A 57,671-nucleotide genomic window follows, 5' to 3' on the forward strand; every position below is an offset into this window, starting at 1 on the left:
CCATATACTGCCACGGAGGTATACCCAAGTCTGGCTGAAGGGATCGGTCTTGAAAACCGACAGGCGGGTCAAACCGCGCGGGGGTTCGAATCCCTCTACCTCCTTCATAAATAAAAAAACAAGTAGAAATACTTGTTTTTTTATTTATGAAATTTTATTTTACCTTCATAAGGCAAAATATTTGCAAGTATATGAAAGCAATGATAATCTTCTTATTAAAGGGTGATTAACCTAAATTATCCATTTTTAATTTATTAAGGAGGAAGATTCTCATGGCTAAATACGAATTACCAGAATTACCATATGCATATGATGCATTAGAACCAACAATTGATAAGGAAACAATGAATATTCATCATACGAAGCACCATAACACTTATGTAACAAATCTAAATGCTGCTGTTGAAGGGATTTCCGAATTAGAAGGAAAATCAGTTGAAGAATTAATCAGTAATTTAGATGCTGTTCCTGAAGCAAAACGTACAGCTGTACGCAACAATGGTGGTGGACATGCTAACCATAGTTTATTCTGGAAAATTTTATCACCGAATGGTGGTGGAGAACCAACTGGCGAACTTGCTGAAAAAATTAATTCTAAATTCGGTAGTTTTGATAAGTTCAAAGAAGAATTTGAAAATGCTGCAAAAACACGTTTCGGTTCTGGTTGGGCTTGGCTAGTGTCTAATAATGGTGAGTTAGAAGTTATGAGTACTCCTAACCAAGATTCTCCACTAATGGAAGGTAAAACTCCTTTATTAGGTGTTGACGTTTGGGAACATGCTTACTATTTAAAATATCAAAACAAACGCCCTGAATACTTAGCGGCTTTTTGGAATGTTGTTAATTGGGATGAAGTAGCTAAGAACTTCAAAGGTTAATAGGGAATGATTATAAACACGTGGGATTTTCCCGCGTGTTTTTTTGCATATCTGACAATTATTCGCCAACACTAAATTACTAAAGGAGTAGTTAGATATGCCAAAAATCATACAAGCATTTGGAACTAAAATGGACGTTAATCGAGATTTATTATTATTATTACTAATAGGCGGCCTTTATTCCTTAGGTATTTTCCTTTCTAATACATTCGTCAATATCTATTTATGGAGACAATCTGGAGATTATATTACGATTGCTGTTTATAATCTAGGGATTAACCTTTTCCAAGCTCTAACTTTTATATTGGCGGGACGGTTAGCTAAAAAAGTTGATCGGATTATTGTACTTAGATTAGGCGTTATATTTTTATCCGTTTTCTTCTTAAATGTATTAATTATTGGGGAGAAAGCCTCTTATTTTAATTTCTTATTAGGATGTTTGTTAGGGATAGGTTATGGGTTTTATTGGCTAGCTTTTAATGTATTAACATTTGAAATTACGGAACCAGACACAAGAGATTTTTTTAATGGGTTTTTAGGAGTTCTTCAATCGTTAGGTGGGATGATAGGTCCACTACTTGCGGGATATATTATCGCAAAGTTAGACGGTAATGTGGGATATACAACTATATTTACTATTTCGTTCATATTGTTTATTTTGGCTGTGATAGCTAGTTTCTTTTTGAAACGTAGAAGTGCAAAAGGGGATTTTTTCTTTAGAAGAATTCTACATGAAAGAAAAAATAATAAGAACTGGAGCAGAATATTATACGCACATTTTTTTCAGGGGATACGAGAGGGAGTATTTGTATTTGTTATATCTATTTGGGTGTTTATCGTAACGAAAAGTGAGTTTGCCCTCGGAACCTTTAACTTAGTCTTATCTGGATTATCAGCAGTTTTATATTTTATCGTGACTAAATATATAAAACCGTCAAGGAGAAAAAAGGCGATCCTATTTGGTGCTATTCTTTTATATGTATCCATTTTTATTATTTTATTTAATGTAAGTTATTTCTTACTTATTTTATATGCCATTGTGATAGGTATTGCTTATCCAATTATAAATGTACCTTATATCTCTTTGACGTATGATGTAATTGGAAAAGCTTGGAAGGCTGGAGAACGACGAATAGAATATATTGTTGTTCGAGAATTGTTCTTAAATGTAGGAAGAATAGTTTCCGTACTTATTTTTTTATTGGCAGTTTCTCTTTTTGATGCGGAAAAAATCATACCTATTCTTTTAGTTGTTTTTGGAGCGGGTCATTTACTTATTTATCTATTTGTAAGGAACATATCATTAGGTAGTTCTTCCCGAAAGGAAATATTAATGAAAGAGCAATTAACTGACGAAAAAGATCGATAAATATGGTAAAATGTCTTTGATTGCATTTTAAATTTTGGGGGAGAACATATGTCAAAACTACGGAAGAAAAGGAAAAAGGCACAATTACCCTTCCGAATAAATATATTGTTCTTTGTTATCTTCTTATTATTCTCTGTTTTAATTTTGCAACTTGGTGTAGTTCAAATATTAAATGGAGAAGCTTTTCAAAAAGAAATAGAAAGAACGATTCAAGATACAACAAAAATACCTGTCCCTAGAGGGAAAATATATGATCGTGACCATAATGTTATTGTGGATAATGAGCCGGTTTACTCTATTACGTATACACCTGAAAAAGGAATACAAGCTGAAGAACGACTTGAAGTAGCAGAAAGATTAGCTGATTTTATTTCACTTGTTCCTAAAGATGAGAATCCGAAAGAATATTTGGAACGAAAATTAACAGAAAGAGATCTAAAAGAATACTGGTATTTGTTAAATAAAGAAGAGGCTGATAGCAGACTTACTGATAAAGATATAGAAGAGTTAAGTAACGCGGAGGCTTATAATAAAACATTAGAGTTAATAACGAAAGAAGAAATAAGTGTTTTTTCTCTTCATGATAAAGAGATTATTGCCATAAAAAAAGAGTTAGACAAAGCTTATTCTCTAACTCCACAAATTGTTAAAAATGAAGGAGTAACAGCGGAAGAATATGCTTTAGTTTCTGAACATTTACCTGAACTTCCAGGGATTAATGCCACAACGGATTGGAATCGTGAATATCCTTATGGTGACACATTACAAAGTTTATTAGGTTCTGTTACAACACAGGAAGAAGGTATCCCGGCAGAGAATGAAGATTATTTCATAACTCGTGGTTACAGTAGAAATGACCGTGTTGGGAAAAGTGGCTTAGAACAATACTATGAAGAAGTTTTAAAAGGAAGAAAAGAACAAATTGAATATACAACAACTAAGAATGGTGTCATTGTAGGTGCTGAAACAGTTGTGGAAGGACAACGCGGCAAAGATTTAGTACTAACTATAGATATGGATTTCCAGGAAGAAGTAGATAAAATTGTACAAGAAGAATTATTAACCGCAATTAGAAAGCATCCTGGAGCTAATCAACGTTTAACTGATGCGCTTGCAGTTGTTATGAATCCACGAACTGGAGAACTTCTTGCTGTATCAGGTCAACATTACGATAGAAAAAAAGGAAAAGTTTATAATGAATCATTTCGTACTTTATATGATTCGCACCGTCCTGGGTCAACTGTAAAAGGGGCAACGGTATTAACTGGTTATGAGACAGGAGTTATGAAACCAGGCGAGACTATTTATGATCGACCAATTAAAATAGCTGGAACAAAAGAAAAATCATCATGGAAAAACTTAGGCGCAGTTAATGATTTGGATGCGTTAAAGTTCTCATCAAACGTATATATGTTCTATGTTGCATTAAGGTTGGGTGGAGATTATCGTTATCCGTTCCCGCAAAATAAGTCTGCGTCTATAGATTACAATGCATTTCAGCAATTTCGTCAATATTTTCAACAATTTGGTCTGGGTTCTAGTACTGGAATAGATTATCCTTACGAGGCAACCGGATTTGTTGGAACAAATCCTGATCCTGGGAACTTACTAGATTTTGGGATTGGTCAGTATGATACGTATACAACGATGCAATTGGCTCAATATGTTTCTACCATTGCAAATGATGGGTATCGTGTTAAACCACATTTTTTAAAAGAGATACGAGAGCCAAACGGTACTGAAGAAGCATTAGGCTCTATCTATAGAGTAGAAAATACTACAGTACTAAATCAAATAGAAATGGATCATATTGATCGAGTGCAAGAAGGATTTAGAAGAGTTTTTCAAGTGCCTGGAGGGACAGCATATTCTTATTTTGCTGGTAAAAGCTATAACCCAGCTGGTAAAACAGGAACTGCCCAAAGTGATGATTATGATGCTGAAAAAGGAATACTGTATACAACAGAGAATCGTTCATTAGTAGGGTATGCTCCCTTTGATAATCCTGAAGTTGCCTTTGCGATTATTGTTCCCAATTTAGGATCGAATGTAAGTGGACAACATCCTATTAATAATTTAATAGGTGAACGGATTTTGGACACTTATTTTGAAATGAAAAAAAATGAAGACAAACAAGATGATAAGATTAAAGAAGGCAATCAAGAGGAAGAAAATGATGAATAAGGTAAAACCATAAATCTTTTTAGGTTTATGGTTTTTTTACATTAATTTTACAGGGAGTTAATAATGATAATCTATAATTAGGGTTATAGATTATTCAAAGGTGGTTTTTATTTTGATGACACGAAATCATTTCCAAGCCGAATTAGATGATTTAAATAGCCTTATTGTTCAAGTAGCGGAATTATCGGGGAAAGCATTGTCAGAAGCAATCGATGCATTGTTTACAAATAATTTAGAAATGGCAAATAACGTAGTAAGGAATGATATTCATATTGATCGTGGAGAATTAGAAATAAATGATAAAGTGGTAGTATTAATAGCAAAACAACAACCCGTGGCAACCGATCTTAGAAGGATTATTGTTTTCCTTCGTATCGCAACAGATATTGAAAGAATGGCGGATAATGCAAAAAATATTGCTCAATCTACTATACTTCTAGAAAATAACAATATACCCAAATTAGACAACCTCAAAAAATTACATGACGTTGTACAAAATATGTTAGAAAAAGCGATTATAGCATTTAAAAATGAGGATGTGAATATTGCAAAGGAATTAGGGGAAATAGATGATGATGTTGATCGACTTTATAATAATATTGTTAGTGAGTTATTAGGGATGACGGCAACTAATCCAGATAAAATACAATATATTATGCAATTAGCTTTTTGCGCACGGTATTTGGAGAGATTTGCAGATCATATAACAAATATTGGGGAAAGTGTATTATTTTTAGTGAAAGGCATTAATTATGATTTAAATTAATTAAAAAAGATGGCAATCGCTATTAGCCTTGTCGAGTGAATGACACTTAGCTGCACTTATGAGGTAAAAAGGTATTATACTGTCCAATTTGCCATGAGAAAAGGAAGCGTAGATTGCTACGCTTCCTTTTCTGTTACTAATAATTCATTAATGCTTGTGCTAATTCATAGTAGCTCATGTCACTAGTTACTTCTGTTTTTTTAGCTTTTACTTTTAAGCTATATTCATGTTTTTCAAGGTATTTCGTGAATTCGGAAGCATTATCGATAATTCCATTTTCTTCAAGAATAGTACTGATAGAAGAAGTCGGCATTCCTGATTTGACGTTTAAAACATAAGATTTGTTTTTATCTTCTTTCTCATCTTTTTTGGCTTGTTCTTTATCAGTTTCTTTTGCTTCTTTCTCATTATCCTTGCTTTCATTTTTCTCTTTTGAATCCTTATTGTCGGGATTCTTTTTCGTTTCATTATCAGAATCTTGCTTCGCTTTATTCTCATTTGGATTTACAGACATAGCAATATATTCATTATTTGAAAGCACATGATAGCCTTCATTTTCTAAAATAGGAATTAATTCCTCCGCGGATAGTTCACTTTGTTTATTATTATCAGAAATGAGTACTACACCTAACATAATAATTCCTGCTGTCAATAATCCAAGTGAGAAATATCTCACAAGCTGTTTCATTTAAATCACCTTTAATTCATTAGTTTGATTATACCTTTTCTATACCATCAGATAGTAATTCTTCTTCCAATACCTTAACTTTTTTCTTCATTTGATATGTATCCTGCATAGTAGTAATGGAAAGTTGTTCCACCTGACTCTCTAGTTCTTCTATTCTATCATTCATGAAAAATGATAAAACAAACAGAACAACAGCAACAATCAAAATAGAAACTATTGCATAAATCATCTATATTCCTCCTTTACCATTAATAGTTATAACATAGAATGAGACTTGAAACCAATGGTAATTATAGGTTTAGCTAAATTCATTCTTAATAACAAATAAAAGATTCGAATTAATGTTTTTCTTTTTGGTGGTTTGTGTAATTTTTAAATTTCATTCTTGATTGTAAACAGAAACTCTGATATTATTAATAAAGTCTAAAACGAAATGTTTTTTGGCAGTCGGGAAAGTCTAAAACTTTTCTTCCTGCAAAAATACAACTATGGCATTCGCTCAAAGGCCTTGGCATTGCCTTAGTTTTCTATTAAGTTTTTATAGTTTGGAGGGAAAAACATGCGCGTAAACATTACTTTAGCTTGTACTGAAACGGGTGATCGTAATTATATTTCAACTAAAAACAAACGTACAAATCCTGAGCGTATCGAGCTTATGAAATATTGTCCACGTCTTAAAAAACACACTTTACATCGTGAAACAAAATAATTGATAAAAATCCCTTATCTATATTGGTAAGGGATTTTTTGTTATTTCAGATTATGTATAAATACCTTCTCGTTTCAAAAACTAATAAAAATATGAAAAAGAAGGTGTGAACATGAAAGGAATAGCATCGTTGATTTCTTTATTTTTCGCTATCTTTTATATTTACAAAAATCGCTATCGATTTATAAATTTCATTATGAAAGTGGGATTCTTACGTAAATACGCAGTTCGAATTTCCATGAATATTCCAAACCTACGCTATAAACTTTTACCAAGTATATTTGATATGGAAAGTGAATAAAAAAGAAGTAAGAGGGTAAAAGACTGGGACATCGCTAAAGTGTTTAGCAATAAGACGAACAATTATCTAACCAATCGAAGTTGTTTGTGGAACGGTTTATACGCATTATTCATGTTCGGACTTTGATAAAAACACTTTTGTTCCAGTCTCTTTTTTTATTGTTAGAACTGTTATGATAGAAGATAAGGAAGGTGAATAAATGGATACGAATGATTCGTATATAATGCATACTTTTGCCTATAAGTTAATGAATCGAGAAGGTTTTGAAGTTATAAGTATCAATGAAAGTGAAATTTGGTTAGAGCAATATGAAAATAAACATTCTAATATCGTTCGACTAACTGTAAGTGGATATGATTGGAAGAATCACTTGAAAATAAATATGCTTAAAGTTTTACAAAAAGTTAGTAACATGAAACGTCACTTTAAAGCTAAGAAAATCACGTTATTTAACGTTTATATTTCTTCTCACTGTCCCATAGATAGCTGGGAATATCTAAAAAAACCAATTCAGTTAAAGGATAAAAACTCTATTCAACAAAAGATGTTTTACATACATGAAAAAGATAAAGAACAAGAAATATTAAGATTTCAACACTCTATTGATGCGGATTCTTTTGAAATAAATGATAACCTACTAGACTCAGAAAAAGAAATACAAATTCATAGTAATCGTGAACAAATGATAAATAAATTAAAAAGTAAACAAGAAATGGTTGAAAAAGTCTTTTCTTTTGGCAAACCATTTTTCGCATATATGTTTATCATCATTAATATATTAATGTTCATTTTTCTTGAAATAAAAGGCGGGAGTACAAATACAGATATTTTATTACAGTATGGTGCTAAATATAATCCAGGTGTAATAGAAGATAATCAATGGTGGCGTATAATTAGTTCGATGTTCATTCATATTGGTTTTATCCATTTATTAATGAATATGATTGCTATTTATTATTTAGGGGTTTTAGTAGAAAAAATATATGGAAGTTGGAGATTTTTATTTATTTACTTACTTTCAGGAATAGGTGGGGGAGTTGCTAGTTTTGCATTTTCTGTCCATATTTCTGCAGGAGCATCAGGGGCAATATTTGGATTATTCGGTGCACTGTTATTTTTTGGCTTTATCTACAGGCAAATATTTTTTCGGACATTAGGATTTAATATAATTTTTATTCTTGGGATTAATATTGTGCTTGGATTTTTTATTCAACAAATTGACATGGCAGCCCATTTAGGTGGGTTAATTGCCGGATTCATTGCATCTGCTATTATATTTCTTCCAACAAAGAAAAAGAGGCTTATTCAATTAATTGCTGTCTTTGCTTATATTGTAGGTTTATTATATTTAGTAATATTTGGGATTCAAAATAACCTAAATAAACAAGAATATCATTTAATGATGATAGACGAATCTCTTTCGAATAAAGAGTATGAAAAAGTTGTGAAAATCTCTGAAGATGCATTAAATGCAAAAGGAAATTTAGAGGGAATTATATATTTTCAAAGATCTTATGCTTTTATTGAGCTTAACCAAATAAACAAGGCGATTGCAGACCTTGAAACAAGTATTAGTTTTGATTACATCCCCGAAGCTTTTTATAATTTAGCATTACTTTATAATGAAATAGGTAATGAAGAGAAGGCAAGAGAAAATATCAATGAAGCATACTCCAGAAATCCAGAACATGAGGATATTATTAAATTATATAAAGAAATTACAGGGGAATCTTGTAAACATACACTTCAAGCAAGTATAGAAAATGATATTAAGTTCAAACTAATTCTATCATTACTCAGATGATAGGTGTGAAATTATGGAAAATGAAAAAAAGCCGCTATTTTCGTCCTATGACGAGAATGTAAATTATATAAATGAAAGATTAGCGGTAGATGAAAGCTTTGATTTAATACGTTTAGATATGGAATTTGCCGGACGAGATATGGCCTTCTTCATGGTGGACGGTTTTGCAAAAGATGACATCATGCATTTATTAATGAAGTTTTTAGCCAAATTAGAACCCGAGCATCTCGATCCTGATCCATTGACCAAATTGATGAAAAAATATATTCCTTATATAGAAATAGATGTGGTCGATGATTTAAATCAAGCATCAGATACTGTTCTAGCTGGTCCAACTATTTTAATTGTAGATGGTATCGATAAAATTATAGTTATTGACGCGCGTACCTATCCTGTTCGCTCTCCAGCAGAACCGGATTTGGAGCGGGTAGTTCGAGGTTCTAGAGATGGTTATGTTGAAACCATTGTATTCAACACAGCATTAACTCGTAGAAGAGTTCGAGACCGTTCATTAAGGATGGAGTATCTACAAATCGGTAGGAGGTCTAAAACAGATATTGCTATCTGCTATTTGGCGGATATTGCCGATAACGAACGTGTCCAACATTTGAAGCACATTCTAAAAAAAATTGATACTGACGGATTACCTATGGCTGAAAAAACGGTAGAAGAATATTTAGGTGGTAGACATTGGAATCCATATCCTTCGATACGTTATACGGAAAGACCAGATACAGCAGCAGCCCATTTATATGAGGGACATGTTTTAATCATTATTGATGGTTCTCCAAGTGTAATGATTACTCCGGCTACTTACTGGCACCATTTACAGCATGCAGAGGAATATAGGCAAAAGCCATTAATTGGTAGCTACTTACGAATGGTTCGATATGTTGCAGTATTTTTATCCATATTTATTTTACCTTTTTACTATCTAATTTCAGTGAATCCAGAATATTTACCCGTGGGACTTGAATTTTTTGGGCCAAATGAAAAAGGAAATATTCCGCTAGTGTTACAATTTATATTTGCTGAAGTTGGTATGGATATGCTCCGAATGGCTGCCATCCATAGTCCATCATCACTTGCGACAGCGTTAGGGTTAGTTGCGGCAATTTTAATTGGGCAAATTTCAGTAGAAGTTGGTTGGTTCTCGAACGAAGTGATATTATATATTGCAATTGCTGCAATCGGAACCTATGCTACACCAAGTTATGAAATGAGTCTTGCCAACCATCTAGTTCGAATCGTATTATTACTTTTAACCGCTATATTTGGTGGGCCAGGATATATTATTGGTATGACATTATTTATTCTTTATTTAGCTCGAATGAAGACATTTCACATTCCATATTTTTGGCCATTCATACCATTTTCTTTCCGAGCATTCAAAGAGGTTTTATTCCGATCACCTATTCCATTACAAAGAAAAAGACCAGAATTTTTAGATCCACAAGACCCAGATCGTTAACGCGATTTTGGGTTTTTTATATATCCTATTTAATATTTTATATTGCTTATGAAATTTGATATAATAAAAAATGGTGAATAACAATTGAAAACAGTATTTGATGTCCAACAATTATTAAAAAAGTTCCATACCTTTATTTATACCGGTGATCGTGTAGGTGATTTAGAATTAATGGAAATGGAAGTTGACGATCTCCATAAATTGGAATTTATCTCAAATGAGGAATATATACAAGCAAAGTTTATTTTAAAAAAAGAAAAATCAAAACTTACTTAGACAAAGGAGAAACAAATGGAAAAAATTTTGGTCGGGGTCGACATTGGTGGAACTACCATTAAGTTAGGTTTTATTAATTTAAATGGTACTATTATAGAAAAATGGGAAATACCAACGAATACTACCAACAATGGAAATGCAATTGTAGATGATATATGGAAGTCCATTCAAAATAAGTTAGATAATCAAAAAAACAATATTGGATTATATGGAATTGGGGTTGGAGCTCCAGGTTTTATTAATGTTGAATCAGGATATGTTTCTGAAGCCGTCAATATCGGTTGGAAAGGAATGGATTTAAAACATCAATTAGAAAAGAGGTCTACTATACCTGTATTCGTTCAAAACGATGCGAATATTGCTGCTTTAGGGGAATATTGGATAGGTGCAGGCCAAGGATCGCTAAATATGATTGCAGTTACACTTGGAACTGGAGTTGGCGGTGGAATCATTGTAAATGGTTCAATTTTAAATGGAGAAAATGGCATGGCTGGAGAAATAGGTCATATAAAAGTTGACCCAGAAGGTGTTCAATGTAATTGCGGAGGTACCGGATGTTTGGAAACTATTTCCTCTGCTACAGGAATAAAAAGACAAGGGATGAATTCCATTTTAATTAATCCAAACTCTAAATTAGCAAAGTATTACGAGGACAAAGGAGTAATTACTGCTAAAGATGTTATAGATTTTGCTAAAACGGGAGATGAAACATGTCTAAAAATAGTAGATTATTCCTGTGACATCTTAGGAAAAGTTTTAGCGAACATTGGAACTGTAATAAATCCTTCCAAAGTAATTATTGGCGGTGGCGTTTCAAAAGCAGGGGATTTCTTACTGGAGAAAATAGATACGGCTTTTAGAAAGTATGCAATTCCGAAGCTTCATGAGATCTGTGAATTAAAAATAGCACAACTTGGTAATGATGCTGGCATTCTTGGTGGAGCATTTTTAGTTAAACAAAATTTAGAAGAACAAAAAATTCAACTGAAATAATTATTTACATGAAACAATCTATGTAGTTAAATATAAATATTAAGAAATTGTAAAATAACTGAAACCTTTTTTTATTTTTATCGTCATATAATATAGGAGTATTCGTATAAGTGCGTGTTCAAAAATGGAGGTAAAAGGATTGAGTCGGAAATGCGCAATGTCATTTTTACTGGACTTTTTTGAACAACTCTAATCAAAAATGACGCATTTAATGTGGAATGGTCTAGGAGGTAATAGTTTGATTGGGAAAAGACCGAAAATACCATTATATGTAATTGCTAGTTTATTGTTTGGAATTAAAACATATATTGTTTACAGGTTTATGTTTAATATTGAGCTCGACAATTCAATGCAGGAATTTATATTATTAATCAATCCGTTTGTTTCTGCATTTGTAATGTTTGCTATTGCTGTATGGTTTAATAAGCCATCAAGACAAATGAAATACATTCGATATGCAGCTTTTGTAGCTTCTTTTATTGTTTTTGCAAATCTTGTATTCTATCGACAATTCACGGATTTTATAACAATTCCGCAATTATTTATGGGAAGTAATATGGCCGATTTAGGCTCTAGTATTTTAACATTAATAAAACCATACGATATCTTATTATTTATTGACACAGTATTCATTTGGGTGTGGAGCAAACGAAAAGAAGAGTTCGTTAAAGTCTCCTATGCAAAAAGATGGAAGGTATTTGCACTATCTGTGTCCATGCTATTATTAGCAGGAAATTTTCTTCTCGCAGAAATGGAAAGACCACAACTATTTACCCGAGGTTTTGACCGTGAATATTTAGTTAAAAATATTGGGTTGTTTAACTACCATATTTACGATATTGTGCAGCATTCCAAAGCAGAATCTCAGAGAGTTTTCGCTGATGGTAATGAGTTAAATGATATTGAGTCCTTTATAGATGAAAATGTGAAAGTGAATGAGAATTCAAATATGTTTGGTGCAGCAGAAGGAAAAAATGTCATTTGGATTAATGCAGAATCACTGCAGTCTTTTGTTATAAAAAATGAGCTGAACGGAGAAGAAGTAACGCCGTTTCTAAATAGTTTAATAGAAGAAGAAGATACGTATTATTTTGAAAACTTTTATGAGCAGACCGGGCAAGGGAATACTTCTGATTCGGAATTCTTAATAGAAAATTCCATGTATCCTTTATCTAGAGGTGCTGTATTTTTTACCCATGGTGGGAACGAATACCATGCAACACCAGAAATTATTAAAAAAGAAGGTTATACTTCAGCCGTATTGCACGCGAATAATGGAAGCTTTTGGAACAGATTTCAAATGTACGATAGTTTAGAATTTGATCATTTTTATGACGAAGATGCTTATGAAATCAATCCGGAAAATTCAGTAGGCTGGGGTTTAAAGGATAAACCATTCTTTGAACAGTCCATTAAATATTTAGAATCAATGGATAAACCTTTTTATGCTAAATTGATTACTTTAACAAATCATTTTCCTTTTGAACTAGGTGAAGAGGATCGTTCGATTGAACCTTATAATTCCAATTCAAATACACTTAATAACTATTTTCCGGCCGTTAGGTATATGGATGAAGCTATTGAGGAATTTTTCACTCTACTGAAGTCTACTGATCTTTATGAAGAATCAATAATAGTCATTATGGGTGATCATATAGGAATAAGTGCAAACCATAATAAAGCGATGAGTATGTATTTAAATAAAGAAGAAATAACTCCGTACGATCAAGTTCAATTACAAAGAGTTCCATTTATTATCCATATTCCAGGGGATGGAAATGGAAAAACAATATCAACTGTCTCTGGACAAATTGACGTAAAACCAACGATTCTAAGTCTTCTAGGCATAAATGTGGAAAATGATATTTATTTCGGAAATGACTTATTTTCAAAAAATAGGAAGGGTTACATTGCTTTACGGAACGGTGATTTTATAAGTGATGAATTTATTTCTACTGCTGGTGCTTGTTATAATCGGGAAACAGGTGAGATAGTAGAAGAAGATACGAATAGTGATATAGAATTACTAAGTAGTTGTAACGAAATCAGAGATAATGTCGAAACAGAATTACAACATTCAGATGACCTAATTTATGGCGATCTTCTACGATTCTACGATTTTGAATAAGTTTCGAAAATAGGAGTAAGAAAAAAGCTGCTTATAAATAAGCAGCTTTTTACATAGGTAATGCGGTATAAAAATTTAAGCTTTATCAGGCCAATTTTGGCTTCAGCGCCTTTGGTCTTATCCGGCTATTTCGGAAATAATCGTTGCGATAGAAAAGAAACCAAATACTAAAGCAGTAAGAGCGGAAAAAATTAGCGCAAACGCATTCTTATATTTCAGTTGACGTACCACTGAGATTACCGCTAATAAAGCAACGAGAAGACATATTATTCCAAATACAATGTGTGACATTAATTAAAATACCCCCTTTTGCTAATTCTCCCGAATAGAAAACCTTTGATTTGGGAAATACATTTATATTATTATGTAATTAAATATACATATTCATTCTATAGTAATATATGGAATTTGTCGAGGTATATACATGTTTTACATTTATATAAAAATTATTTTGGAGGTATATCATGGAAGTTTTAACGTTGTCTCTAGGACCATTGGGAACGAATTGTTATATTATTATCAATGCGAAGGAAGCACTAATCATTGATCCTGGTGGGGAGGCAAATAAAATAATAGAAAAGTTAAAAGAAAAAAATACAACACCTAAAGCAATCCTATTAACCCATGCACATTTTGATCATATTGGTGCGGTGGAAGATTTAAGAAACCACTATGATATTGGGGTGTACTTACATGAAAATGAGAGTGAGTGGTTACTAGACTCTAGATTAAATGGTTCATTTAAATTTGTAGGAAATGAGATTAAAACAAAAAAACCGGAACATACCTTATCTGAAGGGTCTTTAACTATATCATCATTTACATTTGATATAAAGCATACACCGGGGCATTCACCAGGAAGTGTAATCTTTGTATTTGAAAAGGAACAATGGATTTTCGGTGGAGATGTGTTATTTTATGGCGGTGTTGGACGAACTGATCTTAGAGGAGGGGATATGTCTCAACTCATCCAATCTATTCAAAATAAATTTTATAGCTTACCTGACGATTTTATTGTCTATCCTGGTCATGGACCAAAAACTTCTATTTTATTCGAAAAGAACAATAATCCCTTTGTTTCATATCGTCTATAAAGTGAAAGTTATTTAGTGGGGGGCGACGCACAGGACGAGCTAGTTCCGACGTTGTGACAGGACGTCGATTTTAGTCGGCCTTCCATTCCCACTGAATGTTATGTTAGTTGAACCTATCAGGGCGCTACTGGCTGTTGTCCCCGACTTAGATTTTTTGGTTTAACTCGATTTCTTGAAGTGGGGTCTTACAGTCAGTTAAGACGTGATAAATGGACAATAAAAATCCTACACAAATAAAGTGTAGGATTTTTATGGCGCATTCTAGTGTCCGAACCCTGGTACTAGTATAAATTCGGAATACCACGTAAAGCCTACCATAAACACTGTACAATACGCTCCGAATAGGTACATATACATTCTTTCAGACAATCTTAAATAACTCAATGTAAGGAAAAACACCGTTTGAACTAGGAATAATAGCGCCGTTCCAACCATATCACCAACATAGAACATGACTGTGAATATACCTGTCCAAAAGGCAAGGACACGGAACATACGATCCATGCGAGTTCCCCCCTTTTTTAGATAACGTTATCATACCATATTATAAACAAGAATTTCCATCTTGTAAATGAATCTGCTAATGATTAGCAATTAAATTTGCTGTATAGGAACAACTATCACAACTATGCGCAAACATATTTTTATCCTCTACCAACTCGACCTCGGTAAATAATACTTCTAACATTCCTTTAATAAAGGCGTAATGCATATCACAAATCAAATGTTGATTTTTCGCTGCTAATTCTTTAAAGGGACAATTATTTACCTGAAATTTTATCGTATGCTTTTCTTCGTTGTAAAAGAAATTGGAATAAAGGCCCATCATAGTGGAAGCTTCTCCAAGAATGTTCAATTTTTGACCTGTAGAGAGATTATTTGCATGGAAACCATCCATAATTTTCTTTCCGTATTTTTCACCGATAGTATATAAGGTTTTTCTTCCGATATCTCCCATTTCTGCTAAAGAATCGATAAGAATAGAGGACAGGAGCTTATAATCACGGTAAGGGAAATTTAATTCAATAACTTTATCTGATAAGAAATAAACACGACTTGGTCTTCCACCTTTTCCGGTTTTCTTTGAATAGGATGTAAGTAATTGGATATCTTCTAGTTTTGAAAGGTGTAATCTGGCTACATTGGGATGAATATCAAATTCACTAGCAATTTCCGCGACATTAACTTCCTTATGCTTTTCCAGTAAATATTGATAAATATTAAATCGGGTTGGATCACTTAGTATACTTGTTACTTTTAGTGTTTGATTCATGTTAAACACCTCACAATTGTTATATACTATTATTATAGTAAAAATATTACTATGGATGGGTAAACTAAATAAAATGTAATAAATTATACATAAATAGGAAATAATCCATTATGTTTGAGTAGTTACTATATTGACAGTATAAGAAAAGGTGTATTTGAAGTTTAATTCTTTCGTTGTAATAATGTATACAAAATCATATAGGTTATCGGACTCCGTCGTTATGTGGATAATTACCTTTCCATCGGGAAAATCATATTGAACCGTTGGGGGGATAGGAGAATCATTCGATAATATTTCCTGATTGAATTTCATTTGACTCATCTGAAATAATGTTTCTACACGAATATGTTCTAAATAATGGTCAGTGAGATATATATCGTTTCGATAAAGTAGAATACTAGATGTAATCAGTATGAAAACTATGCTTATCACAAATAGTACATAAGGTAGCATAAACCCATTTTGGTATTTGGTAAAAGACAATAACCTTTTCATAAGTATCTCCTAGCGTATTTCTTATCTTTATTCGAATTCCATAAGGATTTGATTCTATAGAAAATTGGTCAATATCTTGTAACAATATTTCATGTCCTTTCCTGTCAACCTGCCTACGGATAAGAGCGCCATATTGTTCAATGATAATTTCTGAATCAAGTTGAGTTAGTTTAAGTTTATTTCCTTCTATTTTAATATCGTTAGCATTGATTATTTCGTCTCTAATGAACTGAAAAAACTGTTGAGTTGAAAGTTCGTTATAATTCGATGATAAATGGCTCGTTGTTTGAAGCAAGTAAGCAACTATTGGTAATGTCATGCTTATTATTGTGAGTGCAAAGATCATCGTAATAAATGAGAATCCTTTTTCATTTTTTAGCCAGTCCTTCCAAACAAAACGTTTCATTCGTTTTTCTTGCATTCTCCCAGTGTGCACATCCTTTAATGAACTTATTTTTTTCTTTGAAGGTATAGCGAATTGTTTTGCCATTATTATTTTTTTTGGAAAAAGAATCTGGTACTGACTTGTTGGTCCAAATAAAGGGCTGTAATTCATCATGTAATTCATATGCGATGGATCGCCGTTCGCTAAGAACGGTTTCTTCTTTTTTTATTTGGGTAATGATTGGTACAAATACCATCACTATAATCATAAAAATACCTGTTGCGATTAAAATTTCAATTAATGTAAATCCATTAAACTTCGACAATATTCATTCTCCCTTTTCCTAGTGGAAAAACTAAATGATAAGTAGATTGATTTGTTTTTATCACTATAGTTTTTCTATTTACAATCGTTCCTGATACTTTAAATTTAATATTGTTATTTTCTCTTGTATTAACTGTTATTCCATCAGGATAATATCGATTTAATATATCCGCTTCTCCTTTCTTTAAGGTATAGCTATTATTAGAAAATGTAATACGAACATTATCTTCCGTAGTAGTGGAAAGGTTTTGTAAATATAAAACATCCGATTGAAGAACTGTTAAAAATTGTTGATCTTGAATATTTTTTAGGCTAGCTCCTTTTAAAGTAGGACTAATGAGAATAATAATGGAAACTATTGCTAATACGAAAAGTAGTTCGATTAACGTAAATCCGTTCTTTATCATATTTTTTTATCAACTACCAATTTTAACATTATTATTTTCATCTAAAATCAGGCTTTTTCCGTTTGGACATTTGGTTTGATCATTCGTAATATATCCATTACTTTTTAAATCATTGATACTAGTAGCATGATTATTATTTTCAAGGTAGTACGCATCTGCTTGTGCTTGCACTAGTGATTTTAAAGCATCACACCCTTTTTCGTTTACCTCTGCACTTCTTCCACCGAGATTTGGAACGATAAGAATGATTAGTACCGAAATAATCAACAAAACGATTAGCATTTCTACTAGCGTGAAACCGCGATTATTATTGAACATTTAAAAACACTCCTTAAACAGTTTTTATTAATTGGAACATTGGCCACATTAATGAAATATAAATAAATATGATTAACCCTCCAATAATGATTAAAAAGATAGGTTGTACCCATGTTAAGATTTTTAATGTTTTTGCTTCTATATCTTCCATTAATAATTCGGCATATACAGAAAGATCCATTTCCAATGCATCCATATCCGTATCTTGTTGAAAAATAGAGATTAGATTTTTGTCTAATAAATGCAATTGTGACAAAACATAACTTAAATGAATACCTTGACTTAATTCATTCGATATTAAGGTGGAATAATAAGATATAATAGGAAGCTTCGGTTGATCCGCCATATGTTGAAGTATTTCTTTAAAAGACATGCCGGTTTTTAGAAGGGAAGAGAAATGAGAAGCAAAAAAATAGGAGGTTTGCATCTTCATGTAGTACCTATATAATGGAATTCTTAAATAAATATTTACCTGTTTTTGTATGCTTAGTTTTTGCTGAATAAAATACCATATAATATAACAAAAAATAAACACGAAAACAGAAATAGTAATGAAGGATGTGACAAAATCGATTAACATCACAGAATAATAGATAGATGAGTTGGAATGGTGTTCACTATCAAAAATTTCAACGAATGTCGGTAATACAGATTCCTTAATAAAATAAAGCAATGTAGAAAAGATAAAGATTAAAATTAACGGATACCTAATAATTTGTTTAAACTTTTTTGTGTTTTTAATACGCTGCTGAAACATTTCTATCGCTTTTTCTAAGTTACCTTCCAAATCATTGTTTGCTTTTACAAAAAATAAATAAGATGTAATTGTCGGATGGAAGTGAACTTTTTCGAAAGCTTGGTCAATCGTTTCTCCGTTTTTAAGTGAATAAATGATTTCAGTAGCGTAACTAGAGAGATGTCTATCCCATTTTATTTTTTCCAATGCTGTTAAGATGGGATAACCATTTTTTAGTAAGCGTGACAATCGTTTAAGAAATCTAAGCTGTAGTTCATTATTAGGTCTCAACCTGTGATTCAAATAAAGTTTCTTTAGAGATAAATCCATATGCATATGCCTTCTTTCTTAAATGTTGAAATGAATGATAGTTTTTAACCTTATTTATATCACCTCCTTTTAGTACATAGTCAAGAAGTTTCCCGTCTAATATTTCTAAAATTGCAGCACGTCTTGTGACTTTTTTATTTATTTGTATTGGAACTAATTGGATAGAAGCCACAGCAATAAGAGTGTGTTGCAAGTCTATTTCTTTAATATCCAAATCCCTTAAACGATGAATAGTGCCGAATGAATTTTTAGCATGTAGTGTGCTCATAACAAGATGACCAGTTAAAGCAGCTTCAAAAGCAAATTTTGCGGTATATTTATCACGGATTTCACCAATCATAAGAATATCTGGATCATGCCTAAGTGCTGCTTTTAGGCCAGTTTGATAGGTAATTCCGGCTTTTTCGTTGATTTGAACTTGAATGATATCTTGTATTTCTTTCTCGATGGGATCTTCTAATGAGATGGTTTGATAAGAGTCTTCCTGAAGAAGTGAGCGGACTAAAGAATATAAGGTTGTCGATTTTCCGCTTCCAGTCGGACCTGTGATAAGAATAATGCCCGAGCGATGCTTTATCCATTTTTTAATTTGTTTATATTGATTAGGGAATAAAAAAAGCTCGTTTAGGGTATGGTTTTCTTTTTGTGGGAGTACTCGAACAGCTAAGCTTTCCAACTGATGGATGGGAAGTGTTGAAAATCGAAGGGAATAAATCATGGAATTTTCGTGATGTTGGATAGTTCCATTTTGGGGTTTTCTTGTTTCGCCAATATCCATTCCGGAACTAAATTTATAATAAGTCAGAAGTAGTTGGTATTGATTCGTGGAAATTTTTTTATAGAAGATTCTTTTTCCATTAACGCGGAAAAAAATATCGGTTTCCGTATTAAACGGGTAAAAATGAATATCGGAAGCATTTTGCTCAATTGCTGCTGCTAATATGTTTCTCGAAAGTGTTAAAGCAGAACTCAATTTATTCTCATCTCCTTTTATTTTCTTGTTAATTACTATGTTTCGACATTATTTGTTAAACTCCTTCTTTTTTCTAATAAATATTTATAAAATTTTTTGAATAAGTTTTAACTGATGAGTTCAATCTACTTATAGAAGGAAATGAGGTGAAATCATTGAAAGGAAATGATTATCTGAAATTTGTAACAGAACAAGTTGTTTCTTATTTAGATTTACCAGCTGAAGAGAGGCAAAAGCGAAAATCTGAACGTAAAAATATGGGTTCCGGTTTTTCCAATCATTGGTTTGGTGTACTACCATTTGCGATTAAATCATTAAGAAAGAAGGCAGAATAGCATGTACTTAGCTATCTGCCTTATTCAGTTAAATAAAAGATTCCACCGTTAATGACTTCTTGAGAAATTATTGGATGATATCTAACTTTAATTTCTTCCATTTCCTTCTCCATTTGTTCTAACTCTTCTGTTCTTCCTTCATAAAAGTGTTGTAACGTTTTGATTTCTTCATCTAATTCATGTATGGATTCTACGGCCCATTCATGTGTTTGGTTTTCGATGTATGTCGAAATGACAGCTTCTATCCTTTTAAAGCCACTTTGTAATTTGATTATTGGTGATATGGTGTAACAGTAATCGGAAATAGCCATTTGTAAAGGTAAATTCTTTAGATAATCCATCATTTCCAATCGCATATTTCCATTTACAAGCTGTAAACCAATAGAAATTATTTCATCCTTTTTTTGCTTTCCTTTGTAACTCTGTTTTAAATTTACTACTAACCAAGGGTATAAGGGAGTGTTTTGGTTCGTTTCAACTTTTTGAAAAAGCTTTGTAAATCGTTCATTTTCTTTAAGATGATGAATAATTTGTTGTAACCTTGGACTACCAAAGTGAATCCATTCCCCTTTTTCATCCTTTTTTTTCGGATTGGTAATTAACGTGAGGTTCATCGGTTCACCTTGTTGTCCGATTTTTTTAATATAATGCCAATAGAAAGGGCGATTCATTAATGCTCGATCCATTTCTTCTGTTAATCGGATTTTTAAAATCCCATCATTGTTTTCGAGTATTTGGCAGCGATGGGAAACAAAGTAATCTTGTAAAAACTGATTTAAATTAGTTATAGCCATAATTTTGCTCCTCTTGTGATTGTTCCATTGAGCTTTTAATGATACTTGTTAGGTTATCTAATTTAATTTTTACTTCACCAACAGTTGATGATTCGCTATATATAGATTCTATTTCTGATTCCATATTTGAAATATTTAGTTCCTCTAAAATGGCATCAAGGTTTCCAATTACCTGCTCAAATAAATTAATTTTTTCATAAAGTAATGTCATAATATGTTCTTCAATGGTTCCTTTAGTAGCAAAATTATAAATTTGAACATCTTTTTCTTGGCCGTAACGATGAATACGTCCAATTCGTTGTTCCAAGCGCATAGGATTCCAAGGCAAATCATAATTAATTAGGTGATTACAAAATTGCAAGTTAATACCTTCTCCACCAGCTTCTGTAGCAATTAACACTTGGGCGTGATTTTGGAATAATTGTTTCATCCAATCCTTTTTCCCGCGTTTAAACCCACCTCGGAAGGGAACCGATGTAATTCCATGTTGTTTCAAAATCCATTGAAGATATAATTGGCTAGCCCGGTATTCTGTGAAAACAATAACCTTCTCATCACCGAATTGCTTAATTAGTTCTACTAATTTTTCTGCTTTTGAATGGTGTGGAAGCTTTTCAATTTTTGAATTAACTTGTTCGATGTAAGGGTTTGGATTTTCTTCATGTAATTTTTTTAAGGAAAGATAACAAGCTTCTCTCGATGAGCAAATTTCTCGTAGAAAAGTAATCTTAGAGAAACTTGAAAACCCAGCAGAAGCAGACTCTAGATCGTCATACACTTCTTTTTCTTCTGGTTTAAAATCAATCCAAACGGTTTGAATATTTCTTTTTGTGTTATTTAGTGTTGTATTTTGTCTTGTGTTGCGAATCATTACTTTTTGAATGAGTTGTTTCAAATAAGCATCTTGTTTGATTTTACTCCGGTCTTTCCCATAATTCTCCAAGAATGAATCATAATTACCTAAATGACCGGGCTTTAAAATTGAGATTAAGTTAAAAATTTCTATTAATTGATTTTGAACAGGGGTTGCTGTCAACAGTAGACAATATTTCTTTTTTAATGACCGTACAAATTCATAGTTTTTTGTTTTATGATTTTTAAGTTTATGCGCCTCATCAATTAGAATAAAATCGTATTCAATATCTAAAATACTTTCTCTATGAGGGGACCGTTTCGCTGTATCAAGGGAAGATATAATAATATTCTGGTCCCAACTATAATTTTTTCGATGTGCTACAGCTGGAATATAAAATTTTTCATTTAATTCTCTGACCCATTGACTGACTAAAGAAGCAGGTACTAGAATAAGTGCATTCTTTACTAATCCACGAATCATGTATTCTTTTAAAATAAGTCCAGCTTCAATTGTCTTTCCGAGACCTACTTCATCTGCTAAAATAGCTCTTCCGTTCATTGTTTCAATTACTTGCTCTGCCGCATCAACCTGATGGTCCAAAAACTTTATATGAGGTAGATATTCAAAAGCTCGTAATCCTTTAAATTTAGGAGTGATAGTAGTAAGCTCAGCGTGGTACGCCATAGAAAAAAGATCCCAGCTAGAATATGGTCCATCATTCTCAACTATTGATTCTAATTCGGTTATAAATGCTGTATCTTTGTTAACTTGAATAGAATCCATAAGATACTCCTTTTATTAAGTGAATTTATTATGGAATTATTACTATACTTTTCAAAGTATAGTAAGCATCGTTTTTACATATATTTTAGTATAACCAATATTTTTTAAAATATGAGGATCATACAGTAGTGAAACGAATGGATGAAACTGCAGCGGCAAGGAAATCCGATTTAGAAATATGATCATGGTTAATATGAACAAGCGAAGAGGACCAAAGGTATTAGTGTTATACCTTGGTCCTCTTCTTTTTTATACATTTGAAAGTTTAAATTCACTATTTACTTTTTATTTTTCCGGTCCATTTTTTAAATCCACCTTTTAGCTGGGAAATATCCTCATAGCCTTTTTTGTGGAGGATTTGTGCAGCTCGAGCAGATCTTGAACCACTTTGACAATAAAGATAAACAGGTTTATCTTTTCTTAATTCAATTAACCGTTGTTTCAATTGTGTGACTGGAATATTTCTTGCTCCAAGAATATGACCACGATCAAATTCTTGAGGTTCACGTACATCTATTAGTTGAGCCTTACGATACCCCTTAACAAATTCATCCTCTGTTAAGTTTTTTAGGTAAGCTCGTTGTCTGTAATAGCGAAAAATTCCAAATGCAAGAATAACTAATAAAGCAATAATTAAGATTTTCATTTTTTTCCCCCGTTTTTTCTCGAATGTATAATATTTATTATATGTTTAATTTGCTATTTTTTAAAGTTTTTTATATGATGACTACTTGTAATCCTATTAAAAATGACGAATGAGGAGTTTAAATAGAATATAAAAAGGTATAAAAGCAAATGGGAAAAAAGTTTATTCCTGTGACTTTTTCTTCCAATTCTATTATTTTTCTCCATTATTTAACAAAATTCATAGATTTTCTAAGTTGACAAAAATGATATTTACACATCGGTATACAATATGTTGTTATAACTTTTAAATTAGGCACAATATATTGTTTTAATTTCATTTCGATGGTATTGTTATAGTATCATAAAAAATTACCTTTTTGGTAGTATATTTTTTTCAAGGGAGAAGATTCAATGACTATTTTTGTCGAGGGAAAGAATCGAATAAACATCGAATCGCTTAACAAAGACATAGAACAGTTTAGTGCTGTACATCCAATAACAAATGATATGAAACTAACTCACAAAGGTGTTTCCCGCTTAGTAATGTTAGACCGTTATTCTTATAAAGATACAACGAAGAAAACATTAAAGGTAGGGGACTTTGTTGTGTTAACGGTCAAAGCGGACCCTAAGTTCCCGGCTAGAGGCCTAGGTTTTATCGAGTCCATTGATTGGAAAAGCAAAACAGCTGAAGTAAAGGTTGAACCAGATTATGTTTCTGTTTTAGATAATGAAAATGAAATCGAAACAGGAATTGTCGTACGTTCATTAGATACGATTGATAAGCCTTTAGAAGTTTATTATGAACAAATTGCCATGAGAAATGCGACTGGTTTATCCTCTGTCGAAACATCAAAAGATAAGCAGACAGAATGGTTCCAAAACTATTATGAGGAACTTTCTAGTTTGAATTTCATCCCGGCTGGTAGAGTATTATATGGTGCTGGTTCTGAAACAGAGGTAACATACTTTAACTGTTATGTTATGCCATATGTAAAGGATTCTCGTGAAGGTATATCGGACCACCGAAAAAAAGTAATGGAGATCATGAGTAGAGGTGGGGGAGTAGGAACAAACGGTTCTACTTTAAGACCGAGAAATGCGCTAGCAAGAGGAGTAAATGGGAAATCTTCTGGTTCCGTTTCTTGGTTAGATGATATTGCGAAACTAACCCATTTGGTAGAACAAGGTGGATCCCGTAGAGGGGCACAAATGATAATGTTAGTCGATTCTCATCCTGATATCATTGAATTTATTATTTCAAAAATGCAAAACCCAAGAATTCTTAGGTTTTTAATTGAAAATACAGAAGATGAACAAATTAGAAAATTAGCAGAAGAAAAATTGAAATTTACTCCAATGACTGAGACAGAAGAAGACCTTTATCAAGGGATTCTTAACTATAAAAACATTCCTGGTCAAGGTGGTTTTACGGATGCGGTATTCCGTGAGGCGGAAGATAAATTAAGAACAGGTGGTACATATGCTGTTCATAACCCTGAATTTTTAACGGGAGCAAATATTTCTGTTTGTATAACAAAAGAATTTATGGATGCTGTTGAAAATGATGATTATTATGAGCTTCGTTTCCCAGATGTTGAGAATTACACGGAAGAAGAAATGAAGGCTTATAATGAAAAATGGCATGAAGTTGGCGATGTTCGTCAATGGGAAGAAATGGGTTATGGAATTCGTATATACCGTCACATTAAAGCAAAAGAATTGTGGAATTTGATTAATGTCTGTGCAACGTATTCAGCAGAACCAGGTATTTTCTTTATTGACAATGCTAACGAAATGACAAATGCGAAAAGTTATGGACAACAAGTAGTTGCAACAAATCCGTGTGGTGAGCAACCACTTGCACCATTTTCTGTTTGTAATTTAGCTGCAGTAAACCTTGCGGAGATGGCTAATAAAGATTCGAAGACAGTAAACTTTGAAAAACTAGAGCAAACAGTTAAAACTGGGGTGCGCATGCAAGATAATGTAATTGACGCAACCCCATATTTCTTAAAAGAAAATGAAGAACAAGCATTAGGTGAACGACGAATTGGTTTAGGTGTGATGGGACTTCATGATTTATTAATTTATTGTGAATCTGCCTATGGATCAGAGGAAGGAAATAAATTGGTTGATAAAGTCTTTGAAACCATTGCTTTAACAGCTTATAGAACTTCTATTGAATTAGCTAAAGAAAAGGGAAGTTTTCCATTTTTAGTAGGTAAAACCGAAGAAGAAACAAAACAATTACGTCAAGCGTTTATCAATACAGGTTATATGAAGAGAATGCCTAAGGATATTCTTGATGACATCTTAAAATATGGAATTCGTAATTCACATTTACTAACTGTTGCACCAACTGGCAGCACTGGAACCATGGTCGGGGTCTCAACAGGACTTGAACCGTACTACTCCTTCTCTTACTTCAGAAGTGGACGTTTAGGTAAATTCATTGAAGTAAAAGCAGATATTGTACAAGAATATTTAGATCAGCATCCTGAAGTAGACTCAAATGAACTACCAGAATGGTTTGTAACTGCGATGGATTTAGCACCTGAAGATCATGCTGATACACAATGCGTTATTCAACGTTGGGTAGATAGCTCGATTTCTAAAACAGTGAATGCTCCAAAAGGATATTCTGTTGAACAAGTAGAAAGTGTATATGAAAGATTGTATAAAGGCGGTGCGAAAGGCGGTACGGTATATGTAGATGGAAGCCGTGATAGCCAAGTACTAACCTTAAAAGCGGAAGAAAATACATTCGAACAAACAGAATTATTTGAAGAAGACAAGAAACCTAAAGTTGTACTTGTTGACACAGTTCCAGAATTGGAAAAAACGAGCGTTACAATTGGCTCAGAGATAGGAAATACTTGTCCAGTATGTCGTGAAGGAACTGTTGAAGATATAGGCGGATGTAATACTTGTACTAGCTGTGGTGCACAATTAAAATGTGGGCTATAGGATTAGTAAAAGGGATTAGCTCATAAGCTAATCCCTTTTCTATGATAAGATATATGTGAGGTAGAATTTAAAACTTCTACACAGATGGTAAAAAGCTTGTTTAACATATTTCTTTCATGTATTCTTGATTATAGTAAACAATTTTGCCTGAACTAAAAAAGAAGCGAGGTAATAGAATGCCAACTCCTAGTATGGAAGATTACATAGAGATTATTTATAATCTACTTGAAAAAAAAGGGTTTGCTCGTGTTTCTGATATTGCAGAGAAGTTATCTGTTCACCCTTCATCTGTAACAAAAATGGTACAGAAATTGGACAAAGATGACTATTTAGATTATGAGAAGTATCGCGGGTTTATACTTACTTCAAAAGGAAAAAAGATTGGTGAGCGCTTAGTATACCGACACGAACTCCTAGAAGTATTTCTCGAAATAATTGGAGTAGAGAAAGAAAATATTTATAACGATGTGGAAGGTATTGAACATCATTTAAGTTGGAATTCCATTGATCGTATAGGTGATCTTGTCCGTTATTTTAAGTCAGATGAAGATAGAGTGAAGGAACTTAGAAAAGTGCAAGATGAAACAGAAAATAATCAAGATTAATTATAAATATAGTTCTAAAAGTTTTTACTCTAGATTAAGAATATAAGTAGCATAAGGTTTACATGCATCCTTAAGAATTTCCGTGTATAGAATAACAATCATAAGGAGCGAACGGATGAAAATTGATGCTGTTTTTTCTGGTGGTGGAGTAAAGGCTTTTGCATTTGCGGGCGTATTAAAAAGCCTAGAGGAAAGTAAGTTTCATTTAGAACGAGTTGCTGGGACATCTGCGGGAGCAATTGTTGCATCTCTTATCGCCTCAGATTACAAAACAGATGAAATCATTCATTTAACCCAAGAGCTTGATCTAAAAAAGTTTTTAGATCCCCCCGCTCTAACGAAATTCATTCCAATAAGTAAATGGTTGTTTTTATATTTCCAATTAGGAATCAACAAAGGAAACAAGTTAGAAGATTGGTTATATCGAACACTTGCCGAAAAAAAAATATATACATTTAATGATATTAAAGAAGGGTATCTTAAAGTTGTTGTCAGTGATTTGTCCTTAGGTAAGTTAGTTATTATTCCTGATGATTTAGAACGTGTTTATGGACTACATCCTAAACATTTTCCGATTTCAACAGCTGTAAGGATGAGTGCTGGATTTCCTTATTTTTTTATGCCAAAGAAAATGCCAGGAAAAACAGAAAAGAAAAGTATCATTGTGGATGGAGGATTATTAAGTAATTTTCCTATGTGGTTATTTAGTGACGGGGAAGAGAAAAGGGACACAAGACCAGTACTAGGAGTAAAGTTTACAGGTTCCATTGAAAAGGAAAATACCCCACGAAAGATTACGAATGCATTTGATATGTTTACAGCACTATTTGCTACAATGAAACAAGCGCATGATGCTAGGTATATATCAAAGTCGGATAAAAATAATATTATTTTTATACCGGTAGTAGGTGTAGATACGGTAAATTTCCATCTCGATAAAAAAGGCAAACAAGAATTATTCGATATCGGTAAAACTTATACGGATGAATTTTTAAAGTATTGGCCTAAATAGGAACAAAATCGTCAACAACCATTCGCTAATTGCCGGCGTGGCCTTCCCTAAGGATAAGATTTGATAAGCTAACCTCCTATAATTTTTTACCACAAAAAGAAAAGACCGGGCTCCTAGAAGGAAGCATGGTCTTTTCTTTTTGCTTTATTTCCATCAATAACTTTCAGGTGCCCAGCTGAACGTTTACTCCGGTTTTTCTTTATCGGATTTGGTTGCTTTTTAGAAGCTAGTTTTGCAGCTTGAGTCGCTCTTGCATTGTCATTATTGTATTTTGCTTTTGATTGGCGAACAGCTTTTTTATATTTCTTCATTTCATTAGAAGGAGCCTTTTTTCTAAGAAAAACGAAATAAATCACTGCAAATATAACTAACCCAAAGAAAATAGTTGTTAAAATACTCATTAAAAACTTACCAGGTTGTGTAAAGAGTTGAGAAAATAAGCCAATAACGCCTAAACCAATAATTACATAAAACAGTATTGACCATTTATTCCGAACCATCAGAATCTCCTCCTTCTTTATTTGAGTTTATTATATATTCTGGAAGTAAATGTAATGCCATAGATGAAAATTGTTCCTATAATTCCAGGATATGTAAACTTTGACCAAATCATATTCTATACCTAATTTTTCCCTGTTTTTCTTAAAAATATTCATTATAAAATAACAAGTTATAAAAAATCTTGTTTATTCTATTGTATGCACGACTACAACTATGTTTAATTTCATTTTACTAAATACTGAAGAAGATAACTAGTTATTTACAACAATCTGTATGATTGGTTTTTACGTATTTGGTAATAATACTTGTGAGGTGATTCATATGAGCGATAATAAGCAATTAGAACAAAATAAACCGGAGAATACGATGTCAATCTTGGGAAGATCTTTGTTAACTGGTTTTGTTGGAGGTATTCTATGGAGTACGATTGCTGTATTTTTATATTATTTTAATTTTGTGGAAGTCTCACCAAAATCATTTGTGTTAAGATCCTGGTTGAAAACGGATTGGACTGACAGTTGGTTAGGTGATCTTGTTTCCGTTATTATAATAGGACTTTTATCCATTGTCACGGCTATGATTTACTATGGCATTTTAAAAAAGGTGCAAACTATGTGGATTAGTGTAGTTTATGGAATAATCCTATGGGGAATTGTTTTTTATTTATTACAGCCCATATATGCTAATATTCCTAATTTAGTTGAATTGCAATCTAATTCTATTGTAACATCTTTATGTTTATTTATCTTGTATGGTACATTTATCGGATATTCTATTTCTTATGATTATCACGATACTCAAGTAGAACAATTATAGAGGTTGTTCAAAAAGGCCGGTGATAATGACATTTCAAGACAGGGATATTCTCCAAAGTTTCTTTATACGTTCTTCTACCTGAGCGCAAGAACGTCAAAGTTCCGCCGCCTCAAGCTGCCGAAGAACAGGTCATGCTAGTATCGGAGTTGTAAAAGGACTTTGCGTACTTATCTGACTCGGACCTTTTTATTCTCCTCTTGAAACGTACTTAGAAAAAACCTCTTATCGTTTTCAAGTTGTTTTTATTATTAAATGGTTATTCAAATGAATATTTTTATGATAAACTAAAGAATAGTTAAATTTTAACAAAATTCTCATGAAAGATGATTTTCATTAGGAAAGGGTGGGGGCATGGAAAAGTTATCTAAATTGAGAGAAGCATTAAATCAAAATAAATTAGATGGAATACTTGTAACCAGTCCTTATAATAGACGATATATAACGGGCTTCACGGGTACGGCAGGTGTTGCAATCATTTCTGAAAATGATTCTCGATTTATTACAGATTTTAGATACACAGAACAAGCGAATGAACAAGCAAAAGAGTTTCAAATTATTGAACATAAAACGCCAATTGAACAAGAAATAAAAACTCAATTAAAAGAAATGAATATAAGTAGGCTTGGCTTTGAAAGAGATCATGTAACTTTTGGAGAATATGCATTATATAGTAAGACCTTAGAAGTGGAGCTTGTACCAGTAAGTGGAATCATCGAGGAAATTCGTTTAATAAAAACAACGGATGAATTAGAAATTTTAAGGAAAGCAGCTAAAATTGTCGATGATGCTTTTGCACACATACAAAGTTACATTAAGCCCGGTGTGAAAGAAATTGATATATCGAATGAACTAGAATTCTTCATGAGAAAACAAGGTGCTACAGCTTCGAGTTTCGATACCATTGTAGCTTCAGGTTATCGTTCTGCTCTTCCCCATGGAGTAGCTTCAAATAAAGAAATTCAATCCGGAGAATTGGTAACATTAGATTATGGTGCCATTTATGAGGGTTACTGTTCAGACATTACGAGAACAGTAGCTGTTGGTGAAATCTCGGACCAACTAGATGATATATACCATACTGTTTTAGAAGCTAACTTAAAAGGGGTAAAGGGAACGAAACCTGGCATGACTGGAAAAGAAGCAGACGATTTAACTAGAAATTATATCGAAGGAAAAGGCTATGGTCAATATTTTGGTCATTCTACAGGCCATGGTATTGGCCTTGAAGTACATGAAGGTCCAACATTATCCAAGCGTTCTGACAAAGTTCTTGAGCCTGGAATGGTAGTAACGGTAGAGCCGGGTATTTATATCGCTAATATCGGAGGGTGTCGAATTGAAGACGATATAGTCATTACAGAAACCGGGAATGAACGTTTGACCTTTGCACCTAAGCAATTAATTCAACTTTAGTATTTGAGACGGAGGAAAACATAATGATTTCAGTAAACGAATTCAAAACAGGATTAACAATTAAAGTGGATGGAGACATTTTACAGGTTATCGAATTTCAACATGTTAAGCCGGGGAAAGGTGCAGCTTTTGTCCGTTCAAAATTACGTAATTTAAGAAATGGAAACATTCAGGAAAAAACATTTCGTGGCGGTGAAAAGGTAGATACAGCACATATTGATAACAATAAAATGCAGTATCTTTATGCAAGTGGTAATACACATGCTTTTATGAATACAAATACGTATGAACAAATAGAAATTCCTTCAGAACAAATTGAATATCAATTGAAGTTTATAAAGGAAAATATGGAAGTGAACGTAATAAGCTATGAAGGCGAAATCTTAGGTGTTGATTTACCTAATAACGTGGAACTGGAAGTGGTTGAAACAGAGCCAGGTATTAAAGGTGATACAGCTAGTGGTGGTTCCAAACCTGCAACTGTAGAAACAGGCCTAGTCGTTCAAGTACCATTCTTTGTAAATAAAGGAGATATCTTAGTTATTAATACTTCTGATGGAAAATATGTTTCTAGAGCAAACCATTAATATATTTTTTAAAAAGTCTTAGCAAATGCTAAGGCTTTTTTTTATAGAGTCATAATTCAACGATGTGAACATACATTTTACTATATAACTACAAAAAAAGAGAGGGTCCATAATGGAAGAAATTTTACGATTATTTCCAAGTGAGATGAGACAAGCTATTCAGACGAAAATTGGAAATCGTTGGGACTTTCTTCAAGAAATTCGAATACGATTGTTTCAGCCAATTGAATTTATTTTTGATAGGCAAATAGAGTGGGTTTCTCATGTAAAACCAAATAAGAACGACGGTGTATATATTGTTAACCAGCTTAGTGAATTTTCATTATATCGTATGACAGATGAACTACGAGAAGGGTATATCACGATAGAGGGAGGCCATCGGGTAGGAATAGCAGGAAGAGTTAACACGATCGGTGGTTCTGTAAAGGCGCTACAATACATCACTTTTTTTAATATTCGAATAGCGAAACAAAAAATCGGAGTTGCTAACGCCATTATTCCATATATTTTTAAAGAAAAATATTTAAACACATTAATTGTTGGTGCACCACAAACTGGTAAGACAACACTCATTCGGGATACTACCAGGATAATTTCATCGGGGTGGGGAAAAGTTCCAGCACAAAAAGTTGGTGTAGTTGATGAAAGGTCAGAAATTGCTGCGGCTATTAATGGTATTCCACAACTTAATCTCGGGATTAGAACGGACGTAATGGATGCATGTCCAAAAGCGGAAGGTATGATGATGATGATTCGTTCCATGTCACCTGATGTATTAGTAGTAGATGAAATTGGTAGTGCAGACGATATTAATGCGTTGATGGAAGCAATTAATACAGGGGTAACAGTTATTTGTACGATACATGGCCATAGTCTAATGGAATTAAAAAAACGACCTTCCCTTGAAATTTTATTTCAACATAAGGTTTTTGAAAGAATTCTTTTTTTAGAAAAATCGAGACAACCATCTGTTTTGAAGAAGGTTTATGACCAGAATGAAAAGGAAATTTTACAGAAAACGAGGTTTGTTATCACATGAATTGGATTGGCGCCCTTTTATTAATCATTACAACAACATGGCTGGGATTTGATTGGAGTAACCGACTATCCAATCGGCCGAAACAAATAAGACAAATAAAAAATGCATTACAAATTTTAGAAGCAGAAATTGTTTATAGCCAATTACCACTCAGAGAGGCCTTTATAAATATATCCAAACAAATACCGGAACCTACAAGATCATTTTTTGAAGAGATTGGTCTGAGTTTACAAGATAAAAATATTGATTTCTATATAATTTGGAAAGAAAAAGTGGATGTACTAATCAGAAATTCCAGTCTAGCTGGTAATGAAAGAGAAATTTTATACCAATTTGGCAGAACAATAGGGCAGCATGATTTTTATCAACAACAAAAGCATATTCAATTAACACTATCCCATTTAGAACGAGAGCTTGAGGATGCAAGAGAGGAGCAATACAAATACAGTAAAATGGCCAAAAGTTTAGGATTTTTAGCAGGTTTATTTATTGTATTATTGCTGATTTAAGTGCGCGTTCAAAAAGGAGGATAAAAAAGCCCGAGAAGTTCGAGGCGGCGAAGCTTTGAGTACCGGAGCGTATGCAGTTAATACGTGAGGAACGGAAAAGCAAGCCAACGAAGAAATTCGAAGTGTCATTTTTACCGGACTTTTTGAACAACCTTTTTAACGGAAAGGAGTCAATCCATGTTTACAGATGCACAAATCTTATTTCAAATAGCAGGAATTGGAATCATAGTTGCACTGATACATACCATCTTAAAACAAATGGGAAAAGAGGAAATAGCACAGTTTGCAACGTTAATAGGATTTATCATTGTTCTTGTCATTGTGATTAATGGACTATCTGATTTATTTAACCAAATAAAATCGGTATTTCTTTTCTAGGAGCATGTAATCATGGATATTTTACAAGTTGTGCTTCTCGGGGTTGTTGCGAGTATACTATATCTCATTCTAAAAGACACAAATAGTTCTTTCGCATTTTTTATTATTTTGATAACTGGTATCATCATCTTTTTTGCTATCATTCAACAAATATTAATTATATTTGAATTGATCCAAAACCTAGGTAGAAATGCGAATATCGATGGTTTGTATATGGAAACAATCTTAAAAATTATCGGTATTGCATACATCGCGGAACTTGGAGCTAATTTAACGAAGGAAGCGGGACTAAGTGCCGTAGCTAAAAACATTGAACTAGCAGGGAAAGTTTTTATTATTCTACTTGCAGTTCCAATCATTACAGCAGTCGTAGAAGCTATTTTGAACTTCTTACCATCTGTATAAATTATTATAGAAACTTTGGCCACCCCACCATATAGATTTGCAAAAATGTAACTAAGGCATTGCTTAAGCCTTGCGAATGCTAAGTTTCTTAGAAGGGGGATTATATGATGAATGAAATTTAAAATATATGTTGCAATTCTATTCACTACTATTTTTCTCTTCATTGGACAAGCATCTGTTTATGCCGAAACGGAAAAAATGGATGTTTCGGATGCTTTATTAAATGAAATTTCTTTAGATGGTGTTCAAAATTATTGGGATCAATTAATTCAAGAATATGGTACATATGTGCCGGAACTAGAAAAAACAACCGTTTATGAATTTATAAAAAATCAAGATTCATTTTCAATTAAATCAGTTTTATTAGGTTTAATTAAATATCTGTTTCATGAAATTATATTAAACGGAAAATTACTTGGTACATTGTTATTACTTACTTTATTTTCTATATTATTGCAAACGATGCATACAGCCTTTGAAAGTTCAGCTGTAAGTAAAATAGCATATTTTGTAGTATATATTGTTCTAATCTTTTTAGTGTTAAATAGTTTTTATGTGGCTGTATCTTATGTAGAAAATGCTATCGGTATGATGAGTAGTTTTATGATTGGATTACTGCCCCTAATCTTAGGATTAATGGCAACATTCGGCAATATAGTTTCAGTATCTTTCTTCCATCCAATTATTATTTTTCTAATTAATGTTAGCGGTATATTAGTATCTACTTTTATTTTACCTTTATTATTTTTATCAGCAATCCTTACCATTGTAAGTAATATAAGTGAAAATTATAAAGTTAGTCATTTAGCCAATTTATTTAAGACAGTCAGTATGGGAGTATTGGGTATATTCCTAACCATCTTTTTAGGGGTTATATCTGTACAAGGGACAGCGAGTGCGATACAAGATGGTGTTGCGATGAAGACCGCAAAATTTGTAACTGGTAATTTCATCCCTGTCGTAGGTAGAACATTTACTGATGCAACAGACACAATCTTAAGTGCCTCTTTACTATTGAAAAATGCGGTGGGGATTGTCGGACTAATTATCGTACTATTTATTGTATTATTTCCTGCTTTAAAGGTTGCTGCCATTGCTATTATTTATAAAATAGCTGCAGCAGTATTACAACCAATAGGAGATGGGCCTGTTATCACCACTTTAAATACAATAAGTAATTATATTCTATTTGTCCTTGCTTGTCTGTTAGCGATATCTATTATGTTTTTTTTAGCAATCGTTATTATCGTTGTTGCTAGTAATCTTACAATGTTAATTCGATAGGGATGGTAGAGATGGATGTAGTCATAAACTGGGTTACACAAATTATATTATTTATTGTTCTTGCTACTATCATTGATTTATTAATCCCAACCTCTTCAATGAACAAATATATCAAATTAGTGGTCGGATTAATTCTTATTTTAATTTTATTAAAACCAATATTTTATGTATTGAATATTGATATGGAAACCGCATTAAATAAGTCTTTTCAACAGGTCAATGATGTTGGAAGTGACAGTGAATCTGTAAAAAATTTAATAGAATTTCAAAAAAAAGAGATACAAACCACACAAGATGCATATATTTTAGAACAAATGGCTGTCCAACTAATAGAAATTGCTGAGGATCCTATAAAAGAAGAACATCAATTGGAAATAACGAATATCGAATTTAAATTTAATTCAAATGAGAGTTATTCTTACGAGGATCTTGAAGAAGTCATTGTTTATGTAAAAGATTTGGTAGAAGAGGAGGGAGAAGATAGCGTAGTTGAAGATGTTGTAATTAACACAGATCATGTAGTAGAGAAAAAAGACGTGGACAGGCATGATGAGAAAATTAAACAATTACTAACAAAGGTTTGGGAACTTACCGACAAAGAGATAACAATCTACTGGGAGGGAGGCGCATCTTGAAAAAATTCTTCGAGAAATTTTTCCAGTCTAAGAATGGTAATGGAAGTAAAAAAGTATCAAATAAAATAGGATATATCATTATTCTAGGTTTGATAGGTATACTTCTTATATTTTTAAATAATATTTTGACAGATTCAAGTGGAGAAACAGAAATTAATAAACCGATGGAACAAACCCAAAAAGAAAATGTACAAGTATCCAATCCTGAAGACAGTGAAAGAACTTCTGATGTTGAAGAATTAGAAAAAGACTTTGAAGGGGATTTAGAAGAAATGCTGAATAAAATAAAAGGTGTTTCTGATGCAGAAGTTATGGTTAATCTAGCATCTACGAATGTCCAGGTTTTCGAAAAGAATATAATAAAGGGTCAACAAACTTCGGATGAAACTGATAAAAATGGAGGGATAAGAAAAGTTGAAGATCAGACAGAAGAAACTCAAATTGTATTCGTGCGCCAGGGAGATAGAGAAGTTCCTTTACTAGTTAAGACAGAAAAACCGGAAGTAAGTGGTGTGTTTGTAGTTGCAAAAGGAGCTGACCATGCCACGGTAAAAAAATGGATTGTTGAAGCAGTTTCAAGGGTACTTGATGTGCCAACACATAAGGTTTCGGTAATGCCGAAAACTAATTAAGGGAGGAAGTATAATGTTAAAAAAACAAACAGTTTGGTTATTAACAATGTTGAGTTTAATGATTGTATTAAGTGTGTATTATTTGATTTCACCGAATAATGATGATTTGGCTTATATTGATAATGGCAAAGAGCCCGCTGAACAGGCGACGGATGCAACAAGCGCTCAAGCTGAAGGTACAGAAGTGGATGAAATGACAAACATGGATGGCAATGAACTATTTACTACCATTCGCATGGAAGTACAAGATGAAAGAAGTATGTCTAAATCAAGACTAGAAGAGGTTGTCGCATCAGGTTCTGCAAGTGTTGAGGATAAAGACGAAGCATTAAGGGAAATCGATCAGTTAGAAAACACATCAAAAATAGAGAAGATTTTAGAAGAAACAATATTAGCTTCTGCTGAGTATCAAGATGTTTTAGTACGTTCCGAAAACGATAAAGTACATGTTCATGTTCAAGCGAATGAACAACTTTCAAGCACAGAAGCAAATAATATTATGAGAATGGTTTATGATGAATTTGGTGAAATTCCTGTAGATGTCATTACTCAACCATCTGATAAGGAAGCCCCTGAGGAGTCAGCTGAGAACAATACAGAGGAGCCAACTAAAGAATCGACTGAGCAATCAGACAAAGAATAAAATCAGGAAATCAGATGCTATTTTAGCCGGAGCATCTGATTTTCTTGTTTTTGTAGAAATTATTCAAGGAGATTGTTATAATAATTTTATATTGTTTTTTGAATATTTTATATTTTGGAGAAGGGTTTAATCCTTGATGTATTTTACAATCTAATAGTAAAATGATAAAGAAGTTATTATACCTATTAGTGTGTGTTCAAAAAAGGAGGATAAAAAGACCGAGTGGTACATGCTAAAAAGTGCTTTTCTTTTTCAAGGACGTGACGGAACTTTTTTGGTGGTTCCTTGTACCGAAGTGTCATTTTAGCGGACGTTTTGAACATCAAATAGTAAATTTTTTCAAAAGGGGTGCCATACATGTTAAAAGTACAAGAGATTAGAGAATTAATTAAGCTTATTGATAAGTCCGACATTAGTGAATTTACCTATGAAAATGATGGGACAAGTGTAACAATGAAAAAATCTGGAAATGGATTTGTTGAACAACAGCAAGTTGTTACAGAGACTCCTAAACAAACAGTTGTAAACAATGAATCAAAAGTAACTACTGATAAGGAAGAACCAATAAAAGTTGAATCTGTTCAAGTTAAAGCTGAACCACAAGTAGATTCTACAGATGCTAATTATGAAATCGTATCACCGATGGTAGGTACATTTTATGCTTCTCCATCGCCAGATAGTGATAATTATGTTTCTAAAGGGAGTAATATTCAAAAAGATACAATTGTATGTATCGTCGAAGCAATGAAGCTATTTAATGAGATTGAAGCAGAGGTCGACGGAGAAATAGTAGAGGTATTAGTAGAAAATGGTGAACTGGTAGAATATGGACAACCATTATTTAAAGTGAAGACAAAGTAAGGGGTTGGAATAATTGATAAAAAAACTGCTAATTGCAAATAGAGGAGAAATTGCAGTTCGGATAATACGTGCATGTAAAGAATTAGGTATCAAAACCGTCGCTGTATACTCAGAAGCGGATAAAGAGGCATTACATGTACAGTTAGCAGATGAAGCATATTGCATCGGTCCGAAATTAAGTAAAGACAGCTACCTTAACTTTACAAATATTATGAGTGTTGCAACACTAACAGAAGTGGATGCCATTCATCCTGGATATGGATTTTTAGCCGAAAATGCAGACTTTGCGGAAATTTGTAACGATTGCAACATTGAATTCGTAGGTCCTACACCAGAAGCAATCCAAAAAATGGGTATCAAAGATGTTGCTAGAGATACAATGAAAAATGCAAATGTACCGATTGTACCAGGTTCTGATGGTATAATAGAAAGTGAAGAAGAAGCATTAGAAATTGCTAATAAAATTGGATTTCCAGTTATTATTAAAGCAACAGCTGGTGGCGGTGGAAAAGGAATTCGTGTTGCGAGATCTGAAGAGGATTTAATAAAGGGTATTCGTGTCACTCAAAAAGAAGCGGAAACAGCTTTCGGTAATCCGGGAGTCTATTTAGAAAAATTTATTGAAGATTTCCGACATGTAGAAATTCAAGTATTAGCTGATAAACATGGTAACGTAGTTCATTTAGGGGAGAGAGATTGTTCCATACAACGTAGACTTCAAAAATTGGTGGAAGAAACCCCATCACCAGCTATTACCCCGGAAACTAGACAAAAAATGGGGGAAGCATCAGTGAAAGCTGCAAAAGCAGTAAATTACGTTGGTGCAGGAACCATTGAATATATTTTTGATAGGAAATCAAATGAATTCTACTTTATGGAAATGAATACTAGAATACAGGTAGAACACCCTGTGACTGAAATGGTCACTGGAGTTGATTTGATTAAAGAACAAATTAAAGTAGCAAATAATGAAAAACTTAGTATTTCTCAAGATGATATTAAGTTAGATGGACATGCTATTGAATGTAGAATCAATGCTGAAAACCCATTTAGAAACTTTATGCCATCAGCGGGGAATATTAATATGTATCTAGCTCCAGGTGGATTAGGTGTTCGTGTGGATTCAGCGGCTTACTCTGGATACCAAATCCCACCTTACTATGATTCTATGATTGCCAAGCTTATTACGTATGCTCCAACACGTGAAGAAGCAATTAAACGTATGAAACGCGCGTTGGATGAATTTGTTATTGAAGGTATTCATACTACCGTTCCATTCCATAGTTTAATTATGGAAAATGAGGTCTTTATTAAAGGAGATTTCAACACTAATTTCTTGGAAGAAAACCCGATTATTCAAAAAGAAAATTAGGAGCGTATTTACGTACGAATTAGGAGTGATATCATGAGTGAACAACCATTATTGAGTGTTAAAGAGGATTCAGCATTGGGTAGTATTGAGATTGCTCCAGAAGTAATAGAAGTCATTGCAGGGATTGCAGCTACAGAAGTAGAAGAATTATATGCAATGCGAGGAAATTTTGCTTCAGGTGTTGTTGAGCGTTTAGGTAAAAAAACTCATAGTAAAGGTGTAAAAGTCGAGCTAACAGAGAACGGAATTTCTATTGACCTTTATGTTATTTTGAATTTTGGTGTTTCTATACCTAAGGTAGCCCAAAAAATTCAAACTAATATACGTGAATCATTAAAATATATGACTTCTTTAGATTTAGATGAAGTAAATGTTCATGTTGTTGGTATTAACATGGAAGGAAACGAAATTAGTGAACAAGATTAAAATGAAGGTCAAATGACCTTCATTTCTTTACGTTGGGAAAGTAAAGAAAGGTAAGTAGCGAGTTCAACGCAGCTAAATTTTAATAACCCAATATATGAAAAACTAAACACATTCGCTCATTCTTAGCGAATGTGTTTAGTTTTGCTAGAACTATTCATTTTTCTACAGAATTCTAGCTTTAGATAGATTATCGTGTTATTATTTGTAGAGAAGAAAGCAAAGGAGTTAGGCTGATGAATCGACATACAGCAAGGGTAAAAGCATTTCAAATCTTATTCCAAATGGATTTAAATGAAATGGAAATAGAAGCAGCAATTGGGTCGGTAGTAGAAAATGGTAAAAAAGATTCGTTTCTTGAATCAATTGTTCATGGGGTAATTGCTAATCAACATGAAATTGACACTATTATTTCTAATCACCTAGAAAAATGGACTTTAAATCGTATTGCATCTGTTGAGCGAAGTATTTTACGTATAGCGACCTTCGAAATAAAATTTCTTGATGACGTCCCAAATAATGTTTCGATAAACGAAGCAATTGAATTGGCAAATAAATTCGGTGATGAAAAATCAGGGAAATTTGTGAATGGTGTTTTATCAAAAATTATTTCTTAAAAGGAGAAACATACATGACAGCAGAAGTTATTAACGGTAAAGATTTAGCACAAGAACTTAGAATGAACATGAAAGAAGAAGTTACGAAATTAAAACAAAAGGGGATTCATCCGCATTTAACAGTTGTATTAATTGGGGATAATCCTGCTTCTAAATCTTATGTTAAAGGAAAAGAAAAGGCAGCGGCTGAAGTTGGAATTTCTTCTTCACTTATTGAATTACCAGCAAGTACATCGGAAGAAGAGTTATTAAATCTAATACATAAATTAAACGATGACATTACAGTAAACGGTATTTTAGTACAATTGCCTCTTCCTAAACATATTAGTGAACAAAAAGTGATTGATACAATTAATCCCGATAAAGATGTTGACGGATTCCACCCCATTAATGTTGGGAAGATGATGCTCGGTGAAGATACCTTTCTACCGTGTACCCCATATGGAATTATAACGATGTTAAAATCAAGAAGTATCGATATAGAGGGAAAACATGCAGTGATCATTGGCAGAAGTAATATTGTTGGGAAACCTGTTGGACAATTACTATTAAATGAAAATGCAACTGTTACATATTGTCATTCACGTACAACAAATTTGAAAGAATACACATCGAAAGCAGATATTTTAATAGTAGCTATCGGAAGACCAAACGTCATTACAGCTGATGATATTAAAGAAGGTGCTGTAGTTATTGATGTGGGAATTAATCGTTTAGAAACAGGTAAACTAACAGGCGATGTAGATTTTGACAGTGCTGTAGAAAAAGCTTCATACATTACCCCAGTTCCTAAGGGAGTCGGACCGATGACCATTGCGATGCTGTTAGAGAATACAATTAAAGCTGCTAAAGGATTAGAAAATCGTTGATTGAAAAATATTTAACAGTCACTGCTGTAACAAAATATATTAAACGAAAAATGGATACGGATCCTCATTTAAAGCAAATTTTAATAAAAGGTGAAATTTCCAATTTCAAACAACACTCCCGTGGGCATATGTACATGACCATCAAGGATACTCAAACAAAAATACAGGCAGTAATGTTCGCTGGAAATAATCGATTTTTAAAATTTAAACCGGAAAATGGAATGAATGTATTAATAAAAGGCGAAATTAGCGTATATGAAGCTTATGGACAATATCAGCTATATATAAGTCAAATGGAGCCGGATGGTATTGGATCATTATATTTAGCATTCGAACAATTAAAAGAGAAACTACAGAAAAAGGGATATTTTGAACCTTCCATTAAGAAAAACATTCCCCTTTACCCAGAACACATCGGGGTTATTACATCTCCAACTGGAGCTGCAGTTAGAGATATAATTACAACGTTAAGAAGAAGATATCCAATTGTAAAAATAACGGTTATACCTGTATTAGTACAAGGTCCAAATTCCCCGTCCTCAATCTCATTGGCTATTAATAAAGCAAATGAGATTGGTGGCTTTGATACTTTAATAGTTGGTAGAGGTGGAGGTTCTATCGAAGAGTTGTGGAGTTTTAACGAAGAGAAAGTTGCCGACGCTATCTACCATTCGAGTATTCCTATTATCTCAGCTGTAGGGCATGAGACCGATGTCACGATTAGTGATTTTGTTGCTGATTTAAGGGCACCAACCCCTACAGGTGCTGCGGAAATTGCTGTACAATCGGTTATCGATTTAAAAGAAAAACTTTTGATGCTAAAGCAAGCTCTAAATAGAGAATTGTATAAAGAAACCTTGAATCATAAAAATCATTTAAATCGATTAACGAAATCATATGCCTTTCGTTATCCTGAGCAACTAATAAAACAAAAAGATCAGGATTTAGACGCGTTAATGGAAAGATTACAAAGGGCTATGGTAAGAAAACAGGAAAACAAAAAACAAGAAATTCATCATGTTATGAGACGATTAGAAGTACAACATCCAAAAAAACAGATAGAACAAACAAAGAAAAAAATTTCAGAATATATAAAGCTTCAAAATGATTATATGTTAAGAAACTTTGAAAATAAAACAAATAAATGGTCCAATACAGTTGAAAAATTAACGTTATTAAACCCTTTACAAATTATGAAAAGGGGTTTTGCCTTACCTTATACAGAATATGGGGAATTAATAAAGACGATTAATCAAGTACATATAGATGATAAAATCCAGGTCCGATTAAGTAATGGAAGGATTAATTGTCAAGTACTCCAATTAGAGGAGGATATAAATGAGTAAAGAAGAACTTTCATTTGAGGAAGCGATGAGTAAATTGGAAGAAATCGTTCAAAAACTTGAAGAGGGAGATGTTCCTTTAGAAAAAGCAATTACTTATTATCAAGAAGGAATGAACCTTTCTAAAATATGTAATGATAAGTTAAATAATGTTCAGGAGAAAATGGCGCAAATAATGAATGAACAAGGGGAATTCGAACTGTTTGAAGTGCAGGAGGAAGATTGACGTGTCGGAAAAAATAAATGCCTATATTAATCGATACAGAAAGATAGTCGATGAAGAGTTGGTTCAGCATATAGAAAGCCTTCCAATCCCCGAACAGTTAAAACAATCTATGTTATATTCAGTTGAAGCAGGAGGTAAAAGGTTAAGACCAGTTCTATTAATAGCCAGTTTTGAATCTTTTGCTGATGAATTTAATCGTGCATTAAGCTCTTGTATTGCATTAGAGTTAATTCATACTTATTCACTTATACATGATGACTTACCGGCGATGGATGATGATGATTATCGAAGAGGAAAACCTACGAACCATAAGGTATTTGATGAGGCCACAGCTATTTTAGCTGGAGATGCCCTACTTACTTATAGTTTTGAATTAATTGCTCAAGATCCATTATTAAATAATAATCAAAAAGTAGAAATAATTAAAATGCTTTCAGCAACTAGTGGACCAAAGGGAATGGTTGCCGGACAAATATTAGATATGGAAGCAGAAACGCGTCAAGTAAAAATAGAAGAACTTGAAAACATTCATGCATTGAAAACAGGGAAATTACTGGAGTTTGCGATGTCTGCAGGTGGATATCTTGGTGGCGCATCAGAAAGTCAACTGCAGCATTTGAAACAATTTGCTTATTATTTAGGGTTAATTTTTCAAGTACAAGATGACATACTTGACGTAACCGGTGATCAAGAAAAATTAGGTAAACCTGTGGGCAGTGATGAAAATAATCATAAAAGTACTTATCCCAAATTACTTGGTTTGGATGGGGCAATGGATAAAAAGAAAGATTATGTTGAAAAAGCATATCTTGAACTTGAAAATGCGGGAGCGAGAAGTGCAGTTTTAAAAGATTTAACGCATTATTTTAGTAACCGCGATCACTAAAATCAACATAGAAAAAATGACAAATTCCTGTTATAATAAAAAGTATAAATGGGATGGTGCAGTATTCTAGTCAGTCCTCCTATCCTGAAGGCGGGCCTAAAAATTCGCCAAAGGGCACATCGATGAAGTTCCTTGTGTCGGCTTGAGGCGCCCAGCCTTGGGTCGGTGCTGGGAGTTAAGGATTTCGGGCGATCCACAAAGGCATGTGGGCGTTGACCCGATTTCCGCGGAGGCCCATCTCTGTTGTGATAACTAAGCCTAGTTATGATGATGGAATGGGGTATGAACCTGCAATACAAGGGTATAAATACCTAATGTGCAGCGTAGCCTGTCTTGAGTGGTGCTGAGGGGATTAGATTAATCCGTATTAAATCTAGGTGGCCACTAGGTTTAATATGAATGTCTATGAAATCCGTACTGCAAAAGAGACTAGGGATAGGTTAAAGACTGTTAGAGGAAATCTCCTAGACTGTTCAAATGACTTTTAGAAGGGATTATAGTGCGGACTAAGTGGTAATCCAGTCTAGCTTTTGGTGACAAGGCTAAGGTGGATTTAAAGGGGAACCGCCCTTCACGGTGACGTGGGGTATCTACTTGGGAAAACCTACTGGACCTAAGCCGTAGTTTTAACCTTTTAAAAGACCATTCCAGTTACATATTTTTATTTAGGGGAAATAAATGAAATCACAAATAAAACGTTCAATTAAATTTAGCCTGACTATTGCCGTTATCACTTTTGTGTTAGCGGCTATTTTTTCAGTTGTATCTTCGTCAATCCTTAGTGGGGTTGTTTGGTTTACAGGTATTTTTATCGTTCTGATCATTATTCTTATTGGAGTCATTTTTGATATGTTCGGGATTGCTGCAACTGCTGCTGATGAAAGGCCATTTCATGCAATGGCTGCGGAGAAAGTACCAGGGTCAAAAGAAGCTGTTTATTTAGTAAGAAATGCAGATCGCTTTGCAAGCTTTTGTAATGATGTAATTGGTGATATATCCGGAATTGTTAGTGGTACCGCATCTGCAATAGTAGTGTTACAAATCGCTTCATTATTAAATCAGACAGAGGGGGCACCTAGCCAATTAGCTTTGTCAACAGTATTAACAAGTATTGTTGCGGCTTTAACAGTTGGTGGAAAAGCTTTAGGTAAAACCATTGCAATAAACAGTTCAACACAAATAATATTTTTGATTGGTAAAACTTTATTTTTTATTGAAAATAAATTAAAAATAAAAGTATTACCAAAAAATAAAAAATAAAAGGGTGTACGAATGGGTAAAAAAAGACTTGATGAATTATTAGTAGAAAAGCATTTATTGGAAAGCATCGATAAAGCAAAACGTATCATAATGGCTGGTCTAGTTTTTTCTGGACAAAATCGTCTCGATAAACCTGGCATGTTGATAAAAGAAGATACTCCCTTACACATTAAAGAAAAAAAGATACCATACGTTAGCCGTGGTGGATTAAAATTAGAAAAAGCTTTGACATGCTTCCATATTTCAGCTGAAGGAAAGATTTTAATTGATATTGGATCTTCAACTGGCGGGTTTACGGATTGTGCTTTACAAAATGGAGCTCGGTTAAGTTATGCAATTGATGTTGGATATAACCAGTTAGATTGGAAATTAAGAAATGATAATCGTGTTGTTGTAATGGAAAGAACAAATTTCCGATACGTTACGTCCGAAATGTTAGAAAAAGGAAAGCCTAACTTAGCTTCCATAGATGTATCCTTTATTTCGCTTAGACAAATCCTTCCAGTACTAAAAGGATTATTAGAAGAAAATAGTGATATTGTTGCTTTAATTAAACCACAATTTGAAGCAAAAAGAGAACAGGTCGGTACGAAAGGGATTGTTCGTGATAAATCGGTTCACTATAATGTTATCCAGAACATTACTCAATTTGCCCAAACTGAAGGTTATGAAATAATTAATATAACATTTTCCCCGATTACAGGGGGGGAAGGGAATATTGAATTTCTCGCACATTTAGGTTGGAAGACAAATAATACTCCATTAAACCCAATGAATATGGAAGAAATTGTAGAACAGGCCCATAAAACACTAGATAAAAAGTAAGGTACCACTTTAATGAAATAAGGAGAAGTAACGAATGAGTAAAATTCAACGTCATTTAAAAATTCGAGAATTAATAACAGAGAAAGAAATTGAGACACAGGATGACTTAGTTGATCGACTAAAAGCTCTTGGTTTTAATGTTACCCAAGCTACAGTTTCAAGAGATATTAAAGAATTACAACTCGTGAAAGTTCCAACAACTAACGGACGATATGCGTACAGTCTCCCAGCAGATCAAAGATATAACCCACTTGAAAAATTAAAAAGAATGATTATCGATGTTTTTGTTAAGATTGATTCTGCAAGTCATTTTATTGTATTAAAAACATTACCAGGAAATGCCCATTCCATCGGTGTTTTAGTTGATAACTTAGATTGGGATGAAATAATGGGTACCATTTGTGGAGATGATACATGTTTAATCATATGTAGAACAGAAGCAGAGTCAGAGGAAATTAAAAATCGGTTAATTAATATGCTTTAATGTATTGGGGTGATTATGTTTGTTAACAGAACTATCAATACGTGACTTTGCAATTATAGAGGAGATTTCAATTACTTTTACGGAAGGTTTGACGGTATTAACCGGAGAGACCGGAGCTGGAAAATCAATCATTATTGATGCAATCCAATTATTAGCTGGTGGACGTGGTTCAGTTCAATTTGTTAGGCATGGTTCAAACAAAAGTGAAATAGAAGGTTTATTCATTATTGATAGTAACGCTCATCCAATCTATGGTGTTGCCAAACAATTCGGTGTCGATATACAAGATGGACAAATTGTTTTAGAAAGAACAATTACAGCTTCTGGTAAAAGTATTTGTCGTGTAAATAGTAAGTTAGTTACCTTAGCTATTTTAAAGGAATTTGGTCGGAAATTGATTGATATTCACAGCCAGCATGAGACCCAGGTGTTAATGGATACTGATAATCATTTGGATTTTCTTGATATGTATGAACCAAGATTGATTGGGAAAGCAAAAGAAGAATACGCGATACTATTTGACCGATTAACAACTTTGAAAAATCGATACAAACTATTAAATGAAAATGAACAAGAAACAGCCCATCGTCTTGATCTTTTAGAATTTCAAAAAAATGAAATAGAACAATCCAATTTGGAACCAAACGAAGATCATGAGTTAGAACAGGAACGTAACGGTCTTGTAAATTTCGAGAAAATATATTCGTCATTAACGAATGCCTATAATGCATTGTATGGTGAGGGAAGAGCTCTAGACTGGTTAAATAAAGCACATGTCTCCATGGAGGAAAATCTTAAAGTTGATCCTTTTATTGAAGAGAATTCTGAGAAGTTTGCTAATCATTATTATACCTTGGAAGATTTTGCTTATGAATTAAGAAATAAGTTAGACTCATTACAATTCAATCCAGAAAGATTAAATGAAATTGAATCGAGAATAAATGAAATAAACCGGCTTAAAAAGAAATATGGTGGAAGTGTTAATGAAATAATCGAGTATCTTGCGAAAATTGAAGAAGAAATTGAAGAATTAACGAATAAAGATACACACCTTAACTCATTATTAAAACAAATAGAAGAAGTTGAAAAAGATGCATTATTAGAAGCAAAACAATTACATGATATTCGTAAAAAGTTAGCTGATAAATTAACAAAAGCGGTAGTAAGTGAATTTAAAGATTTATACTTAGAAAAGGCTTCTTTTTCTATTTTTTTCGATTTAGACGAAGATCATAATCAAAATCCTAAGTTATACAAATATGGCTTTGATAAAATACAGTTTTTAATCTCAACCAACGCTGGAGAACCCTTGAAAGTGTTAAACAAAGTGGCCTCTGGGGGCGAATTATCCCGAATTATGTTGGTTCTTAAAAAGTTATTTGCCAAACAACAGGGTGTGACTAGTGTTATTTTTGATGAAGTTGACACAGGAGTTAGTGGAAGAGTTGCACAAGCAATGGCCGAAAAAATTCACCAAATATCACATGATTCCCAAGTTCTCTGCATTACACACTTACCTCAAGTTGCCGCAATGGCAGATACACATAAATTTATTCAAAAAGAAGAAAAACATGATCGTACTGTTTCGACAGTCAAAGAACTGACCTTAGTTGAACAGGTTAATGAATTAAGTAGAATGATTACCGGGACAAAGCTTACAGAAACAGCGAAAGAGCATGCAAAAGAATTATTAGACTTAGCTTCCAATTTTAAACAAACAGTTAGTTGAATATTTATCCATTAAAGTCAGAAACTAAACCATCTGGCTTTTTTTACTTTTAACGTAAATTTTTAATTTCTCATATTAATTAAATCCTTAATAAAAAGTAAGTATCATTGAATAATTCCATAAATACTTGGGCTAAAGGACTTATACCTTTTTCACTCATTTTTCTATAGGTAAAGATAGACATCTTTTCTTATGTTTCTCCAGTTTAAAACTAACGTCATAAGGTCAAATTAGAAATACAGATATAAATTGAAAAGAAGTAATGGTTTGGGTGGTTAGAGATAAGGAGAGTGAACCAAATGAAAATACCTAAATTTAATACGGTTAGACAATGGATAGGTGTTATACTCCTTTTGGTTTTTGTTACATTTCCTTTCATAACCCCTATAAACAAATATTTCTCAATTCCAAATGAGGTAGTAACTTTAAATGATGAAAAACCAATTGAATTGCCGAAAATTGCAGATAGCGTAACGGTATCAACAAACAGCGAACATGTTGAAGCAATTGACACTTCTATGTTTTATGCCGGTGATTCTGGATCAAGTGAATTAGTTTATGAAGTGAATGGTTTTCCAATTAAAAAAGTGAATCTTTCGGTATTAGAGGATGTAAAGGTAATACCTGGTGGTCAATCCATAGGTGTACAATTACAAACACGAGGAGTTTTAGTAGTCGGACATCATCTTGTAAATAAAAACGACAAAACCGTTTCACCGGGGGAAGAAGCAGAGATAAATGTCGGTGATGTCATTGTTAAAATTAACGATAATCCAATTAAAGAGATGAAAGAAATTAAAGATTATGTAATTGAAGCAGGGGAAAAGAATGAAGATTTAAATATTACAATTAAAAGGGGCAAGGAATTAATTGAAACAAAGCTAGAACCCATTCTTGATGATAAAGAAAATGAATATAAAATTGGGTTATATATAAGAGATTCGGCTGCTGGTATTGGAACAATGACTTTTTATGAGCCAGAATCCAAGAAATACGGGGCATTAGGTCATATTATTTCTGATATGGATACAAAAAAACCAGTTGAAATTAATGATGGAACCATTGTACGCTCATCCGTTACTTCTATTGAAAAAGGAAATAACGGAATTCCTGGAGAAAAACAAGCAAAATTTTCATCTAACCAAAATATTATAGGAAATATAACCAAAAATAGTCCTTTTGGTATTTTTGGTAAATTAAATGAAGATATAAAAAATGGCAAATATGATAAGCCAATGCCAATAGCTTTATCACATGAAGTAAAGGAAGGACCGGCTAAAATTTTAACAGTAGTTGATGGAGAAAAAGTTGAAGAGTATGAAATCGAAATAATTAGCAGTGTACCTCAAAAGTATCCTGCTACAAAAGGTATGGTTATCCAAATAACGGATGAAGAGCTTTTAGAAAAAACGGGCGGAATCGTACAGGGAATGAGTGGTAGTCCGATAATTCAAGATGGAAAGGTTATCGGAGCGGTTACACATGTTTTTGTAAATGATCCTACTAGTGGTTATGGTGTCCATATTGAATGGATGTTGCAAGATGCCGGAGTAGATATATATGGTAATAAAAAAGAGGCTAGTTAAAGAAAAGTGATTTGTTATGAGCGTCATAACAAATCACTTTTTTCTTTTTCTTTTTTAAATATTTTTCGACATATAATGTCAAAAAACAGAGAAAAACGAAGAATGAATGAGAAATAGTAATAAAACGGAATCTTTTTAAATAAATAAAAGGATATTTAGAACTTTTGTAGAATATCATAAAAAGGAAAAGTATTCGTTACATATGTTAAAGGAGGAGCTTTTGTTGAAAAAGATAAAAGTGGGATTAGTTGATGATAATAGAGAACTAATACAAATGATGGAGGAGTATTTTGAAGAACAAGATGATATTGAGATAATTGGAACTGCTCATAATGGAAAGGATTGTTTAAATCTTTTAGATGAAATTGATCCAGATGTGCTAGTGTTAGATATTATTATGCCACATATCGATGGCTTAGCGGTTTTAAATACAATTAGAGAAAGAGGAATGAAGTCTAACGTCATTATGTTAACAGCATTTGGTCAAGAGGAAGTAATGAAAAAAGCGGTTGATTTAGGGGCTTCTTATTTTATTTTAAAACCATTCGATCTCGATCACTTAGCTGATCAAATTAGACAGGTTGAAGGAAAACAAATTATCCAGTCAAATATTAAAACGACAATGAAAAAAGAGAAGAAGCAAGATTTAGAAGCGAGTATTACAAATATAATCCATGAAATTGGTGTGCCTGCACACATTAAAGGATATATGTACCTTCGTGAGGCCATTACAATGGTTTATAATGATATTGAGCTATTAGGTTCGATTACAAAAGTATTATACCCAGCTATTGCAAAGAAATTTAATACAACCTCTTCTAGAGTAGAAAGAGCGATTCGACATGCAATTGAGGTTGCTTGGAGCAGAGGGAATATTGATTCCATTTCAAAATTATTTGGATATACCATTAATATTTCCAAAGCAAAGCCAACGAATTCGGAGTTTATAGCGATGGTAGCTGATAGATTACGTTTAGAGCATAAAGCTAGTTAATAAAATAAAAATTAAAAAATTACTGTACTTATTGTCGTACAGTAATTTTTTGTAATAATTTATCGTATTTCAGATTATGCTAATAAGGGACAACTTTTATTATTATTCAAAAAATGCATGGTATAATGAACGAATAGCTTTATCCATATCAACTGCTTGAATCCCAAACATCATAGAAACTTCAGAAGATCCTTGGTTAATCATCTCAATATTAACATTTGCATTGTAGAATGCGGAAGTTGCACGATGAGCGACCCCAACTGTTTGAACTAATCCTTCACCAACAACCATTACTACAGCGATACCCCTTTGAAGACTTACTGTGTCAGGATGAAGTTCATCATTAATACGATTGATAACGATCTCTTCTTTTTCCGGAGTTAATCTGTGTTCTCTGATGATAACGGACATATCGTCAATTCCAGATGGCGCGTGTTCAAATGATATACCTTCATCCTCAAGAATATGTAAAAGCTTACGACCGAAACCAACTTCTCTATTCATTAAATATTTACTAACGTATAGACTACAGAAGCCAGTATCACTAGCAATACCTGATACACATTTATCGTTTACTTCCCTTTCGGCTACAATTAGTGTGCCTTTTGCATCGGGGTTATTTGTATTCTTAATACAAACAGGAATTTTTGCTTTAATCGCAGGGATTAATGCCTCATCATGGAAAACAGAAAACCCAGCATAAGACAATTCACGCATTTCTTTATAAGTTAATTCTGTAATTTCTTTCGGGTTATCAACAATATTTGGATTTACTGTATAAACGGAATTAACATCTGTAAAGTTTTCGTATAAGCTAGCCTGAACTCCCGCTGCTACTATCGATCCTGTAATATCAGACCCACCTCTTGAGAAAGTTACAAGCTTTCCTTCATTGGTATAGCCAAAAAATCCCGGAATAACGAAGATTCCTTCTTCTTCACGTAAGGAATACATTTTTGGAAAACTCTCGGGTAATATTTGTGCATTTCCAGGTTCATCACTTACGATAATACCGGCTTGTTCTGGGTTCAGGTATGTTGCAGTTAATCCGATATCAGATAAATAAGCGCTTATAATTTTTGCATTATTATTTTCACCGATTGCTTTAACAGAATCCATTTTTACATCATCTGAAACATTTTCGGACAGTGTGTGTTTAATGGATCTTTCAATTTCTTCAAGTAAAGATGAAGAGAGATTTAATTCTTCAATAATATCCTTAAACCGCTTTAAAACAATGGAATAATACTCTTCATAGTTCTCTTTATTGATAAAAGCATTTCCCATTTTGATAAGCATATCTGTCATTTTGAAATCATTGCTATCGCGTTTACCTGGAGCAGAAACAACAATAAATTTTCTTTCAGGATCACTTTTGATGATTTCGGCAACTTTTTTGATTTGAGTTGCATTTGCTACGGAGCTCCCTCCGAATTTTGCTACTTTCATACTTTATCCCCCTGATCTGGTTGATTATTCTATATAATAACACAATTTTTTTATTAATCTAATATAAAATTAAAAATAGATATTATTTTTATTCATTTTTATTTTTCTTATCTGGAATTGCACGATATTTATTTTTTTTGTCTCGATAAATAATAAATCCTCCTATAAAAGCAAACCCTAATATAAAAAGTACAACCCCAACAAAAAATTGAAACCCAGCGTTGAGTAAGAAAGGATAGTATTCTGCAAAAATGGAATCTCTCATTAATTTAATGCCAAAAACAGATACTAATCCAGGAGCTAAAAGCAATAGTAGCGCTAAAATTCTCATATATTTTTACCCCTCTATATTATTTCATATCTAGTATAGCAAACATGTTCGAGAAATGTTGAAATGGATAGGTAGATTCATAAATATGTTGATATATACTAATCAATTATAACTAAATAATCAAATTTTTTATCGTTTTATTAATAATAAATATATTTTTAATGGTATAATTAATGAATCTGCAGATATTTGAACAAATTTTGAATATAGGGCATAAATGGCCAATTCTGTTTACAACTATCTGGCTAAAATTAACAAAATTAAATGGGAGAGATTACATATGGCAATATTCGTTGATATGGAAAAATATGACTACGAACAAGTTTTATTTTGTCAAGATAAAAATTCAGGATTAAAGGCAATTATCGCTTTACATGATACAACATTAGGTCCTGCGTTAGGTGGCACACGTATGTGGACCTACGCTACAGAAGAAGCTGCAATAGAGGATGCCTTAAGACTTGCGAAAGGTATGACATACAAAAATGCTGCTGCAGGTTTAGATTTAGGTGGCGGTAAAACAGTTATTATTGGTGATCCTAGAAAAGATAAAAATCCAGAGCTATTTCGTGCATTTGGGCGTTATATTCAAAGTTTAAACGGACGTTACATTACAGCAGAGGATGTTGGTACAACTGTGGAAGATATGGACCTTATTCATCTAGAAACAGATTATGTAACAGGAATTTCACCAGAATTTGGTTCATCGGGAAATCCATCACCAGTAACAGCTTATGGTGTATATATGGGAATGAAAGCTGCTGCAAGGGAAGCATTTGGAAGTGATTCATTAGAAGGAAAAACAGTAGCTGTACAAGGTGTTGGTAACGTCGCTTATGGTTTATGTGAACACCTTTATAAAGAAGGAGCAAAAATAATTGTAACAGATATTAATGAACAAGCAGTAAAACGTGCGGTTGATGCATTTAAAGCAACAGCAATAGATCCAGACACTATTTATGATGTCGAATGTGATATTTATGCTCCTTGTGCATTAGGTGCAACCATTAATGATGACACAATTCATCGAATAAAAGCGAAAGTCGTAGCTGGTTCTGCTAATAATCAATTAAAATTACCTAAACACGGTGATATGTTACACGAAAAAGGGATCGTGTATGCTCCTGATTATATTATTAATGCTGGTGGCGTAATTAACGTAGCAGATGAATTAAATGGGTATAACCGAAACCGTGTTATGAAAAAAGTTGAAATCATTTATCATAATCTGAATCGTATTTTCGAAATATCTATAGAATCGAATATTCCTACGTATGTTGCAGCAGATCGTATGGCTGAAGAAAGAATCGCATCGGTTCGTGCTTCAAGAAATCAATTTTTAACAAATGGACACCACGTTTTAAGCCGAAGAAAATAATGGATCATGAGGCTGGGATATACCTCAAAGTGTTTAACTCTAAAGACGAACAGTCGCACTACGAAAGCGAAGTATATTTCCGGATCGGTTAATCTGTCCAACCGTGTTCTGATTACAATTGATGAAAACACGTTTGTCCGGGCCTCAACCATTTTAAGGAGTTGATATGATGTCTAACGAATATGATGTTGTTATTCTTGGTGGTGGAACAGGAGGGTATGTAGCAGCAATCAGGGCTAGTCAATTAGGGATGAAAGTGGCCATTGTTGAAAAAGAAAATCTTGGTGGTACATGTTTACATCGTGGTTGTATTCCTACAAAAGCATTATTAAGAAGTGCAGAAGTTTATCAACAGACGAAAAGAGCCAATGAGTTTGGAATCGAAATGCAGAACATCACATTAAATTTTTCGAAGATTCAAGAGAGAAAGAGCTCCATTATTGCCAAGTTACACAGTGGTATAAAAGGTTTGATGAAAAAAAATAAAATAGATGTCTATCATGGTTTTGGTCGTATATTAGGACCAAGTATTTTTTCCCCATTACCAGGTACGATTTCTATTGAACACGATGATGGGAAAGATAATACGATTCTTATACCAAAGAATGTCATTATTGCAACAGGATCGAAACCAAAGATATTACCTGGACTAGATAATGATGGGAATCATGTTCTTAATTCAGATGAAATATTATCAATAAATCAATTACCGAAGTCCATCGTAATCATCGGTGCGGGTGTCATAGGTGTGGAATGGGCATCTATGTTAAGTGATTTTAATGTTCGTGTTACGTTGGTGGAATATTTGGATCGTATTTTACCAAATGAAGACGAAGAAATTGCTAAACAAGTAGAAAAAAGTTTAAGTGAAAAAGGTGTTAAAGTTATAAAAGAAATGAAAATTATTCCTGAAACATTAGAAGAAAATAAAGATATTGGGATTATGGCAGAACAAAATGGGGAAAAAATTCGGTTAGAAGCTGAAAAAATATTGGTCTCTGTAGGTCGAACCGCCAACATCAATAATATTGGTTTAGAAAACACAGAAATAAATATTGAAAATAGTTATATTCAAACCAATAAATTTTATCAAACAAAAGAATCTCATATATATGCGATTGGAGATGTTATTGGTGGGATGCAATTAGCACATGTAGCATCCCATGAAGGAATCGTTGCTATAAATCATATTGCAGATAAACAACCTTTACCAATTAACTATGATCAAGTTCCTTCCTGTGTGTATTCGAACCCAGAAATAGCAAGCATTGGATTGACAGAAAAGGAAGCAAGAGATCAAGGTTTTACTATAAAAGTTGGAAAGTTCCCATTTTCAGCAATTGGTAAGGCACTTGTTTATGGAGAAACAGAAGGATTTGCCAAAATTATCTCGGATAAAAAAACAGATGATATTTTAGGTGTTCACTTAGTAGGTCCACATGTAACAGATTTAATTTCAGAAGCTAGTTTAGCTAAACTATTAGATGCAACTGCATGGGAAATCGGTCAAACGATACATCCCCACCCTACTTTATCTGAAGTGATTGGTGAATCAGCATTAGCTGTAGAGGGATTTCAAATTCATGGGTAGGGTGTATTAATTTTGAATTGGGAGGTATTTAGATGACAAATCGGCATACTAAGTTAGGATTGTCAGATCAAGAAGTTCTAGATATCTATAAAACAATGTTATTAGCTAGGAAAGTCGATGAAAGAATGTGGTTATTAAATCGATCCGGAAAGATCCCATTTGTAATATCCTGTCAAGGACAAGAAGCAGCTCAAGTTGGGGCTTCTTTTGCTTTGAATAAGGAAATGGACTATGTTGCTCCATATTACCGGGATCTAGGAGTTGTATTATCTTTTGGCATGACAGCAAGGGATATCATGTTATCTGCTTTTGCAAAAGCAGAAGACCCGAATTCTGGTGGAAGACAGATGCCTGGTCATTTTGGACAAAAGAAAAATCGAATTATTACCGGTTCTTCTCCAGTTACTACCCAGGTACCACATGCGGTAGGATTTGCATTAGCGGCAAAAATGGAAAAAAAAGATTTTGTTTCGTTTGTCACTTTAGGAGAAGGCTCATCTAACCAAGGAGATTTTCATGAAGGCTTAAATTTCGCTGGTGTTCATAACCTTCCGGTTATTACCATGGTAGAAAATAATCAATACGCTATTTCGGTTCCATTCCATAAACAAATAGCTAGTAAAAATGTATCTGTTCGATCCGTAAGTTATGGCATGGAAGGTGTAACAGTAGATGGGAATGATCCACTTGCGGTATATGAAGCTGTTAGAGATGCTAGAGTAAGGGCTATAGGGGGAGAAGGTGGTACTTTAATTGAAGCAGTATCGTACCGTTTTACAGCACATTCTAGTGATGATGACGATAATTATAGAGAAAAAGAAGAAGTAGAGAAAGCGAAGAAACAAGATGCGATTGTGCTATTTGCTAATTATCTTCGGGAAGAAAAGATTCTAACGGTAGAGTTAGATAAAGAGTTTAATGCTGAAATTAACTCGATTGTTAATGACGCTACGGAATATGCAGAAGAAGCACCGTATCCGTTGCCTGAAGATACTCTTAAATATGTTTATGAGGATTAGGAGGGGAAAACATGCCAATAATGTCTTATATCCAAGCAATAACCCAAGCTTTAAGAGAGGAGATGTTACGTGACGACAAAGTCTTTATTCTTGGTGAAGATGTTGGGAAAAAAGGTGGCGTTTTCCGAGCGACAGATGGGCTATATGATGAGTTTGGTGAGTACCGTGTTTTGGATACACCACTTGCAGAATCAGCAATAGCAGGAGTTGGTATTGGTGCAGCAATGTATGGTATGCGTCCAGTAGCTGAAATGCAGTTTGCAGATTTTATTTTACCAGCTGTTAACCAAATTATTTCGGAAGCTGCTAAAACTAGATACCGTTCCAATAATGATTGGAATGTACCTATAACGATTCGGGCACCATATGGTGGCGGAGTTCATGGGGCGCTATATCATTCCCAGTCTGTGGAAGCTATATTTGCAAACCAGCCTGGCTTGAAGATTGTCATGCCTTCTAGCCCTTATGATGCAAAAGGATTATTAAAAGCGGCAATCCGTGATAATGACCCGGTTTTATTTTTTGAACATAAACGTGCGTATCGATTATTAAAAGAAGAAGTACCAGATGACGATTATGTACTTCCAATTGGAAAGGCCGATATTAAACGTGAAGGTACTGATATTACAGTAATAACTTATGGACTTTGTGTTCATTTTGCTTTACAAGCAGCGGAAAAGCTAGAAGAAGAAGGAATAAGCACCCATATTCTTGATTTACGTACGGTCTATCCACTAGATAAGGAATCTATTATAAAGGCGGCTAGTAAAACTGGAAAAGTTCTCTTAATAACAGAAGATAATTTGGAGGGGAGTATTATAGGAGAGGTAGCTGCTACCATTGCTGAAAAATGTTTATTTGATCTTGATGCTCCAATAATGCGGCTAGCAGGCCCAGATGTACCGGCAATGCCATATGCTCCAACGATGGAAAAGTATTTTATGATTAATCCAGATAAATGTGAAAAGGCTATGCGTGAACTAGCCGAGTTTTGAGTGGAGGAGTGTTTAAATGGCTTTAGAAAAAATAACAATGCCACAATTGGGTGAAAGTGTTACGGAAGGTACGGTAAATAATTGGTTAGTGAAAGAAGGGGACGAAGTTAACAAATACGATCCAATAGTAGAGGTATTAACAGATAAAGTAAATGCTGAGGTACCTTCTTCTTTTACAGGTAAAATCAAAGAACTTGTTGTAAAAGAGGGAGAAACCATTGCTGTTGGTGAAGTGATATGTACGATTGAAGTAGCGCAAACGAATAATAAATCAACTGAACTATCTGCTAGTGAGGAAACAATATCTGACATAAAAAATGATGCTAATCAAGAGTCTATGAAAAAGAGATATTCCCCTGCAGTTTTACGACTTGCGCAGGAAAAAGATATTGATTTAGAACAGATTACTGGATCAGGTAGAGGTGGAAGAATCACTCGAAAAGATATAGAGAAAGTTATTCAAAATGGGGGGATTATCCAAAAAGGTGATACATCTCAACAAAAATCCACTATCACTTCGGCCCCTTTAAATACTTCTCAAAAAATAAATGAAGGTGACATAGAGATACCAGTAACAGGAATTAGAAAAACGATAGCACAAAATATGTTACGGTCCAAACACGAGATACCGCATGCATGGATGACAATTGAAGTGGATGTAACAGATTTAGTACATTATCGAAATAAAATAAAAAATGATTTTCAAG

63 protein-coding genes and 1 tRNA gene (1 of these 64 running past the window's edge) are annotated in these 57,671 nt (G+C 33.3%); 47 read left to right on the forward strand and 17 right to left on the reverse strand.

What is annotated here, in order from left to right:
• The first annotated feature begins 14 nt into the window (after positions 1 to 14).
• From A9178_RS00005 to phoU, 5 genes are all read left to right on the forward strand, one after another.
• A tRNA-Ser gene (locus A9178_RS00005) sits at positions 15 to 104 on the forward strand.
• Positions 105 to 272: 168 nt separating this feature from the next.
• On the forward strand, positions 273 to 878 hold the full coding sequence (gene sodA / locus A9178_RS00010; protein WP_068671875.1) for a superoxide dismutase SodA: 606 nt from the start codon (positions 273 to 275) through the stop codon (positions 876 to 878).
• Between the two features lie 97 nt (positions 879 to 975).
• On the forward strand, positions 976 to 2,247 hold the full coding sequence (locus A9178_RS00015) for an MFS transporter (protein WP_068671876.1): 1,272 nt from the start codon (positions 976 to 978) through the stop codon (positions 2,245 to 2,247).
• Positions 2,248 to 2,295: 48 nt separating this feature from the next.
• Positions 2,296 to 4,431 carry a peptidoglycan D,D-transpeptidase FtsI family protein gene (locus A9178_RS00020; RefSeq protein WP_068671877.1) on the forward strand — a complete coding sequence of 712 codons (2,136 nt, stop codon included), beginning with the start codon at positions 2,296 to 2,298 and terminating at the stop codon, positions 4,429 to 4,431.
• Between the two features lie 115 nt (positions 4,432 to 4,546).
• Complete coding sequence (gene phoU / locus A9178_RS00025; protein WP_068671878.1) at positions 4,547 to 5,197, forward strand: phosphate signaling complex protein PhoU; 651 nt, start codon at positions 4,547 to 4,549, stop codon at positions 5,195 to 5,197.
• Positions 5,198 to 5,333: 136 nt separating this feature from the next.
• Here phoU and A9178_RS00030 read toward each other — a convergent pair whose 3' ends face one another.
• Positions 5,334 to 5,885, reverse strand: coding sequence for a hypothetical protein (locus A9178_RS00030; protein WP_068671879.1), 552 nt, complete (start codon positions 5,883 to 5,885; stop codon positions 5,334 to 5,336).
• 28 nt (positions 5,886 to 5,913) lie between these two features.
• The gene (locus A9178_RS00035) at positions 5,914 to 6,114 is read right to left on the reverse strand and encodes a hypothetical protein (protein ID WP_068671880.1); all 201 of its coding nucleotides are present in this window, start codon (positions 6,112 to 6,114) and stop codon (positions 5,914 to 5,916) included.
• A gap of 330 nt (positions 6,115 to 6,444) precedes the next feature.
• On the opposite strand from A9178_RS00035, the gene rpmG reads away from it, so the two are divergent.
• The 7 genes from rpmG (at position 6,445) to A9178_RS00070 (ending at position 13,567) form a co-directional block, all read left to right on the forward strand.
• A complete protein-coding gene (gene rpmG / locus A9178_RS00040; protein ID WP_026906199.1) occupies positions 6,445 to 6,594 on the forward strand; it encodes a 50S ribosomal protein L33 in 150 nt (49 codons plus the stop codon).
• A gap of 112 nt (positions 6,595 to 6,706) precedes the next feature.
• Positions 6,707 to 6,895: a hypothetical protein gene (locus tag A9178_RS00045; protein WP_068671881.1), complete on the forward strand. Its 189-nt coding sequence runs from the start codon at positions 6,707 to 6,709 to the stop codon at positions 6,893 to 6,895.
• Positions 6,896 to 7,094: 199 nt separating this feature from the next.
• Positions 7,095 to 8,699: a rhomboid family intramembrane serine protease gene (locus tag A9178_RS00050; protein WP_068671882.1), complete on the forward strand. Its 1,605-nt coding sequence runs from the start codon at positions 7,095 to 7,097 to the stop codon at positions 8,697 to 8,699.
• A 13-nt stretch (positions 8,700 to 8,712) separates the two neighbouring features.
• The gene (locus A9178_RS00055; RefSeq protein ID WP_068671883.1) at positions 8,713 to 10,170 is read left to right on the forward strand and encodes a spore germination protein; all 1,458 of its coding nucleotides are present in this window, start codon (positions 8,713 to 8,715) and stop codon (positions 10,168 to 10,170) included.
• 84 nt (positions 10,171 to 10,254) lie between these two features.
• The gene (locus tag A9178_RS00060; protein WP_068671884.1) at positions 10,255 to 10,446 is read left to right on the forward strand and encodes a YqgQ family protein; all 192 of its coding nucleotides are present in this window, start codon (positions 10,255 to 10,257) and stop codon (positions 10,444 to 10,446) included.
• 15 nt (positions 10,447 to 10,461) lie between these two features.
• Positions 10,462 to 11,439: an ROK family glucokinase gene (locus A9178_RS00065; RefSeq protein ID WP_068671885.1), complete on the forward strand. Its 978-nt coding sequence runs from the start codon at positions 10,462 to 10,464 to the stop codon at positions 11,437 to 11,439.
• Between the two features lie 238 nt (positions 11,440 to 11,677).
• Positions 11,678 to 13,567, forward strand: a complete 1,890-nt coding sequence (locus A9178_RS00070) for an LTA synthase family protein (protein ID WP_231889766.1) — start codon at positions 11,678 to 11,680, stop codon at positions 13,565 to 13,567.
• 117 nt (positions 13,568 to 13,684) lie between these two features.
• On the opposite strand, the gene A9178_RS00075 is transcribed toward A9178_RS00070, so the two are convergent.
• On the reverse strand, positions 13,685 to 13,858 hold the full coding sequence (locus A9178_RS00075) for a DUF2759 family protein (RefSeq protein ID WP_068671887.1): 174 nt from the start codon (positions 13,856 to 13,858) through the stop codon (positions 13,685 to 13,687).
• A gap of 173 nt (positions 13,859 to 14,031) precedes the next feature.
• On the opposite strand from A9178_RS00075, the gene A9178_RS00080 reads away from it, so the two are divergent.
• Positions 14,032 to 14,661 carry an MBL fold metallo-hydrolase gene (locus A9178_RS00080; RefSeq protein ID WP_068671888.1) on the forward strand — a complete coding sequence of 210 codons (630 nt, stop codon included), beginning with the start codon at positions 14,032 to 14,034 and terminating at the stop codon, positions 14,659 to 14,661.
• Between the two features lie 261 nt (positions 14,662 to 14,922).
• Here A9178_RS00080 and A9178_RS00085 read toward each other — a convergent pair whose 3' ends face one another.
• The 8 genes from A9178_RS00085 to comGA form a co-directional block, all read right to left on the reverse strand.
• Entirely contained in the window at positions 14,923 to 15,165 is a 243-nt protein-coding gene (locus A9178_RS00085; protein WP_068671889.1) for a DUF2626 domain-containing protein, read from the reverse strand.
• 76 nt (positions 15,166 to 15,241) lie between these two features.
• Positions 15,242 to 15,934, reverse strand: a complete 693-nt coding sequence (locus A9178_RS00090) for a helix-turn-helix transcriptional regulator (protein ID WP_068671890.1) — start codon at positions 15,932 to 15,934, stop codon at positions 15,242 to 15,244.
• A gap of 397 nt (positions 15,935 to 16,331) precedes the next feature.
• Positions 16,332 to 16,835, reverse strand: a complete 504-nt coding sequence (gene comGF / locus A9178_RS00095) for a competence type IV pilus minor pilin ComGF (RefSeq protein WP_068671891.1) — start codon at positions 16,833 to 16,835, stop codon at positions 16,332 to 16,334.
• Complete coding sequence (locus A9178_RS00100; protein WP_068671892.1) at positions 16,798 to 17,139, reverse strand: type II secretion system protein; 342 nt, start codon at positions 17,137 to 17,139, stop codon at positions 16,798 to 16,800. Before A9178_RS00100 ends, comGF begins: the two co-directional genes overlap by 38 nt.
• Entirely contained in the window at positions 17,126 to 17,545 is a 420-nt protein-coding gene (gene comGD, locus A9178_RS00105) for a competence type IV pilus minor pilin ComGD (protein WP_068671893.1), read from the reverse strand. Before comGD ends, A9178_RS00100 begins: the two co-directional genes overlap by 14 nt.
• A 9-nt stretch (positions 17,546 to 17,554) precedes the next feature.
• Positions 17,555 to 17,863, reverse strand: coding sequence for a competence type IV pilus major pilin ComGC (gene comGC, locus A9178_RS00110; protein WP_068671894.1), 309 nt, complete (start codon positions 17,861 to 17,863; stop codon positions 17,555 to 17,557).
• A gap of 13 nt (positions 17,864 to 17,876) precedes the next feature.
• Entirely contained in the window at positions 17,877 to 18,929 is a 1,053-nt protein-coding gene (comGB, locus tag A9178_RS00115) for a competence type IV pilus assembly protein ComGB (protein WP_068671895.1), read from the reverse strand.
• Positions 18,880 to 19,902: a competence type IV pilus ATPase ComGA gene (gene comGA / locus A9178_RS00120; protein WP_068671896.1), complete on the reverse strand. Its 1,023-nt coding sequence runs from the start codon at positions 19,900 to 19,902 to the stop codon at positions 18,880 to 18,882. The genes comGB and comGA overlap by 50 nt, the downstream gene beginning before the upstream one ends.
• A gap of 146 nt (positions 19,903 to 20,048) precedes the next feature.
• Here comGA and A9178_RS00125 point away from each other — a divergent pair, with 146 nt between their 5' ends.
• Positions 20,049 to 20,237, forward strand: coding sequence for a YqzE family protein (locus A9178_RS00125; protein ID WP_369801925.1), 189 nt, complete (start codon positions 20,049 to 20,051; stop codon positions 20,235 to 20,237).
• A 20-nt stretch (positions 20,238 to 20,257) separates the two neighbouring features.
• Here A9178_RS00125 and A9178_RS00130 read toward each other — a convergent pair whose 3' ends face one another.
• The 3 genes from A9178_RS00130 to A9178_RS00140 form a co-directional block, all read right to left on the reverse strand.
• Complete coding sequence (locus tag A9178_RS00130) at positions 20,258 to 21,031, reverse strand: YqhG family protein (protein ID WP_068671898.1); 774 nt, start codon at positions 21,029 to 21,031, stop codon at positions 20,258 to 20,260.
• Positions 21,018 to 22,670, reverse strand: coding sequence for a DEAD/DEAH box helicase (locus A9178_RS00135; RefSeq protein WP_068671899.1), 1,653 nt, complete (start codon positions 22,668 to 22,670; stop codon positions 21,018 to 21,020). Before A9178_RS00135 ends, A9178_RS00130 begins: the two co-directional genes overlap by 14 nt.
• 274 nt (positions 22,671 to 22,944) lie before the next feature.
• Positions 22,945 to 23,316 (reverse strand): rhodanese-like domain-containing protein, encoded by a 372-nt coding sequence (locus tag A9178_RS00140; protein ID WP_068671900.1) that lies wholly within the window; start codon positions 23,314 to 23,316, stop codon positions 22,945 to 22,947.
• A 392-nt stretch (positions 23,317 to 23,708) separates the two neighbouring features.
• On the opposite strand from A9178_RS00140, the gene A9178_RS00145 reads away from it, so the two are divergent.
• The 3 genes from A9178_RS00145 (at position 23,709) to A9178_RS00155 (ending at position 27,884) form a co-directional block, all read left to right on the forward strand.
• Positions 23,709 to 26,267: a vitamin B12-dependent ribonucleotide reductase gene (locus tag A9178_RS00145; protein ID WP_068671901.1), complete on the forward strand. Its 2,559-nt coding sequence runs from the start codon at positions 23,709 to 23,711 to the stop codon at positions 26,265 to 26,267.
• Between the two features lie 176 nt (positions 26,268 to 26,443).
• Positions 26,444 to 26,872, forward strand: a complete 429-nt coding sequence (gene mntR / locus A9178_RS00150; RefSeq protein WP_068671902.1) for a transcriptional regulator MntR — start codon at positions 26,444 to 26,446, stop codon at positions 26,870 to 26,872.
• A 115-nt stretch (positions 26,873 to 26,987) separates the two neighbouring features.
• Entirely contained in the window at positions 26,988 to 27,884 is an 897-nt protein-coding gene (locus tag A9178_RS00155) for a patatin-like phospholipase family protein (protein ID WP_068671903.1), read from the forward strand.
• 113 nt (positions 27,885 to 27,997) lie between these two features.
• Here A9178_RS00155 and A9178_RS00160 read toward each other — a convergent pair whose 3' ends face one another.
• Positions 27,998 to 28,384: an SA1362 family protein gene (locus A9178_RS00160; RefSeq protein WP_068671904.1), complete on the reverse strand. Its 387-nt coding sequence runs from the start codon at positions 28,382 to 28,384 to the stop codon at positions 27,998 to 28,000.
• A gap of 322 nt (positions 28,385 to 28,706) precedes the next feature.
• On the opposite strand from A9178_RS00160, the gene A9178_RS00165 reads away from it, so the two are divergent.
• The 25 genes from A9178_RS00165 (at position 28,707) to spo0A (ending at position 50,201) form a co-directional block, all read left to right on the forward strand.
• Positions 28,707 to 29,201 carry a YqhR family membrane protein gene (locus A9178_RS00165; RefSeq protein WP_068671905.1) on the forward strand — a complete coding sequence of 165 codons (495 nt, stop codon included), beginning with the start codon at positions 28,707 to 28,709 and terminating at the stop codon, positions 29,199 to 29,201.
• A gap of 351 nt (positions 29,202 to 29,552) precedes the next feature.
• Complete coding sequence (locus A9178_RS00170) at positions 29,553 to 30,614, forward strand: M24 family metallopeptidase (protein WP_068671906.1); 1,062 nt, start codon at positions 29,553 to 29,555, stop codon at positions 30,612 to 30,614.
• Between the two features lie 23 nt (positions 30,615 to 30,637).
• Entirely contained in the window at positions 30,638 to 31,201 is a 564-nt protein-coding gene (gene efp / locus A9178_RS00175; protein WP_068671907.1) for an elongation factor P, read from the forward strand.
• A 112-nt stretch (positions 31,202 to 31,313) separates the two neighbouring features.
• Entirely contained in the window at positions 31,314 to 32,240 is a 927-nt protein-coding gene (gene spoIIIAA / locus A9178_RS00180; RefSeq protein ID WP_068671908.1) for a stage III sporulation protein AA, read from the forward strand.
• Complete coding sequence (gene spoIIIAB, locus A9178_RS00185) at positions 32,237 to 32,749, forward strand: stage III sporulation protein SpoIIIAB (protein ID WP_068671909.1); 513 nt, start codon at positions 32,237 to 32,239, stop codon at positions 32,747 to 32,749. The genes spoIIIAA and spoIIIAB overlap by 4 nt, the downstream gene beginning before the upstream one ends.
• 177 nt (positions 32,750 to 32,926) lie before the next feature.
• Positions 32,927 to 33,127 carry a stage III sporulation protein AC gene (gene spoIIIAC, locus A9178_RS00190; RefSeq protein ID WP_068671910.1) on the forward strand — a complete coding sequence of 67 codons (201 nt, stop codon included), beginning with the start codon at positions 32,927 to 32,929 and terminating at the stop codon, positions 33,125 to 33,127.
• A gap of 12 nt (positions 33,128 to 33,139) precedes the next feature.
• Complete coding sequence (gene spoIIIAD / locus A9178_RS00195) at positions 33,140 to 33,532, forward strand: stage III sporulation protein AD (protein WP_068671911.1); 393 nt, start codon at positions 33,140 to 33,142, stop codon at positions 33,530 to 33,532.
• A gap of 111 nt (positions 33,533 to 33,643) precedes the next feature.
• Positions 33,644 to 34,816 carry a stage III sporulation protein AE gene (gene spoIIIAE, locus A9178_RS00200; protein WP_068671912.1) on the forward strand — a complete coding sequence of 391 codons (1,173 nt, stop codon included), beginning with the start codon at positions 33,644 to 33,646 and terminating at the stop codon, positions 34,814 to 34,816.
• Between the two features lie 11 nt (positions 34,817 to 34,827).
• On the forward strand, positions 34,828 to 35,451 hold the full coding sequence (gene spoIIIAF / locus A9178_RS00205) for a stage III sporulation protein AF (RefSeq protein WP_068671913.1): 624 nt from the start codon (positions 34,828 to 34,830) through the stop codon (positions 35,449 to 35,451).
• Positions 35,448 to 36,083, forward strand: a complete 636-nt coding sequence (spoIIIAG, locus tag A9178_RS00210; protein ID WP_068671914.1) for a stage III sporulation protein AG — start codon at positions 35,448 to 35,450, stop codon at positions 36,081 to 36,083. The genes spoIIIAF and spoIIIAG overlap by 4 nt, the downstream gene beginning before the upstream one ends.
• A 13-nt stretch (positions 36,084 to 36,096) precedes the next feature.
• On the forward strand, positions 36,097 to 36,726 hold the full coding sequence (locus A9178_RS00215; RefSeq protein WP_068671915.1) for a SpoIIIAH-like family protein: 630 nt from the start codon (positions 36,097 to 36,099) through the stop codon (positions 36,724 to 36,726).
• A gap of 357 nt (positions 36,727 to 37,083) precedes the next feature.
• Positions 37,084 to 37,587 (forward strand): acetyl-CoA carboxylase biotin carboxyl carrier protein, encoded by a 504-nt coding sequence (gene accB / locus A9178_RS00220; RefSeq protein WP_068671916.1) that lies wholly within the window; start codon positions 37,084 to 37,086, stop codon positions 37,585 to 37,587.
• A gap of 13 nt (positions 37,588 to 37,600) precedes the next feature.
• Entirely contained in the window at positions 37,601 to 38,959 is a 1,359-nt protein-coding gene (gene accC, locus A9178_RS00225) for an acetyl-CoA carboxylase biotin carboxylase subunit (RefSeq protein WP_068671917.1), read from the forward strand.
• A 33-nt stretch (positions 38,960 to 38,992) separates the two neighbouring features.
• Positions 38,993 to 39,385, forward strand: coding sequence for an Asp23/Gls24 family envelope stress response protein (locus tag A9178_RS00230; RefSeq protein ID WP_068671918.1), 393 nt, complete (start codon positions 38,993 to 38,995; stop codon positions 39,383 to 39,385).
• Between the two features lie 233 nt (positions 39,386 to 39,618).
• On the forward strand, positions 39,619 to 39,999 hold the full coding sequence (gene nusB, locus A9178_RS00235; protein ID WP_068671919.1) for a transcription antitermination factor NusB: 381 nt from the start codon (positions 39,619 to 39,621) through the stop codon (positions 39,997 to 39,999).
• A 14-nt stretch (positions 40,000 to 40,013) separates the two neighbouring features.
• Positions 40,014 to 40,868 carry a bifunctional methylenetetrahydrofolate dehydrogenase/methenyltetrahydrofolate cyclohydrolase FolD gene (gene folD, locus A9178_RS00240; protein ID WP_068671920.1) on the forward strand — a complete coding sequence of 285 codons (855 nt, stop codon included), beginning with the start codon at positions 40,014 to 40,016 and terminating at the stop codon, positions 40,866 to 40,868.
• Positions 40,865 to 42,214, forward strand: coding sequence for an exodeoxyribonuclease VII large subunit (gene xseA, locus A9178_RS00245; protein WP_068671921.1), 1,350 nt, complete (start codon positions 40,865 to 40,867; stop codon positions 42,212 to 42,214). The genes folD and xseA overlap by 4 nt, the downstream gene beginning before the upstream one ends.
• Complete coding sequence (locus A9178_RS00250) at positions 42,207 to 42,437, forward strand: exodeoxyribonuclease VII small subunit (RefSeq protein WP_068671922.1); 231 nt, start codon at positions 42,207 to 42,209, stop codon at positions 42,435 to 42,437. The genes xseA and A9178_RS00250 overlap by 8 nt, the downstream gene beginning before the upstream one ends.
• Position 42,438: 1 nt before the next feature.
• Positions 42,439 to 43,323 carry a polyprenyl synthetase family protein gene (locus A9178_RS00255; RefSeq protein WP_068671923.1) on the forward strand — a complete coding sequence of 295 codons (885 nt, stop codon included), beginning with the start codon at positions 42,439 to 42,441 and terminating at the stop codon, positions 43,321 to 43,323.
• Between the two features lie 678 nt (positions 43,324 to 44,001).
• Positions 44,002 to 44,583: a hypothetical protein gene (locus A9178_RS00260; protein WP_068671924.1), complete on the forward strand. Its 582-nt coding sequence runs from the start codon at positions 44,002 to 44,004 to the stop codon at positions 44,581 to 44,583.
• Positions 44,584 to 44,595: 12 nt separating this feature from the next.
• Entirely contained in the window at positions 44,596 to 45,408 is an 813-nt protein-coding gene (locus tag A9178_RS00265) for a TlyA family RNA methyltransferase (protein WP_068671925.1), read from the forward strand.
• A 34-nt stretch (positions 45,409 to 45,442) separates the two neighbouring features.
• Positions 45,443 to 45,892, forward strand: a complete 450-nt coding sequence (gene ahrC / locus A9178_RS00270; protein ID WP_068671926.1) for a transcriptional regulator AhrC/ArgR — start codon at positions 45,443 to 45,445, stop codon at positions 45,890 to 45,892.
• A gap of 19 nt (positions 45,893 to 45,911) precedes the next feature.
• Positions 45,912 to 47,621, forward strand: coding sequence for a DNA repair protein RecN (gene recN, locus A9178_RS00275; protein WP_068671927.1), 1,710 nt, complete (start codon positions 45,912 to 45,914; stop codon positions 47,619 to 47,621).
• Positions 47,622 to 47,920: 299 nt separating this feature from the next.
• Positions 47,921 to 49,207, forward strand: a complete 1,287-nt coding sequence (gene spoIVB / locus A9178_RS00280) for a SpoIVB peptidase (protein WP_068671928.1) — start codon at positions 47,921 to 47,923, stop codon at positions 49,205 to 49,207.
• 223 nt (positions 49,208 to 49,430) lie between these two features.
• Positions 49,431 to 50,201 (forward strand): sporulation transcription factor Spo0A, encoded by a 771-nt coding sequence (gene spo0A / locus A9178_RS00285; RefSeq protein ID WP_068671929.1) that lies wholly within the window; start codon positions 49,431 to 49,433, stop codon positions 50,199 to 50,201.
• Positions 50,202 to 50,303: 102 nt separating this feature from the next.
• On the opposite strand, the gene A9178_RS00290 is transcribed toward spo0A, so the two are convergent.
• On the reverse strand, positions 50,304 to 51,650 hold the full coding sequence (locus A9178_RS00290; RefSeq protein WP_068671930.1) for an aspartate kinase: 1,347 nt from the start codon (positions 51,648 to 51,650) through the stop codon (positions 50,304 to 50,306).
• Positions 51,651 to 51,738: 88 nt separating this feature from the next.
• Positions 51,739 to 51,981, reverse strand: coding sequence for a DUF2627 family protein (locus A9178_RS00295; RefSeq protein ID WP_068671931.1), 243 nt, complete (start codon positions 51,979 to 51,981; stop codon positions 51,739 to 51,741).
• 280 nt (positions 51,982 to 52,261) lie between these two features.
• Here A9178_RS00295 and A9178_RS00300 point away from each other — a divergent pair, with 280 nt between their 5' ends.
• The 5 genes from A9178_RS00300 to A9178_RS00320 form a co-directional block, all read left to right on the forward strand.
• The gene (locus A9178_RS00300; RefSeq protein WP_068671932.1) at positions 52,262 to 53,359 is read left to right on the forward strand and encodes a Glu/Leu/Phe/Val family dehydrogenase; all 1,098 of its coding nucleotides are present in this window, start codon (positions 52,262 to 52,264) and stop codon (positions 53,357 to 53,359) included.
• A gap of 169 nt (positions 53,360 to 53,528) precedes the next feature.
• A complete protein-coding gene (lpdA, locus tag A9178_RS00305; protein WP_068671933.1) occupies positions 53,529 to 54,950 on the forward strand; it encodes a dihydrolipoyl dehydrogenase in 1,422 nt (473 codons plus the stop codon).
• A 32-nt stretch (positions 54,951 to 54,982) separates the two neighbouring features.
• Positions 54,983 to 55,969 carry a thiamine pyrophosphate-dependent dehydrogenase E1 component subunit alpha gene (locus tag A9178_RS00310; protein ID WP_068671934.1) on the forward strand — a complete coding sequence of 329 codons (987 nt, stop codon included), beginning with the start codon at positions 54,983 to 54,985 and terminating at the stop codon, positions 55,967 to 55,969.
• An 11-nt stretch (positions 55,970 to 55,980) separates the two neighbouring features.
• Entirely contained in the window at positions 55,981 to 56,964 is a 984-nt protein-coding gene (locus A9178_RS00315) for an alpha-ketoacid dehydrogenase subunit beta (protein WP_068671935.1), read from the forward strand.
• A 16-nt stretch (positions 56,965 to 56,980) separates the two neighbouring features.
• Positions 56,981 to 57,671, forward strand: partial view of a dihydrolipoamide acetyltransferase family protein gene (locus tag A9178_RS00320; protein ID WP_068671936.1) — the 5' portion only. It continues 545 nt past the right edge of the window; 691 of the gene's 1,236 nt are visible here — the first part of the coding sequence; it begins with the start codon at positions 56,981 to 56,983; its stop codon lies off the right edge, out of view.

The organism is Oceanobacillus sp. Castelsardo, assembly GCF_001659985.1.
Taxonomy (GTDB): domain Bacteria; phylum Bacillota; class Bacilli; order Bacillales; family Amphibacillaceae; genus Oceanobacillus.

What these genes read in the sequence shown, in the direction of transcription:
- A9178_RS00165 (WP_068671905.1), top strand. Translation starts at nt 28,707, where the DNA reads ATGAGCGATAATAAGCAATTAGAACAAAATAAACCGGAGAATACGATG.
- A9178_RS00020 (WP_068671877.1), top strand. Translation starts at nt 2,296, where the DNA reads ATGTCAAAACTACGGAAGAAAAGGAAAAAGGCACAATTACCCTTCCGA.
- A9178_RS00250 (WP_068671922.1), top strand. Translation starts at nt 42,207, where the DNA reads ATGAGTAAAGAAGAACTTTCATTTGAGGAAGCGATGAGTAAATTGGAA.
- A9178_RS00145 (WP_068671901.1), top strand. Translation starts at nt 23,709, where the DNA reads ATGACTATTTTTGTCGAGGGAAAGAATCGAATAAACATCGAATCGCTT.
- A9178_RS00015 (WP_068671876.1), top strand. Translation starts at nt 976, where the DNA reads ATGCCAAAAATCATACAAGCATTTGGAACTAAAATGGACGTTAATCGA.
- A9178_RS00045 (WP_068671881.1), top strand. Translation starts at nt 6,707, where the DNA reads ATGAAAGGAATAGCATCGTTGATTTCTTTATTTTTCGCTATCTTTTAT.
- A9178_RS00160 (WP_068671904.1), bottom strand. Translation starts at nt 28,384, where the DNA reads ATGGTTCGGAATAAATGGTCAATACTGTTTTATGTAATTATTGGTTTA.
- accB (WP_068671916.1), top strand. Translation starts at nt 37,084, where the DNA reads ATGTTAAAAGTACAAGAGATTAGAGAATTAATTAAGCTTATTGATAAG.
- A9178_RS00170 (WP_068671906.1), top strand. Translation starts at nt 29,553, where the DNA reads ATGGAAAAGTTATCTAAATTGAGAGAAGCATTAAATCAAAATAAATTA.
- spoIIIAB (WP_068671909.1), top strand. Translation starts at nt 32,237, where the DNA reads ATGAATTGGATTGGCGCCCTTTTATTAATCATTACAACAACATGGCTG.
- mntR (WP_068671902.1), top strand. Translation starts at nt 26,444, where the DNA reads ATGCCAACTCCTAGTATGGAAGATTACATAGAGATTATTTATAATCTA.
- spoIIIAD (WP_068671911.1), top strand. Translation starts at nt 33,140, where the DNA reads ATGGATATTTTACAAGTTGTGCTTCTCGGGGTTGTTGCGAGTATACTA.
- A9178_RS00140 (WP_068671900.1), bottom strand. Translation starts at nt 23,316, where the DNA reads ATGAAAATCTTAATTATTGCTTTATTAGTTATTCTTGCATTTGGAATT.
- A9178_RS00155 (WP_068671903.1), top strand. Translation starts at nt 26,988, where the DNA reads ATGAAAATTGATGCTGTTTTTTCTGGTGGTGGAGTAAAGGCTTTTGCA.
- spoIIIAC (WP_068671910.1), top strand. Translation starts at nt 32,927, where the DNA reads ATGTTTACAGATGCACAAATCTTATTTCAAATAGCAGGAATTGGAATC.
- A9178_RS00265 (WP_068671925.1), top strand. Translation starts at nt 44,596, where the DNA reads ATGGGTAAAAAAAGACTTGATGAATTATTAGTAGAAAAGCATTTATTG.
- A9178_RS00080 (WP_068671888.1), top strand. Translation starts at nt 14,032, where the DNA reads ATGGAAGTTTTAACGTTGTCTCTAGGACCATTGGGAACGAATTGTTAT.
- phoU (WP_068671878.1), top strand. Translation starts at nt 4,547, where the DNA reads ATGACACGAAATCATTTCCAAGCCGAATTAGATGATTTAAATAGCCTT.
- sodA (WP_068671875.1), top strand. Translation starts at nt 273, where the DNA reads ATGGCTAAATACGAATTACCAGAATTACCATATGCATATGATGCATTA.
- A9178_RS00065 (WP_068671885.1), top strand. Translation starts at nt 10,462, where the DNA reads ATGGAAAAAATTTTGGTCGGGGTCGACATTGGTGGAACTACCATTAAG.
- A9178_RS00290 (WP_068671930.1), bottom strand. Translation starts at nt 51,650, where the DNA reads ATGAAAGTAGCAAAATTCGGAGGGAGCTCCGTAGCAAATGCAACTCAA.
- A9178_RS00315 (WP_068671935.1), top strand. Translation starts at nt 55,981, where the DNA reads ATGCCAATAATGTCTTATATCCAAGCAATAACCCAAGCTTTAAGAGAG.
- A9178_RS00310 (WP_068671934.1), top strand. Translation starts at nt 54,983, where the DNA reads ATGACAAATCGGCATACTAAGTTAGGATTGTCAGATCAAGAAGTTCTA.
- A9178_RS00035 (WP_068671880.1), bottom strand. Translation starts at nt 6,114, where the DNA reads ATGATTTATGCAATAGTTTCTATTTTGATTGTTGCTGTTGTTCTGTTT.
- efp (WP_068671907.1), top strand. Translation starts at nt 30,638, where the DNA reads ATGATTTCAGTAAACGAATTCAAAACAGGATTAACAATTAAAGTGGAT.
- spoIIIAF (WP_068671913.1), top strand. Translation starts at nt 34,828, where the DNA reads ATGGATGTAGTCATAAACTGGGTTACACAAATTATATTATTTATTGTT.
- A9178_RS00085 (WP_068671889.1), bottom strand. Translation starts at nt 15,165, where the DNA reads ATGGATCGTATGTTCCGTGTCCTTGCCTTTTGGACAGGTATATTCACA.
- comGB (WP_068671895.1), bottom strand. Translation starts at nt 18,929, where the DNA reads ATGGATTTATCTCTAAAGAAACTTTATTTGAATCACAGGTTGAGACCT.
- rpmG (WP_026906199.1), top strand. Translation starts at nt 6,445, where the DNA reads ATGCGCGTAAACATTACTTTAGCTTGTACTGAAACGGGTGATCGTAAT.
- A9178_RS00215 (WP_068671915.1), top strand. Translation starts at nt 36,097, where the DNA reads ATGTTAAAAAAACAAACAGTTTGGTTATTAACAATGTTGAGTTTAATG.
- A9178_RS00075 (WP_068671887.1), bottom strand. Translation starts at nt 13,858, where the DNA reads ATGTCACACATTGTATTTGGAATAATATGTCTTCTCGTTGCTTTATTA.
- comGC (WP_068671894.1), bottom strand. Translation starts at nt 17,863, where the DNA reads ATGTTCAATAATAATCGCGGTTTCACGCTAGTAGAAATGCTAATCGTT.
- ahrC (WP_068671926.1), top strand. Translation starts at nt 45,443, where the DNA reads ATGAGTAAAATTCAACGTCATTTAAAAATTCGAGAATTAATAACAGAG.
- A9178_RS00055 (WP_068671883.1), top strand. Translation starts at nt 8,713, where the DNA reads ATGGAAAATGAAAAAAAGCCGCTATTTTCGTCCTATGACGAGAATGTA.
- A9178_RS00260 (WP_068671924.1), top strand. Translation starts at nt 44,002, where the DNA reads ATGAAATCACAAATAAAACGTTCAATTAAATTTAGCCTGACTATTGCC.
- A9178_RS00295 (WP_068671931.1), bottom strand. Translation starts at nt 51,981, where the DNA reads ATGAGAATTTTAGCGCTACTATTGCTTTTAGCTCCTGGATTAGTATCT.
- A9178_RS00135 (WP_068671899.1), bottom strand. Translation starts at nt 22,670, where the DNA reads ATGGATTCTATTCAAGTTAACAAAGATACAGCATTTATAACCGAATTA.
- nusB (WP_068671919.1), top strand. Translation starts at nt 39,619, where the DNA reads ATGAATCGACATACAGCAAGGGTAAAAGCATTTCAAATCTTATTCCAA.
- lpdA (WP_068671933.1), top strand. Translation starts at nt 53,529, where the DNA reads ATGTCTAACGAATATGATGTTGTTATTCTTGGTGGTGGAACAGGAGGG.
- comGD (WP_068671893.1), bottom strand. Translation starts at nt 17,545, where the DNA reads ATGATAAAGAACGGATTTACGTTAATCGAACTACTTTTCGTATTAGCA.
- spoIVB (WP_068671928.1), top strand. Translation starts at nt 47,921, where the DNA reads ATGAAAATACCTAAATTTAATACGGTTAGACAATGGATAGGTGTTATA.
- A9178_RS00230 (WP_068671918.1), top strand. Translation starts at nt 38,993, where the DNA reads ATGAGTGAACAACCATTATTGAGTGTTAAAGAGGATTCAGCATTGGGT.
- A9178_RS00050 (WP_068671882.1), top strand. Translation starts at nt 7,095, where the DNA reads ATGGATACGAATGATTCGTATATAATGCATACTTTTGCCTATAAGTTA.
- folD (WP_068671920.1), top strand. Translation starts at nt 40,014, where the DNA reads ATGACAGCAGAAGTTATTAACGGTAAAGATTTAGCACAAGAACTTAGA.
- A9178_RS00030 (WP_068671879.1), bottom strand. Translation starts at nt 5,885, where the DNA reads ATGAAACAGCTTGTGAGATATTTCTCACTTGGATTATTGACAGCAGGA.
- A9178_RS00130 (WP_068671898.1), bottom strand. Translation starts at nt 21,031, where the DNA reads ATGGCTATAACTAATTTAAATCAGTTTTTACAAGATTACTTTGTTTCC.
- spoIIIAA (WP_068671908.1), top strand. Translation starts at nt 31,314, where the DNA reads ATGGAAGAAATTTTACGATTATTTCCAAGTGAGATGAGACAAGCTATT.
- A9178_RS00090 (WP_068671890.1), bottom strand. Translation starts at nt 15,934, where the DNA reads ATGAATCAAACACTAAAAGTAACAAGTATACTAAGTGATCCAACCCGA.
- comGF (WP_068671891.1), bottom strand. Translation starts at nt 16,835, where the DNA reads ATGAAACGTTTTGTTTGGAAGGACTGGCTAAAAAATGAAAAAGGATTC.
- spoIIIAE (WP_068671912.1), top strand. Translation starts at nt 33,644, where the DNA reads ATGAAATTTAAAATATATGTTGCAATTCTATTCACTACTATTTTTCTC.
- A9178_RS00300 (WP_068671932.1), top strand. Translation starts at nt 52,262, where the DNA reads ATGGCAATATTCGTTGATATGGAAAAATATGACTACGAACAAGTTTTA.